This is a genomic window from Paracoccus panacisoli, from assembly GCF_042435015.1.
In the GTDB taxonomy this organism is placed as follows: Bacteria; Pseudomonadota; Alphaproteobacteria; order Rhodobacterales; family Rhodobacteraceae; genus Paracoccus; species Paracoccus panacisoli.
In genome coordinates, this window is sequence record NZ_JBHMQU010000007.1 from 1 (window position 1) to 53191 (window position 53191).

The 53191-nt window shown below is 65.8% G+C and carries 56 protein-coding genes and 2 pseudogenes; 38 read left to right on the forward strand and 20 right to left on the reverse strand.

All coding sequences use genetic code 11. The features are described from left to right. The first annotated feature begins 49 nt into the window (after positions 1 to 49). The 5 genes from ACFHYO_RS01320 (at position 50) to ACFHYO_RS01340 (ending at position 4121) form a co-directional block, all read left to right on the forward strand. On the forward strand, positions 50 to 772 hold the full coding sequence (locus ACFHYO_RS01320) for an HNH endonuclease signature motif containing protein (protein WP_394317790.1): 723 nt from the start codon (positions 50 to 52) through the stop codon (positions 770 to 772). Next, positions 747 to 2114, forward strand: a complete 1368-nt coding sequence (locus ACFHYO_RS01325) for a DNA modification methylase (protein ID WP_394317792.1) — start codon at positions 747 to 749, stop codon at positions 2112 to 2114. The genes ACFHYO_RS01320 and ACFHYO_RS01325 overlap by 26 nt, the downstream gene beginning before the upstream one ends. Position 2115: 1 nt before the next feature. Continuing rightward, complete coding sequence (locus ACFHYO_RS01330; protein WP_394317793.1) at positions 2116 to 3297, forward strand: DNA cytosine methyltransferase; 1182 nt, start codon at positions 2116 to 2118, stop codon at positions 3295 to 3297. Positions 3298 to 3306: 9 nt separating this feature from the next. Continuing rightward, positions 3307 to 3516: a DUF7220 family protein gene (locus ACFHYO_RS01335; protein ID WP_394317795.1), complete on the forward strand. Its 210-nt coding sequence runs from the start codon at positions 3307 to 3309 to the stop codon at positions 3514 to 3516. Positions 3517 to 3821: 305 nt separating this feature from the next. Then, positions 3822 to 4121 (forward strand): HNH endonuclease signature motif containing protein, encoded by a 300-nt coding sequence (locus tag ACFHYO_RS01340; RefSeq protein WP_394317885.1) that lies wholly within the window; start codon positions 3822 to 3824, stop codon positions 4119 to 4121. Positions 4122 to 4172: 51 nt separating this feature from the next. Here ACFHYO_RS01340 and ACFHYO_RS01345 read toward each other — a convergent pair whose 3' ends face one another. Together ACFHYO_RS01345 and ACFHYO_RS01350 are read right to left on the reverse strand one after the other, a co-directional pair. Continuing rightward, entirely contained in the window at positions 4173 to 4745 is a 573-nt protein-coding gene (locus ACFHYO_RS01345; protein ID WP_394317797.1) for a DUF3489 domain-containing protein, read from the reverse strand. An 88-nt stretch (positions 4746 to 4833) separates the two neighbouring features. After that, on the reverse strand, positions 4834 to 5058 hold the full coding sequence (locus tag ACFHYO_RS01350; protein WP_394317799.1) for a hypothetical protein: 225 nt from the start codon (positions 5056 to 5058) through the stop codon (positions 4834 to 4836). A gap of 111 nt (positions 5059 to 5169) precedes the next feature. On the opposite strand from ACFHYO_RS01350, the gene ACFHYO_RS01355 reads away from it, so the two are divergent. The 23 genes from ACFHYO_RS01355 (at position 5170) to ACFHYO_RS01465 (ending at position 27657) form a co-directional block, all read left to right on the forward strand. After that, complete coding sequence (locus ACFHYO_RS01355) at positions 5170 to 5730, forward strand: hypothetical protein (protein ID WP_394317801.1); 561 nt, start codon at positions 5170 to 5172, stop codon at positions 5728 to 5730. After that, positions 5678 to 7681 (forward strand): phage terminase large subunit family protein, encoded by a 2004-nt coding sequence (locus ACFHYO_RS01360; protein ID WP_394317803.1) that lies wholly within the window; start codon positions 5678 to 5680, stop codon positions 7679 to 7681. The genes ACFHYO_RS01355 and ACFHYO_RS01360 overlap by 53 nt, the downstream gene beginning before the upstream one ends. Before the next feature lies 1 nt (position 7682). Further along, positions 7683 to 7892, forward strand: coding sequence for a phage head-tail joining protein (locus ACFHYO_RS01365; protein WP_394317805.1), 210 nt, complete (start codon positions 7683 to 7685; stop codon positions 7890 to 7892). Continuing rightward, a complete protein-coding gene (locus ACFHYO_RS01370) occupies positions 7892 to 9424 on the forward strand; it encodes a phage portal protein (protein WP_394317807.1) in 1533 nt (510 codons plus the stop codon). Before ACFHYO_RS01365 ends, ACFHYO_RS01370 begins: the two co-directional genes overlap by 1 nt. Positions 9425 to 9428: 4 nt before the next feature. Continuing rightward, on the forward strand, positions 9429 to 11462 hold the full coding sequence (locus tag ACFHYO_RS01375) for a prohead protease/major capsid protein fusion protein (protein WP_394317809.1): 2034 nt from the start codon (positions 9429 to 9431) through the stop codon (positions 11460 to 11462). A 74-nt stretch (positions 11463 to 11536) separates the two neighbouring features. Continuing rightward, complete coding sequence (locus ACFHYO_RS01380) at positions 11537 to 11872, forward strand: DUF2190 family protein (RefSeq protein ID WP_394317811.1); 336 nt, start codon at positions 11537 to 11539, stop codon at positions 11870 to 11872. Then, positions 11872 to 12183, forward strand: coding sequence for a head-tail joining protein (locus ACFHYO_RS01385; protein ID WP_394317813.1), 312 nt, complete (start codon positions 11872 to 11874; stop codon positions 12181 to 12183). Before ACFHYO_RS01380 ends, ACFHYO_RS01385 begins: the two co-directional genes overlap by 1 nt. Further along, a complete protein-coding gene (locus tag ACFHYO_RS01390) occupies positions 12180 to 12812 on the forward strand; it encodes a DUF6441 family protein (protein WP_394317815.1) in 633 nt (210 codons plus the stop codon). The genes ACFHYO_RS01385 and ACFHYO_RS01390 overlap by 4 nt, the downstream gene beginning before the upstream one ends. Positions 12813 to 12945: 133 nt before the next feature. Further along, entirely contained in the window at positions 12946 to 13944 is a 999-nt protein-coding gene (locus ACFHYO_RS01395; RefSeq protein WP_097031875.1) for a protein NO VEIN domain-containing protein, read from the forward strand. Between the two features lie 37 nt (positions 13945 to 13981). Then, on the forward strand, positions 13982 to 14401 hold the full coding sequence (locus ACFHYO_RS01400; protein WP_394317817.1) for an acyl-CoA transferase: 420 nt from the start codon (positions 13982 to 13984) through the stop codon (positions 14399 to 14401). 24 nt (positions 14402 to 14425) lie between these two features. Next, positions 14426 to 15364 carry a phage tail tube protein gene (locus ACFHYO_RS01405; protein WP_394317819.1) on the forward strand — a complete coding sequence of 313 codons (939 nt, stop codon included), beginning with the start codon at positions 14426 to 14428 and terminating at the stop codon, positions 15362 to 15364. Positions 15365 to 15366: 2 nt separating this feature from the next. Next, a complete protein-coding gene (locus tag ACFHYO_RS01410) occupies positions 15367 to 15804 on the forward strand; it encodes a phage-derived protein YdaY family protein (protein WP_394317821.1) in 438 nt (145 codons plus the stop codon). Then, a complete protein-coding gene (locus ACFHYO_RS01415) occupies positions 15801 to 16031 on the forward strand; it encodes a DUF7697 family protein (RefSeq protein ID WP_394317823.1) in 231 nt (76 codons plus the stop codon). The genes ACFHYO_RS01410 and ACFHYO_RS01415 overlap by 4 nt, the downstream gene beginning before the upstream one ends. After that, positions 16024 to 18471 carry a phage tail tape measure C-terminal domain-containing protein gene (locus tag ACFHYO_RS01420; protein ID WP_394317825.1) on the forward strand — a complete coding sequence of 816 codons (2448 nt, stop codon included), beginning with the start codon at positions 16024 to 16026 and terminating at the stop codon, positions 18469 to 18471. The genes ACFHYO_RS01415 and ACFHYO_RS01420 overlap by 8 nt, the downstream gene beginning before the upstream one ends. After that, the gene (locus tag ACFHYO_RS01425) at positions 18471 to 19097 is read left to right on the forward strand and encodes a phage distal tail protein, Rcc01695 family (protein ID WP_394317827.1); all 627 of its coding nucleotides are present in this window, start codon (positions 18471 to 18473) and stop codon (positions 19095 to 19097) included. Before ACFHYO_RS01420 ends, ACFHYO_RS01425 begins: the two co-directional genes overlap by 1 nt. Beyond that, complete coding sequence (locus ACFHYO_RS01430; protein ID WP_394317828.1) at positions 19094 to 19444, forward strand: hypothetical protein; 351 nt, start codon at positions 19094 to 19096, stop codon at positions 19442 to 19444. The genes ACFHYO_RS01425 and ACFHYO_RS01430 overlap by 4 nt, the downstream gene beginning before the upstream one ends. Further along, a complete protein-coding gene (locus ACFHYO_RS01435; protein ID WP_394317830.1) occupies positions 19437 to 19571 on the forward strand; it encodes a hypothetical protein in 135 nt (44 codons plus the stop codon). Before ACFHYO_RS01430 ends, ACFHYO_RS01435 begins: the two co-directional genes overlap by 8 nt. Positions 19572 to 19575: 4 nt before the next feature. Beyond that, complete coding sequence (locus ACFHYO_RS01440; protein ID WP_394317831.1) at positions 19576 to 20232, forward strand: lysozyme; 657 nt, start codon at positions 19576 to 19578, stop codon at positions 20230 to 20232. Further along, on the forward strand, positions 20229 to 20438 hold the full coding sequence (locus ACFHYO_RS01445) for a hypothetical protein (protein ID WP_085377246.1): 210 nt from the start codon (positions 20229 to 20231) through the stop codon (positions 20436 to 20438). Before ACFHYO_RS01440 ends, ACFHYO_RS01445 begins: the two co-directional genes overlap by 4 nt. Further along, a complete protein-coding gene (locus tag ACFHYO_RS01450) occupies positions 20435 to 21319 on the forward strand; it encodes a phage/gene transfer agent baseplate hub protein (protein WP_394317833.1) in 885 nt (294 codons plus the stop codon). The genes ACFHYO_RS01445 and ACFHYO_RS01450 overlap by 4 nt, the downstream gene beginning before the upstream one ends. Beyond that, the gene (locus ACFHYO_RS01455) at positions 21316 to 21750 is read left to right on the forward strand and encodes a C40 family peptidase (RefSeq protein ID WP_394317835.1); all 435 of its coding nucleotides are present in this window, start codon (positions 21316 to 21318) and stop codon (positions 21748 to 21750) included. The genes ACFHYO_RS01450 and ACFHYO_RS01455 overlap by 4 nt, the downstream gene beginning before the upstream one ends. A gap of 9 nt (positions 21751 to 21759) precedes the next feature. After that, a complete protein-coding gene (locus ACFHYO_RS01460; RefSeq protein WP_394317837.1) occupies positions 21760 to 25725 on the forward strand; it encodes a baseplate multidomain protein megatron in 3966 nt (1321 codons plus the stop codon). Between the two features lie 9 nt (positions 25726 to 25734). After that, entirely contained in the window at positions 25735 to 27657 is a 1923-nt protein-coding gene (locus ACFHYO_RS01465) for a DUF2793 domain-containing protein (protein ID WP_394317839.1), read from the forward strand. Positions 27658 to 27705: 48 nt separating this feature from the next. Here the strand turns inward: ACFHYO_RS01465 and ACFHYO_RS01470 are convergent, their stop codons facing one another. The 7 genes from ACFHYO_RS01470 to ACFHYO_RS01500 all read right to left on the reverse strand — a co-directional run bounded on the left by ACFHYO_RS01470 (position 27706) and on the right by ACFHYO_RS01500 (position 31981). Further along, the gene (locus ACFHYO_RS01470) at positions 27706 to 28176 is read right to left on the reverse strand and encodes a DUF411 domain-containing protein (protein ID WP_394317841.1); all 471 of its coding nucleotides are present in this window, start codon (positions 28174 to 28176) and stop codon (positions 27706 to 27708) included. Between the two features lie 18 nt (positions 28177 to 28194). After that, the gene (locus tag ACFHYO_RS01475; RefSeq protein WP_394317843.1) at positions 28195 to 28794 is read right to left on the reverse strand and encodes an SCO family protein; all 600 of its coding nucleotides are present in this window, start codon (positions 28792 to 28794) and stop codon (positions 28195 to 28197) included. A gap of 100 nt (positions 28795 to 28894) precedes the next feature. Next, positions 28895 to 29017 carry a hypothetical protein gene (locus ACFHYO_RS01480; RefSeq protein ID WP_394317845.1) on the reverse strand — a complete coding sequence of 41 codons (123 nt, stop codon included), beginning with the start codon at positions 29015 to 29017 and terminating at the stop codon, positions 28895 to 28897. A gap of 40 nt (positions 29018 to 29057) precedes the next feature. Then, positions 29058 to 29249: a hypothetical protein gene (locus ACFHYO_RS01485; protein WP_394317847.1), complete on the reverse strand. Its 192-nt coding sequence runs from the start codon at positions 29247 to 29249 to the stop codon at positions 29058 to 29060. A gap of 246 nt (positions 29250 to 29495) precedes the next feature. Then, the gene (locus ACFHYO_RS01490; RefSeq protein ID WP_394317849.1) at positions 29496 to 29969 is read right to left on the reverse strand and encodes a copper chaperone PCu(A)C; all 474 of its coding nucleotides are present in this window, start codon (positions 29967 to 29969) and stop codon (positions 29496 to 29498) included. Positions 29970 to 29974: 5 nt separating this feature from the next. Continuing rightward, the gene (locus ACFHYO_RS01495) at positions 29975 to 30565 is read right to left on the reverse strand and encodes an SCO family protein (RefSeq protein WP_394317851.1); all 591 of its coding nucleotides are present in this window, start codon (positions 30563 to 30565) and stop codon (positions 29975 to 29977) included. 90 nt (positions 30566 to 30655) lie between these two features. Next, positions 30656 to 31981: an Nramp family divalent metal transporter gene (locus tag ACFHYO_RS01500; protein WP_394317853.1), complete on the reverse strand. Its 1326-nt coding sequence runs from the start codon at positions 31979 to 31981 to the stop codon at positions 30656 to 30658. Between the two features lie 120 nt (positions 31982 to 32101). Here ACFHYO_RS01500 and mntR point away from each other — a divergent pair, with 120 nt between their 5' ends. Further along, a complete protein-coding gene (gene mntR / locus ACFHYO_RS01505; RefSeq protein WP_099649460.1) occupies positions 32102 to 32554 on the forward strand; it encodes a manganese-binding transcriptional regulator MntR in 453 nt (150 codons plus the stop codon). A 6-nt stretch (positions 32555 to 32560) separates the two neighbouring features. Here mntR and ACFHYO_RS01510 read toward each other — a convergent pair whose 3' ends face one another. The 5 genes from ACFHYO_RS01510 to ACFHYO_RS01530 are packed head-to-tail and all read right to left on the reverse strand — an operon-like array spanning position 32561 to position 37060. Next, positions 32561 to 33220, reverse strand: coding sequence for a DsbA family protein (locus tag ACFHYO_RS01510; protein WP_099649459.1), 660 nt, complete (start codon positions 33218 to 33220; stop codon positions 32561 to 32563). Next, positions 33217 to 33615 (reverse strand): disulfide bond formation protein B, encoded by a 399-nt coding sequence (locus tag ACFHYO_RS01515; protein ID WP_269780411.1) that lies wholly within the window; start codon positions 33613 to 33615, stop codon positions 33217 to 33219. The genes ACFHYO_RS01510 and ACFHYO_RS01515 overlap by 4 nt, the downstream gene beginning before the upstream one ends. Before the next feature lie 25 nt (positions 33616 to 33640). Then, positions 33641 to 34126 carry a signal peptidase II gene (gene lspA / locus ACFHYO_RS01520; RefSeq protein WP_394317855.1) on the reverse strand — a complete coding sequence of 162 codons (486 nt, stop codon included), beginning with the start codon at positions 34124 to 34126 and terminating at the stop codon, positions 33641 to 33643. Continuing rightward, positions 34123 to 34746: a methyltransferase family protein gene (locus ACFHYO_RS01525; RefSeq protein ID WP_394317857.1), complete on the reverse strand. Its 624-nt coding sequence runs from the start codon at positions 34744 to 34746 to the stop codon at positions 34123 to 34125. Before ACFHYO_RS01525 ends, lspA begins: the two co-directional genes overlap by 4 nt. Positions 34747 to 34750: 4 nt before the next feature. Next, the gene (locus tag ACFHYO_RS01530; protein ID WP_394317859.1) at positions 34751 to 37060 is read right to left on the reverse strand and encodes a heavy metal translocating P-type ATPase; all 2310 of its coding nucleotides are present in this window, start codon (positions 37058 to 37060) and stop codon (positions 34751 to 34753) included. 92 nt (positions 37061 to 37152) lie between these two features. Here ACFHYO_RS01530 and ACFHYO_RS01535 point away from each other — a divergent pair, with 92 nt between their 5' ends. The 3 genes and pseudogenes from ACFHYO_RS01535 to ACFHYO_RS01545 all read left to right on the forward strand — a co-directional run. Continuing rightward, positions 37153 to 37599 carry a MerR family transcriptional regulator gene (locus ACFHYO_RS01535; protein ID WP_119136430.1) on the forward strand — a complete coding sequence of 149 codons (447 nt, stop codon included), beginning with the start codon at positions 37153 to 37155 and terminating at the stop codon, positions 37597 to 37599. Beyond that, on the forward strand, positions 37596 to 37931 hold the full coding sequence (locus ACFHYO_RS01540; RefSeq protein WP_394317861.1) for a YnfA family protein: 336 nt from the start codon (positions 37596 to 37598) through the stop codon (positions 37929 to 37931). Before ACFHYO_RS01535 ends, ACFHYO_RS01540 begins: the two co-directional genes overlap by 4 nt. 551 nt (positions 37932 to 38482) lie before the next feature. Beyond that, positions 38483 to 38641, forward strand: a pseudogene (locus ACFHYO_RS01545) (hypothetical protein); the annotation flags it as partial. Between the two features lie 126 nt (positions 38642 to 38767). On the opposite strand, the gene ACFHYO_RS01550 reads toward ACFHYO_RS01545, so the two are convergent. Continuing rightward, on the reverse strand, positions 38768 to 39136 hold the full coding sequence (locus ACFHYO_RS01550) for a hypothetical protein (protein WP_394317863.1): 369 nt from the start codon (positions 39134 to 39136) through the stop codon (positions 38768 to 38770). Between the two features lie 32 nt (positions 39137 to 39168). Here ACFHYO_RS01550 and ACFHYO_RS01555 point away from each other — a divergent pair. The 6 genes and pseudogenes from ACFHYO_RS01555 to ACFHYO_RS01580 all read left to right on the forward strand — a co-directional run. Beyond that, positions 39169 to 39276, forward strand: a pseudogene (locus tag ACFHYO_RS01555) (peptidase); the annotation flags it as partial. An 8-nt stretch (positions 39277 to 39284) separates the two neighbouring features. Next, a complete protein-coding gene (locus ACFHYO_RS01560) occupies positions 39285 to 43322 on the forward strand; it encodes a baseplate multidomain protein megatron (RefSeq protein WP_394317865.1) in 4038 nt (1345 codons plus the stop codon). 10 nt (positions 43323 to 43332) lie between these two features. Next, positions 43333 to 44409 (forward strand): DUF2793 domain-containing protein, encoded by a 1077-nt coding sequence (locus tag ACFHYO_RS01565; protein ID WP_394317867.1) that lies wholly within the window; start codon positions 43333 to 43335, stop codon positions 44407 to 44409. A 52-nt stretch (positions 44410 to 44461) separates the two neighbouring features. After that, the gene (locus ACFHYO_RS01570; RefSeq protein WP_394317869.1) at positions 44462 to 44716 is read left to right on the forward strand and encodes a DUF6127 family protein; all 255 of its coding nucleotides are present in this window, start codon (positions 44462 to 44464) and stop codon (positions 44714 to 44716) included. A gap of 74 nt (positions 44717 to 44790) precedes the next feature. Beyond that, a complete protein-coding gene (locus ACFHYO_RS01575) occupies positions 44791 to 45465 on the forward strand; it encodes a YcbK family protein (RefSeq protein ID WP_394317870.1) in 675 nt (224 codons plus the stop codon). A gap of 39 nt (positions 45466 to 45504) precedes the next feature. Beyond that, entirely contained in the window at positions 45505 to 45720 is a 216-nt protein-coding gene (locus ACFHYO_RS01580; RefSeq protein WP_394317872.1) for a hypothetical protein, read from the forward strand. A gap of 290 nt (positions 45721 to 46010) precedes the next feature. On the opposite strand, the gene ACFHYO_RS01585 is transcribed toward ACFHYO_RS01580, so the two are convergent. From ACFHYO_RS01585 to ACFHYO_RS01605, 5 genes are all read right to left on the reverse strand, one after another. After that, positions 46011 to 46613 carry an adenylate kinase gene (locus ACFHYO_RS01585; RefSeq protein WP_394317874.1) on the reverse strand — a complete coding sequence of 201 codons (603 nt, stop codon included), beginning with the start codon at positions 46611 to 46613 and terminating at the stop codon, positions 46011 to 46013. A 179-nt stretch (positions 46614 to 46792) separates the two neighbouring features. Further along, positions 46793 to 48310 carry a CopM family metallochaperone gene (copM, locus tag ACFHYO_RS01590; protein WP_394317876.1) on the reverse strand — a complete coding sequence of 506 codons (1518 nt, stop codon included), beginning with the start codon at positions 48308 to 48310 and terminating at the stop codon, positions 46793 to 46795. Between the two features lie 649 nt (positions 48311 to 48959). Continuing rightward, on the reverse strand, positions 48960 to 49445 hold the full coding sequence (locus ACFHYO_RS01595; RefSeq protein WP_394317878.1) for a DUF411 domain-containing protein: 486 nt from the start codon (positions 49443 to 49445) through the stop codon (positions 48960 to 48962). A gap of 146 nt (positions 49446 to 49591) precedes the next feature. Next, positions 49592 to 52021: a heavy metal translocating P-type ATPase gene (locus tag ACFHYO_RS01600; RefSeq protein ID WP_394317887.1), complete on the reverse strand. Its 2430-nt coding sequence runs from the start codon at positions 52019 to 52021 to the stop codon at positions 49592 to 49594. A gap of 144 nt (positions 52022 to 52165) precedes the next feature. Then, positions 52166 to 53152 carry a cation diffusion facilitator family transporter gene (locus tag ACFHYO_RS01605; protein WP_394317880.1) on the reverse strand — a complete coding sequence of 329 codons (987 nt, stop codon included), beginning with the start codon at positions 53150 to 53152 and terminating at the stop codon, positions 52166 to 52168. Positions 53153 to 53191 lie beyond the last annotated feature (39 nt).

Here is a 53191-nt window from a genome sequence, read left to right on the forward strand (position 1 = left end):
CCTGATCAGGCCCTGACCTCTCCGAAGGTCGGCGCTCCTACACCACGGCGTGGGACACTATCCGAGAAGCCGGGGGACGCGCCTTCGCAGTTGCCCGGATTGCGGCAAGGTCGATGAGGTCAGGGCCGACAACTCCTCGCCGAGATGCAAACGCTGCGCGACCCGTTCGACGCTGGAACTGGGGCGAGACCGGAAATCGGCGCGGCGAAATTGGGAAACGTGCCAACATTGCCGGATCGAATTTGCGGCACCGCCAAGCAACCGTCAGAAGTTCTGCAGCCAGACATGCCGTGCTGCAGCGAAGTCGACTGAGCGGACCTGCGCAACTTGCGGCACAGCGTTTCGCATCGCGCGGTCGTTCCTGTCGGGCAAGTGCAATTCCAGCGGACGCTTCTGTTCGCGACCCTGCTACGAGCGTCACCTCTGCCGCACGCCCCGCATTCGCGGCCGCGGATCATGCTGGACCACCGTTCGACGTGAGTCGCTGCGGTTGACACCGTTCTGCGCCTGCTGCGGCGGGCGAAGGCACTTGCAGGTGCACCACATCATTCCGTTCCGCCTCACGCGGGACAATTCGCAGACCAACCTCATCCCGCTCTGCCGCGCCTGCCACAAGCGGGTCGAGGTGGTTTTTCACGACGTCGAGGCGGCGGCACCGCCGATCCCGGTCACCAAACTGGTCCTGTTCTGCAGCATCCACGCCATGCGGACCGTAACCCTGCACAAGCTCAAGGCCCTGAAATCAGATGCTCAACACCGCGCTGCAGCTTGAAGACTGGCCCATCGGCCGGCTGATCGAATACGACCGCAACCCGCGCAAGAACGATGACGTGGTCGACCGCATGGCGCAGGCCATCGTGGAGTTCGGCTTCCGGATTCCGATTGTCGCGCGCAGCGACGGGCTGGTTGTCGATGGGCATCTCCGGCTCAAGGCAGCACGGCTGCTGGGCCTTGCAACTGTGCCGGTGGTCCTGGCTGACGAGTTGTCGGAAAACCAGATCCGGGCGTTCCGGTTACTTGCCAACCAGTCCGCCAACTGGGCCGAGTGGGACGACGCGCGGCTTTCGGCTGAACTGCAGGACCTGCTCGCGGATGATTACGACATTTCGCATGTCGGTTTTTCCGATGGCGAATTGGACAAGATTTTGGCCTTCGTGCCGGAGGGTGACGGTGAAGAGGGTGGCGCCGGAGGCTCCGTGCCGCCGGTTACCATCCCCGAACCGCCGCGCAACCCGGCATCGCGGACTGGCGATCTCTGGATCCTTGGCGACCACCGGCTGCTGTGCGGTGACAGCACCAGCGCGGCCGATGTACGCCGCCTGATGAACGGCGAGCGGGCAATCCTGTTCGCGACCGACCCGCCGTATCTCGTTGACTATGACGGCTCGAACCATCCGACGCGCAACAAGGATTGGTCGGCCTCCTACGGCACGACGTGGGATGACAGTTCGCAGGGGGCCGAGCTCTACGACGGTTTCATCGCAGCGGCTGTGGCGGAAGCTATCGCCGAGAATGCCGCGTGGTATTGCTGGCACGCGTCCCGCCGCCAGGCGATGTTGGAAGCGTGCTGGGAAAAGGCCGGGGCCTTCGTGCATCAGCAGATCATCTGGGTGAAGGACCGCGGTGTCCTGACCCGGTCGCATTATCTGTGGAAGCACGAACCCTGCTTCATGGGCTGGCGCCGCCCGAACCGCCCGCCGAAGGTGGCAGAAGAAACCCTGCCCTCGACATGGGCGCTGCCGAGCTTTGCCAAGGATGAGCGACCCGACCACCCGACGCCGAAACCGCTGGACGCCTTCGGGATCCCGATGCGGCAGCACGTTGCGCGGGGCGGGCTTTGCTACGAGCCGTTTTCTGGCTCCGGCTCGCAGATCATGGCGGGCGAAGCCAATGGCCGGCGCGTCTTCGCGATGGAGATCAGCCCGGCCTATGTCGATGTCGCCGTGGAGCGCTGGCAGGCCGAGTCGGGCCGCGACGCAATCCTCGACGGCGACGGTCGGACCTTTGCGCAGGTGAGAACCGAGCGACTGGGCAACGACGCCGAACCCCCGGCCGACGCGCCGGACACGGACGCAGCTCCCGAACCCGCGCGAAAGCGCAAGACCGCCGCGTGACATGCATGACCTGGCTCTACCTTCCTCCGGAGACACTTCCGGAGCCGGATACGCATGCCTCTTTGGCCTCTCCCTCTGTTCCGGCGCAGGCGGGCTCGATCTCGGGCTCACCATCGCCATCCCCGGATATCGTGCTGTGGGCCATGTCGAACGGGAAACCTACGCCGCAGCCACTCTCGTGGCGCGGATGGAAGACGCGTCCGTGGATCAGGCTGTTGTCTGGGACGATGTTGCCACCTTCGACGGCCGCCCTTGGCGCGGCGCGCTGGACATCGTCACTGCGGGCTATCCGTGCCAGCCGTTCTCCGTCGCGGGCAAGCGCCGGGGTGCCGACGACCCGCGCCACCTCTGGCCCCATGTCGCCCGCATCATCGACGAGGTCCGGCCGCCCTTCGTCTTCCTCGAGAATGTCGCCCATCATCTCCGCCTCGGCTTCCCCGAAGTCGCCAGCGGACTGGTCGGCATGGGCTACCGCCTTGCGGCAGGCCTCTTCACGGCGGCGGAAGTCGGCGCCCCCCACAAGCGCGAGCGGCTATTCATCCTCGCCATCCGCGAAGGGGACGAGTTGGCCGACCCCGCGCGCCTGCTCTGGGACCCGGTCGAGTGGCGGGAACCGGACGGAGCTGCTGCGGCTCTGGCCGACGCCCCGGGCCAGCGCCAACGAGAACCGGCAGACGAAGCCGACGCCATCGCAGGCGGCGGGGCAGCATGGGATGAACCTCGCGACGACGGCAGCCTTATGGCCGACGCCGCAGACCGACAGTTTCCGCAGCCGGGGTGGCGAACGGAAGGACGAGAAGGGTCTGGACCGAATGGCGCGCGACTGGCCGACGCCGATGGCAAACGACGGGTGCAAGCCGAGCGCGGGCAACCGGCGGACTGCGGACCTGACTCATGCGGCCGGAATGTGGATGACGCCGACAGCGCGGGACCACAAGGATGGGGCGACCACATTGGCGAACACGCCGGTGAACGGTCTGCTTGGCCGCCAGGTCCTGGCGACGCCGATGGCTGGGAGCAATACCTGCGATGTGCGCCGGACCTTGAACCCGCTGTTCGTCGAGGCGCTGATGGGCTGGCCCACCGGGTGGACCGGCTTCGCCTCTGTGGCAACGGCGTGGTCCCCTTGGTTGCGGCGCATGCGCTGCGAACTCTGGCAGCTGAACTGCTGGCCGATGGGTGAGGCAGCGACGTGAAGCAGTCCCGCCTCATGTCGCTGGTCGAGGCCGTCATCAACGTGATCGTCGGTTACGGCGTTGCCGTCGTCACCCAGATCCTGATCTTCCCGATCTTCGGGCTGCACACGACGCTGACGCAGAACCTGAAGATGGGCGCGGTGTTCACCGTAGTCAGCATCGCGCGGTCCTACGTCCTGCGGCGGCTGTTCGAAAGGTTCCGTTGACGCGATGCGGGACGATCATCTATCCTAATGCTGCCGCGAATTCGGCTTCGGCCGATTTGAGTAAGCCAGCGGCTACTCTGACCTGAGGTCTTGTCCTGCAGGTTTCGCGGTCCGGCATGCGGAGCCACGGATCACCGGGCCTCGCGCGAGCAGGAGCTTCCAGCCGGGGAGCGTCCGTTACGGGCGTCGCGCATTCGCTTCTCACGAAGTCGAATGAAAGGACCCGTGTCATGGGATCTGTTAAACGTATCCGTCAGAGGAAGATGATGGCCCAAGGGGGCCGCTGCTACTATTGCGGCCTGCCGATGTGGGACGATGCTGCGGAAGCCGCATCTTCTCAACGAAACAACCAAACGAGGCGGACCCCAAAGGCGCTACGCTGCACCGCCGAGCATCTAAACGCCCGCTCCGACGGTGGTCGCGACACGGATGAGAACATCGTTGCAGCCTGCTGGTACTGCAATAGCCAGCGCCATAAGCGGAAGTGCCCGCCCTCGCCCGAAGAGCATCGCGTGTATGTCCAGAAGCGCATGGCAGCCGGAAAGTGGCTGCTGGCGCAGGTGTCAAGGGTCGGCCTTACAGCGACACTGACGAGGCTATCGTAGAGAAAGGCCGCCGCCCGGTCGGGGCGGCGGCGTAGCGTTTCCGGCTTTGGGTCAGGCGGCGGGAAGCCGATAGACCCGTCCGCGCCCCTCGACCTTCTCCGAGGTCACCTCGAGCCCGAGCTTCTTCTTCAGCGCTCCGGCCATCGCGCCCCTGATCGTGTGAGCCGCCCAGTCGAGGGCGACCATGATCTCCTCGATGGTCGCGCCTTCCGGCGCGCGGAGCATGGCGATCAGCTTGGCCTGCTTGGTGCCCTCACGCGGCGTGCGCGCCTTGGGCGCGGCGTCTGGTTCGCTGGGGGTGTCGGGCGCGGGCTCTTCGGTCGGCGCATCTGTCGCGCCCACGAGCGCGGTGTTTGCATCCTCAGGCTCGATGCCGATGGCGGCAAGGCCTGCGTCGGTGGCAACTAGCGTGGTGCCGTGGCCGTCGCCGGTTTCGCGCCACATGGGTTCGCCCTTGCGCAGGTCGGCGTCGACCTCCTGCAGGAGGCCCTTGGCGATCATCGCGCCGACCACCTTGGCGGCGGCACCGCCGCGCAGGCTTTCGGGCAGCGGCAGGGCGATGCGCTCGGGCCGCTGGGCGGCGACGCTCAGGATCAGGGCTTGGGAGTCGGAAAGTTGGGTCATCGTCGTCTCCGTATCGGGACGCGCGGGATGCGGGCCCTTCTACGGGGCCGAGCCCCGCAGGGCGGGGCTGGCGCGATGGCTGGATTGGTTACTCGGCGTGTTCGCCCTCGCCGAAAAGGAAATCGGTGATCTTCTGGAGGTCGCTGGCGACGCTGCTGATCGAGCCGACGCTGCCCCAATTGACCGCTTCCGAATCGAAGTTGAAATGGTCGTCGCTGAGCGCCTGAAGCCGGGCGAGCATCGCGTCGATCTCGGCCTTCTTGCCGATGAAGGCGTCGAGGGCTTTCGTGTTGTCTTGTGCGCGGCGGGTCATTTCGGTGGCTCCCAAGTGAGTTGCATCGTCCTTCTGAAAGGACGTTCGCTCTGTCCGCGATGCTTATCAACGAGATAAGCGCATGATATTGAATGATAATTGGAGCCGTCAATGCAGGGCATGAGCGAGCGCCAGTACGCCGCGCATGTCGGCCTGTCGCGGGGCGCGATCCAGAAGGCAAAGACGGCCGAACGGCTGGTGCTGTTCACCGATGGCAGCATTGATGCTAGGGCCAGTGATGTGCGCCGGGCGGAAACCACCGACCCGTCGAAGACCCGAAAGCCGCCCGAGCCCAAGCTGAAGCCGGTGCCCGAGGCGGCCGTTGCTGCTGTGGGCGAGACCCTGCGCGAACAGGGTCTGGCGGTGCCAGCCGTTGGCGGGGGCACGACCTACCTCCAGGCGAAGACAGCCAACGAGGTGCTGAAAGCGCAGGAGCGGCGCATCCGGCTGCAAAAGCTGAAGGGGGAGTTGATCGAGCGGGCACGCGCGCTGTCGCTGGTGTTCCGACTTGCGCGGGAGGTGCGGGACGCATGGGTGAACTGGCCCGCGCGGTCATCGGCACTGATGGCGGCGGAACTGGGCGTGGAACCTGCCGCGATGCAGAAGGCCTTGGAAAAACATGTACGCGCCCACCTCGACGAACTTGCCGAGGTCCGGCCTGATTTCCGGTGATGATGAGGGCCTGACGGATTTCGACGGCGCGGCGGAAATCCTGCGTACCTGGGGCGCGGGGCTGACGCCAGATCCGGACCTGACCGTCTCGCAGTGGGCGGACCGGCATCGGATGCTGTCGGGCCGGGCCTCGGCGGAACCGGGGCGCTATCGCACGGCGCGCACGCCCTACATGCGCGAAATCATGGACCGGCTGTCGCCCGGCGATGTGATGCAACGCATCGTGTTCATGAAAGCGGCACAGGTCGGCGCGACAGAGGCAGGCAACAACTGGATCGGCTTTGCCATCCACCAGGCGCCGGGCCCGATGCTGGCGGTCCAGCCGACGGTGGAACTGGCGAAGCGAAACTCGCGCCAGCGGATCGACCCGCTGATCGACGAGAGCCCCGACCTGCGGGAACGGGTCAAACCGGCGCGATCCCGTGACGCGGGCAACACGATGCTGTCCAAGGAATTCGCGGGCGGCATCCTGATCATGACCGGGGCGAATTCGGCGGTCGGGCTGCGCTCGACCCCGGCGCGCTACATCTTCCTCGACGAGGTCGATGCCTATCCGGCCTCGGCCGACGAGGAAGGCGATCCGGTGACGCTGGCCGAGGCGCGGTCGCTGACATTTGCCCACCGGCGCAAGGTATTTCTGGTTTCGACGCCCACCATCCGGGGGCTGAGCCGGATCGAACGGGAGTATGAGGCCAGCGACCAGCGGCGCTTCTTCGTGCCGTGCCCGCATTGCGGCCATGACCAATGGCTGAAGTTCGACCGGCTGCGGTGGCAGAAGGGTCGGCCGGAAACGGCGGAATATCACTGCGAGGGGTGTGATGCGCCCATCGGTGAACACAATAAGACAGCGATGCTGGAGGCCGGGGAATGGCGGGCAACCGCGACCGCCGCCGATCCGACCACGGTCGGGTATCACCTGTCGGCGCTCTACTCGCCGATCGGCTGGCTGAGTTGGGAGCGGATCGTGCGATCATGGGAAGCGGCCCAAGGGTCAGACGAGGCGATCAAGGCGTTTCGCAACACCATCCTTGGCGAAACCTGGGTCGAGACAGGCGAAGCGCCGGACTGGCAGCGGCTCTACGACCGGCGCGAGGCGTGGAAGCCGGGCACCGTACCAGTGGGCGGGTTGTTCCTGACCGCCGGGGCCGACGTGCAGAAGGACCGGATCGAGGTCGATGTCTGGGCCTGGGGTCGCGGCCTCGAAAGCTGGCTCGTCGATCACGTCGTGATCGAGGGCGGGCCCGACCGGCACGACGCGTGGTCAGAGCTGACGGCGCTGCTGGATCGGTCGTGGCCGCATGAACGCGGCGCGCATTTGCGCATCGCGCGGCTGGCCATCGACACGGGCTACGAGGCCCCGGCGGTTTATTCGTGGTCGCGGGCGCAGGGGTTTGGGCATGTGTCGCCGGTGAAAGGCGTCGAGGGGTTCAACCGTTCGAGCCCGGTGTCGGGGCCGACGTTTGTCGATGCGACCGAGGGTGGCAAACGCTTGCGGCGCGGCGCGCGGCTCTGGACGGTTGCGGTGTCTACCTTCAAGGCCGAGACCTATCGTTTCCTGCGGCTGGAACGTCCGACCGAGGAGGACATGGCCGAAGGGGCGGCGTTTCCGCCCGGCTCGGTGCACCTGCCGCATTGGGTCGAGAACGAATGGCTGAAACAGTTCGTGGCGGAGCAGCTGGTGACGGTTCGCACCAAGCGCGGCTTCGCCCGGCTGGAATGGCAGAAGCTGCGCGAACGCAACGAGGCGCTGGATTGCCGGGTCTATGCCCGCGCCGCCGCCTGGATCGCGGGCGCGGATCGCTGGACCGACGAAAAATGGCGCGACCTCGAGGATCAGCTCGGGGCGGCGCCAACGGAAATCGATGGCGCAGGGCGGGTCAACCGGCCGCAGGCCGCACCCCAGAGAAAACGCCAGTCGGATTGGCTTGGCCGACGCGGAGGATGGTTCTGACATGGCAGACTGGACGGAAACCGAACTCGCAGCCCTGCGTAGGGCCTATGCCAGCGGCACGACCCGGGTCAGCTATGATGGGAAATCCGTCGACTATGGCTCGGCCGAGGATCTGCTGAGCCGCATCCGGACCATCGAACGCGCCATCGCTGGGACCGCACGGCCCCTGCCGATTGCCGGGTTGGCGGGCTTCAGCCGTGGGGATCGCTGATGCCCGCGAACTGGATGGACCATGCCATTGCATCGGTCGCCCCGCGCATGGCGGCCCGGCGCGTGCTGGCACGGCAGGCCTTCGAGACCCTGACGCGCGGCTATGATGGCGCGTCCAAGGGGCGGCGCACCGACGGCTGGCGCGCGCCGGGATCTTCGGCCGACACCGAGATCAGCGTCGCCGGGGCGCTCTTGCGCGACCGGATGCGCGATCTGGTGCGCAACAACCCGCACGCGGCCAAGGCGGTGGCTGTGCTGGTGAACAACATCGTCGGTTCGGGCATCATGCCCCGTGCCGCCAGCGGCGATGACAAGCTGGACCGCAAGGTGGACGCCCTGTTCGAACGCTGGACGGCGGATTGCGACGCCGACGGCCAGCTCGATTTCTACGGGCTGCAAACGCTGATCTGCCGCGAAATGGTTGAGGCGGGCGAGGTGTTGGTGCGTCGCAGGTTGCGCCGGTCGTCGGATGGCCTGCCGGTGCCGCTGCAGCTGCAGGTACTCGAGGCCGACTTCCTCGACGCCACCAAGTCCAATAACATCGGTGCGGGCCGCATCGTGCAGGGCATCGAGTTCGATCCGGTCGGCAAACGTCGCGCCTATTGGCTGCATCCCGAACACCCCGGCGACGCGCATGGTGCCTTGCGCGGCGGGTTCGACAGCCGCCCGGTTCCTGCGACCGAGATCGCGCATGTCTATGAAAAGCAGCGCACGCAGGCGCGCGGCGTTCCTTGGGGCGCACCGGTGATCCGGTCCTTGCGCGACCTCGACGATTACGAAGTGGCCGAACTTGTCCGCAAGAAGACCGAGGCCTGCGTCACCGCCATCGTCTTCGGCGACGATGAATCCCAGCAGGGCATAGCACCGACCGTGGTCGATGCCGACGGCAACCGGGTGGAGCAGTTCGAACCGGGGCTGATCGCCTATGCGCGCGGTGGCAAGGACATCCGTTTCAACCAGCCGTCCGCCACCGGTGGCTACGGCGAATACAAACGGGCCAGCCTGCACACGATCTCGGCCGGGTTCCGGGTGCCCTACGAACTGCTGACCGGCGATCTCAGTCAGGTCAACTATTCCTCGATCCGAGCGGGGCTCGTCGAATTCCGCCGCCAGATCGACGCTGTGCAATGGCAGCTGTTCATCCCGATGTTCTGCGCTCCAGTCTGGCGCTGGTTCACCGAAGCGGCATGGGCTGCGGGGCAGATCCCGACACCGGATGTGCCGGTCGAATGGTCGCCGCCGAAGTTCGAAGCGGTCGATCCGCAGAAGGACGCGATGGCCAACCTGCTGTCGATCCGGTCCGGCACCATGACGCTGGCCGAAGTCATCGCCCGACAGGGCCGCAACCCCGACGCTGTGCTGGCCGAGATCGCCGCGACCAACGCCAAGCTGGATGCCCTCGGCCTCGTCCTCGACAGCGATCCGCGCCGCGTCACGAAAACCGGCAGCGCGCAAACCAGTGACCCCGCCAGCGATCCAGCCGCTGACCCAGAAGACGACCCAGCGCAACCCAACGCCGCCCAACAGGACTGACCCCATGGACACGATGATCGAACTGCCGGCCATGCGCCGGACGGCGGAGCTTGCGCCGAACACGGCCGATGCGCAGGCCCGCACCGTCGAGGTGGTCTGGTCGGCCGGGGCCCGCGTCCGCCGCGCCAGCTTCTTCGGCGAGCCATATGACGAGGAACTCAGCCTCGACCCCGCCCATGTGCGGCTGGACCGGCTGAACGCGGGCGCGCCGTTCCTGAAGGTGCACGAGTTGGGGGCTCTAGACGCCGTCATCGGCTCGGTCGTGCCCGGCTCTGCCCGCCTTGAAAACGGCAGGGGCATTGCGCTGGTTCGGATCAGCGAACGCGACGATGTCGAACCGATCTGGCGCGATATTCAGGCCGGGCACATCCGGGCGGTCTCCATTGGCTACCAAGTCCACCGTTTCGAGGTCTCCAAGTCCGATGGCGGCCGCGAGTTGTGGCGCGCGGTCGACTGGACGCCCTTCGAGGTCTCCGCCGTGCCGGTCGGGGCCGACCCCGCCGCCGGTTTCCGCGCCCAGCAATCACTTCACGACTGCGTCCTTCATCGCCGGGACGCTTCCAACACCCGACAAGGAGCATCCCCGATGACCGATCCGACACAGACCCCGGCCGCAGCGGCCGCCGAACCCAATGCGACCGAGGAGACCCAGATGACCACACCCACCAATCCTGCGGCCGAACCGCAGGCCCGCGCCGTCGAGACGCGCGCGCTGCCGCAGCCCGCCCCGACGCCTCCGCCCGACACAGAAGCCATCGCCACCCGGGCGCGCGAGGGTGAGCGCGACCGCGTCTCCACCATCTACGATCTGGCGGGTCGCCTGAACCTCGAGCGCGGCTTTGCGGAGGATCTGGTCAAGCGCGGTGTCACCGTAGATGAATCCCGCCGCCTGATCCTCGACCAGGTTGCCGCCAGGTCGGATGAGACCCGCACCTTCCCGCATGTCTCGATCCCGCTCGGCGGTCGGGATGAACGTGTGACCCGCCGCGACGCCGTGGCCAATGCGCTTCTGCACCGCTACAGCCCGACGCTGTTCCAGCTGGACGACTCTGCCCGCCAGTACCGCGGCATGTCGCTGCTGGAACTGGCTCGCGAAAGCCTGACCAATGCCGGGGTCAACACGCGCGGCCTGTCGCGCGACGAGGTGGCGACGCGTTCGCTGCATTCGACCTCCGACTTCCCCGAAATCCTGTCCGCTGTCACCAACAAGACGCTGCGCCAGGCCTACGAGACCTATCCCCGGACCTTCATGCTGTTCTGCCGCCAGGTTCTCGCCACCGACTTCAAGGCGATGAACCGGGTGCAACTGGGCGAGGCCCCGCAGCTGCTGGAGGTCGGCGAAAGTGGCGAGTTCAAGCGCGGCACGCTCGGCGAGAGCAAGGAAAGCTACAAGGTCAAGACCTATGGCCGGGTGGTGGCGATCACCCGCCAGACCCTGATCAACGACGATCTGGATGCCTTCACCCGCATCCCGGCGATGTATGGCAACTCCATCGCGCAGCTGGAAAGCGATGTCGTCTGGGGCATCATCACCGCCAACCCGGCGATGGCCGATGGCAACGCGCTGTTTCACACCACGCACAAGAACCTGGCCGGAACCGGCACGGCGCTGGCGGTCGATGCGGTGGGCGCGGCGCGGGCGGCGATGGCGCTCCAGACCGGCTTTGACAAGAAGACCGTGCTGAATATCCGCCCGGCTTTCCTGATCGTGCCAGCCGCGCTTGAACTGAAGGCCGAGCAGTTGGTGGCGCAGAACCTCGTGCCTGCCGACAGCACCAAGGTGGTGCCGCAGTCGATCCGGACGCTCTCGCCCATCAGCGAACCCCGCCTCGATGCCGCGAGCCCCACCGCCTGGTATCTCGCGGCCAGCCCCAACCAGATCGACACCATCGAGTATGCCTATCTGGAGGGTCAGCAGGGTGCTTACATCGAGACCCGCAACGGCTTCGACGTCGACGGGGTCGAGATCAAGTGCCGCCTCGACTTCGGCGCCAAGGCCATCGACTGGCGCGGTCTCTACAAGAACCCGGGCGCGTAACGCCCCTATCCTGAACCCTGGCACGCGGGCGGTCCTGACGGGCCGCCCATCGTCTTTCCACAAGGATCCCCACCATGAAAAACTACGTCCAGCCCGGCAATACTATCACCCTGACCGCGCCCTACGCCGTAGCATCAGGCGATGGCCTCCTCGTCGGTGCCATCTTCGGCGTCGCTTCTGGCACCGCCGCCCTTGGCGAAGCGGTCGAGACCGCGGTCGAGGGCGTCTACGATCTGAAGAAGGTCGCCTCGCAGGCATGGGCCGCTGGCGACAAGATCTACTGGGACAACACGGCGAAGAACACGACCAAGACCCTGACCTCAAACACGCTGATCGGCGTGGCGACCGAGGCTGTGGCAGGCGGGGCCACCGACCTGATCGGCCGGGTGCGGCTGAACGGCGCGTTCTGATGTCCGCCTTCGCCGCTGCCGTCGGCGCGCTTTTCGCCGATCCGAATATGGGGCGGGACGCGGTCTACATCGCCGATGGCGGCGCGCCGGTATTGGTGCGCGTCGTCGCGCGGCTTGCCGATGCCGTTACCGACTTCGTCGATGCCCGGCTCTGGTCCGAAACCACGCGCGTCGACCTGCGCGTGGCCGAGGTGCCAAACCCTCGCCCCGGTGATCGGATTGAGATCGACGCCGAGGCATTCCTCATTCAGGGCGAGCCCGTCCGTGATCGCGAGCGGCTGGTCTGGACTGTCGATCTGCGCCCAGCATGAAACTGAAACTTGCCATCGATCCCGACATCGTCGCCCTGATGGCGGCCGAGGTGGCAGCTGGCGAACGCGCTGTCACCGCCGCTATGCGTGAGGCTGGCACCGGACTGAAATCCGCTTGGCGCACCCAGATCACCGGCGCGGGGCTGGGCACGCGCCTCGCCAACTCGATCCGCTCCGCCAGTTTCCCGAAGTCCGGCGAAAGCCTGAACGCGGCGGCGCTGGTCTGGTCGAATGCTCCGGTGATCATCGGCGCGCATGACACCGGTCCGTTGATCCGCTCGAAGAATGGGTTCTGGCTGGCGATCCCCACGCCAGCGGCAGGCAAGTCCACGCGCGGCGGCCGGATCACCCCCGGCGAATGGGAACGCCGCACCGGTCTGCGCCTGCGGTTCATCTACCGCCGCCGTGGCCCGAGCTTGCTGGTGGCGGAGGGGCGGCTGAACACCAAGGGTCGCGCCGTGGCGTCAAAGTCGAAAACTGGACGGGGCGTCGTCACCGCTCCAATCTTCCTGCTGGTGCCGCAGGTCAAGCTACAGAAGCGGCTGGATTTGGCGCGGGATGCCGAACGGGCAGTGGACGGTGTGCCGGGGTTGATCGTGGCGAACTGGGTGGAGGGGCAACTGCGTTAACGGGCTAGACGCTCCAGTTCGACGACATACTGGCGCACGAGTGCCGGCCGCCTTAGCTGACGCTAAAGCGAAAACTTTTCAACTTCATCGCTTGTGTGCATATTGGACCCGTGCCTGCAGATGGGGATAGCTATTGAAAAAGTTGCTTTGGGTCAAATTCGGCTGGTCTGAATTCTATAGAGGAGGACCAGTCGACGGAAACTTTGGCTGGCTGAAGACGGCAAAGGGCAGCAGCAACGAGGGAAAGGGGCATGAAGCGTTCAATTTCATGCCTATCGATGCAAAGTACCACTGCTATGTCCCGCCTCAAACAAAAGAATACGCGCCTTGGAACGAGGATAATACCGGTTGGACCGTTGTTTGCCTCGCAAAAAACCCAAAGCATACTGGCATTCACATAGTAGGTTGGTACGACAACGCGACGCTTTTGGGAGAGTGGCGGAAGTCACCGTCAGTTTTGGAGGGTGCGGAGAAACAGGACGCCAGCTCAGCCTATGATTGGTCTTACTGCATCGTGAGTGATTCCGCGTTCTTGGTTCTTCCTGAAAATCGAACGGAGCCTTTTTCGGACTCGTCGGTGCGGCAAGGAAAGTTCTCGTTTCTTGCTGGTCCAGATGTCCAAGTAAATGACAGAAAGAAACGGGTTCTTTCCATTCTCGAAGGTCGACTGGCGAAACTTAGAAAAGTGGCTGTGCGAAATCCTACTGAGGAACTCGCGCCAGATCCGGAACTCGACCCTGCCGATCCGTTGAAAGGATTCGGGACTCCCGAACACAGGAAGAAAGTTGAGAAAGCAGCTGAAAATGCGGTTATCGCCCTCTACAAACGGAAGGGCTACGCGTGCAAGAACATGACCAAAATCAAATGTGGCTACGACTTTCTTTTTACTAAGGGATCGGGCTCCGTCCACGTGGAGGTCAAAGGCACATCTGGTGATTCCGCTGGCTTCTTCCTGACGCGCAACGAACATGATGCCGGCTATAAAAACGATCCCGAATGGCGCCTCGCGATGGTGACGCGAGCGCTGTCAGATGAACCTGTCGTTCAAATTTTCGACGCAAAGGAACTACGGAAAGCCTTTGACTTGGTTCCTTATGTATTCCTAGGGAAACCTGTGGCGGTACCGATGTGAAACTCAATACGCCTGTTATCATTAGCCAGGTTCCACCATGCCCACCCCCCGTGAAACCATCCTCGCCGCGCTGCACGCGCGGCTTTCGGCGTTGCCCGCCACCGCCCTGCGCGGTGACGTGCTGCCCGAACGCGTGCCCGCTGCTGGCCTCCTGATCCTGCGCGACGGCGAACCGGGGGAGCCCGAGGTGACGCTCTCGCCGCTGCGCTACCATTACCAGCACCGGGCAGAGATCGAGGTGGTCGTGCAGGGTGCTGCCCGTGACGCCACCTTCGACACGCTGTGCGCCAGCATCGGTGCGGCGATTGCTGCCGACCGCACACTTGGCGGCCTCTGCGATTGGGTCGAGGCGGAAGCGCCGCGCCCGGTCGATCTGCCGGTCGAGGGTGCCGCAGGCCTGAAGGCAGCGGTCATCCCCGTCATCCTGCACTATTCCACGGCCGACCCGCTGGCCTAACCCCACTCACGATAGGAGAACACGATGGCACGAGCCCATGGGGCGCGGGCGCAGATGGCGCTTGCGTTCGAATCCGTCTATGGCACCGCGCCCGCCACGGGCTATCGCACTGTGCCGTTTGCAAGCACCACGCTCGGCTCCGAGCAGCCGCTGATCGCCTCGGAACTGCTGGGCCAGGGACGCGACCCGCTGGCCCCGATCAAGGACGCGGTCACCGCCGACGGCGATGTCGTCGTGCCGATCGACGTCGAGAACCTTGGGCTGTGGCTGAAGGCGGCGTTCGGCGCGCCTGTCACATCCGGCACTACGCCCAAGACCCACACCTTCCAGTCGGGCAACTGGACGCTGCCGAGCATGGCCATAGAGACGGCGATGCCCGAGGTGCCGCGCTATGCGATGTACACTGGCTGCGTCTGCGATCAGCTGTCGTGGCAGATGGCACGCTCCGGCCTGCTGACCGCCACGGCGCGGCTGGTGGCGCAGGGCGAAAGCGTTGCAGTCACCACGGCGGCCGGTACGCCGACCGCGCTGGCCCTGCAGCGGTTCGGCCGTTTCAACGGCGCGATCACGCGCAACGGCTCACCGCTCGGCAACGTCATCTCGGCCGAGGTGACCTATTCCAACGGGCTGGACCGGATCGAGACCATCCGCTCGGACGGCCGGATCGAAGGGGCAGACCCCGGCATGGCTGCGCTGACTGGCCGGGTGGAGGTCCGTTTCGCCGACAGCACGCTGATCACGCAGGCCATCGACGGCACGCCTTGCGAGTTGGTCTTTGCCTGGAGCCTTGGCGCAAACGCCAGCTTCACCTTCACCGCGCATGCCGTCTATCTGCCGCGCCCCCGGATCGAGATCCCGGGCCCTCAGGGCATCCAGGCCACCTTCGACTGGCAGGCCGCCAAGGCGGTCAGCCCCGCCCGCATGTGCACCGCCGTCCTCGTCAACACTGTTGTGAGCTATTGATCATGATCAGACTGAACCTGACAGCAGCCCCTACTTGGCTGACCCTCGCACCCGGCCTTCGCTTGCATGTCGCACCGTTGACCACCGCCTTGATGGTCTCGGCCCGCGCCGACCCTGCCATCGAAGCCCTGCCGGACACCGCCACGCAAGAAGAACTGGCACTCGCTATGGCCAAGGCCGTGGCCCGCCGCGCGGTACTGGATTGGGAGGGCGTTGGCGATGACGCGGGTGATGCTGTCCCGGTTTCGCCCGAAGGCATCGATGCCCTTCTGGAAATCTGGCCGGTCTTCGAAGCCTTCCAGACCCAATACGTCGCCAAGGGCCTGATCCTGGACGCGGAAAAAAACGGCTCCGCGCCCTCGCCGAGTGGTCCTTCGGCGGGGGCGACCGGTATTGCGCCGCCTGCGCGGGCCCGTGCCCCGACTGCCCCGCAAGATTGAACCGGCCAAAGACGGAAGATGGCTGGCAGGTCTGGGATCTGGTCGGCCGCCTTGGTGGGCAGCTGCGCGTGATCCCCGGCGCAGTGCTCGGCTGGGACATGGGCGCGGCGCTGGCAATGGCCCATGCCCTCGGGATCGACGCCCTTATCGCCGCCGAACTGCTGCCCGAGATCGAGGCGGTGATGGTGCGCAAACTGAACGAACAGATCGGAGAGGGACATGGCTGAGAAGAGGGTCAGTGTCCGACTGGTCGCCGAAGGCGGCCGTCAGGTCCGCGCCGAGTTGGAAGGCATCGGTGAGGCGGGCACGCGCGGGTTTGGCCGACTGTCCTCCGAGATGGAACTCGCCAATGCTCGCCTCGGCAGCTTTGCCCGCAAGGCCGGAATTGCCCTGGCGGCGGTGACGGCCGCTGCAGCCGCCGCCGGTGTGGCGATGGTCCGCTCGGGGCTCGACGTCATCGGCGCGCAGGCGGACATGGCCGCCTCGCTCCGCACCACTGTGGAAAGCCTGCAAGTGCTGACATGGGCTGGGGAACTGGCCGGTGTCTCGATGGGCGAGATCGAACAGGCCACCAAGAAGCTGACCACGCGGCTTTCCGAAGCGGCAGCCGGATCGGGTTCGGCCGTTGGGGCTTTGCAGCGGCTGAACCTGACAGCCGCCGAACTACAGGCCTTGCCGCTCGACCAGCGCATCGTCGCCATTCAGGAGGCACTGAACCAGTTCGTTCCGGAAGCAGAACGCGCTGCCGTGGCTTCGGACTTGTTCGGCGACCGGGCTGCACTGGCATTTCTGCGCATCGACGCCGCCACCTTGCGTGAAGCGGCGCAGGACGTGCAGGACTTCGGGGTGGCGGTGAGTGCGGCCGACGCGGCCCAGATCGAACGCACCGGCGACGCCATCGCCAAGCTGAGCCTGATCTGGCTTGGCCTCACCAACCGCCTGACCGCCGCCGTCGCCCCAGCGCTGGAAACCGTGGCGAACGCTCTTGCCGATATGGCGCGCGGCACCGGGCCCATCGGCGGCGCAATCACTGCCGTCTTCAACAACCTCGCACGGCTTGCCACCTATGCCGCAAGCTTCGCCTCCTTCATGGCGGGCCGCTGGGTGGCCGGGCTGGCCGTTGCCGCCCTGTCGGTGCGTGGCCTTGCCACGGCGCTGGTCTTCCTGCGCGGGGCGCTGATCCGGACCGGGATTGGTGCCTTGATCGTCGGCGCGGGGGAATTGGTCTATCAGTTCTCGCAGCTTGTTTCCCGGGTTGGCGGCGTGGGCGAGGCTTTCCGACTCCTTGGTGATCTCGCCAAGGAAGTCTGGTCACGCATCGGCCTGTCGCTCGATGCAGCCTTTGCCAACATGGCTGCGGGCTGGGAGGGTCTGAAAGCGGCCGGGCTGTCGGCGCTTGAAGGCACCATCGCGGGTGTGGTCAGTTTCGGCGACCGGACGGCGGCGATCTTCCAAGGGGCCTATGATGCGGCGGTGGCAATCTGGGGCAGTCTGCCCGGCGCCATCGGCGACTTTGCCTTCCAGGCGGCGAACGGTCTGATTTCCGGGGTCGAGGCGATGCTGAATGGCGTCGTCACGCGCATCAACAATTTCATCAACGGGCTGAACGCCGCGCTGGCGCTGCTGCCAGATTGGGCAGTGGGCGAAGGTGGGGTGCGGATCGGCACGCTTGACCCCGTGGAACTGGCGCGGATCGGCAACCCGTTCGAGGGTGCCGCAACCGCCGCCGGGGCAGCCGCAGCAGATGCCTTTTCAGCCGCGTTGTCTCGGACCTACATCGAACCACCCGATCTCGGACTGGGCGCGATGGCAGACGATGCGCGTGGCCGGGCCGATGGCTATCGCGAGGCAGCGGGAATGCTGGCCGATGCCGCCGGGCGTCCGCTGGCCAGTTGGCAAGCGCTGCGCGACGCGGTGACCGGCACCGGATCGGATGCCGAAACGGCGTTGGCAGATGCCGCCAGTTCGGCGGACGCCCTGAACACCGAACTGGGCGACACTGCAGATGCTGCCGGAAGTGCGGGCACAGCCGCGCGAGATGCCGGAGCTGAAGCAGCCGCAGGGGCCGACCAGGCCGCAACCGGCTGGGGCGCGGTGACTGCAGCACTCGCCGACTACGCCACCAAGGCGCGCAACATCGGCGGTGATATCGGCCAGGCGCTGGTCGGGGCTTTCACCTCGGCCGAGAATGCCGTGGGGGAGTTCGTCAAGACCGGCAAGCTCGACTTCCGCGATCTGGTCACCTCCATGATCGCCGATCTCGCCAAACTGGCGGCGCGGACTTTCATCCTCGGGCCGATCGCCAACGCGCTGTCAGGCGCGCTTGGCGGTGCGGGCGGGATATTCGCCAATATCCTGCATGCTGGTGGCATGGTCGGCTCGCCGGGCCCGGGCCGCATGGTTCCGGCACTGGCTTTTGCCAATGCGCCGCGCATGCATGCGGGCGGCTGGGCCGGGATCAAGCCCGACGAGGTTCCGGCGATCCTGCAACGCGGCGAGCGTGTGCTTTCCCGCCGTGAAGCAGCCGGTTACGGCCAAGGCCAGTCCAGCGCGCCCTCCGTCAACGTCACAATCATGGCGCGTGACGCCGAAAGCTTCCGGCAATCCCGAACGCAGGTGGCGAGCGACATCGCCCGCGCCGTGTCGCTGGGTCGGAGGGGCATGTGATGGCGTTTCACGAAGTCAGGTTCCCCGACAACATCAGCCGCGGGGCGCGCGGGGGGCCGGAACGGCGCACGCAAGTGGTGGAACTGGCTTCGGGTGACGAGGAGCGCAACGCCACCTGGGCCAATTCGCGCCGCCGCTATGATGTCGCCTATGGCATCCGCCGCGCCGACGATCTGGCGGCGGTCGTGGCCTTCTTCGAGGCGCGCAACGGTCGCCTGCACGGCTTTCGTTACAAGGACTGGGCCGATTACAAATCCTGCCTGCCGTCGCAGGCGGTGGCCCCGACCGACCAGCCCATCGGCACCGGCAATGGCGCGGTCACCACCTTCGCCCTGCTGAAAAGCTACACCTCCGGCGCGCAAAGCTGGACCCGCGCCATCGCCAAGCCGGTGGCCGGCACTGTCCGCATCGCCCTGAACGGGGTCGAGCAGATGACCGGCTGGAGCGTCAACACCACCACCGGCAGCGCGACTTTCACCACCGCCCCAGGCGCGGGCGTGGCAATCACGGCGGGCTTCGAATTCGACGTCCCCGTCCGCTTCGACACCGACATGCTCGACGTCACCCTCGACCTCGAGCGGCTGGGGTCGATCACATCCATCCCGCTCTTGGAGATCCGGCGATGAACGAAGAAACCGGCTTTGTCGCCGCTGTGCTGCGCGATCTGGCAACCTCCACCGCCGTCATCCTCGCCGCCTGGGGCGCGCTTGGCGGGGCGACCAACGCCCTTTCCACGCGGATGCGGCTGCGCGATGCCCTGCGCCACATCCTGCTCGGCGGTCTGATCGCGGCCGGGATGGGCAGCCTGTCCATGGCGGTCATCACCGCCTGGCTAAGCCTACCATCGCAGGCGATCCCGGCCGGGGGTGCGGCGGGCTCCGCCGCCTATCTGGTCGGCGTCTTCGGCCCCGCCTTCATCGAGGTCGTCCTCGCCCGCCTGCGCAGCGGCAAAGGGGGCAACCCTGATGCATGAGCTTCTCCGCCTTGCGCGCGCCATTCGCTGCGACGCAGCCGACCCGGCACAGACATTCAGTCACCGCCTTCGTATCGGCCTTCTGGTCGCCGCGCTGATCCTGATCCTTTCTTCCATCTTTGGGTGATCCCATGCACATGACAGACCGGGGCCTGCTGGCCCTCGTCCGGCACGAAGGACTCGTGCCCGGACCCTATCTTGATGTCAAAAACGTCTGGACCTTCGGCATCGGCCACACTGCCTCGGCAGGGCCGCCCGATCCGGCTGGGATGCCGCGCGGCATGCCCGTCGATCTCGATGCCGGGATCCGCGAGGCGTTCCGGCTCTTCCGCAGCGACATCGTGGCCTACGAGGCGGAAGTGCTGCGCGCGGTAAAAGTGCCGCTGGAACCGCACGAGTTCGATGCGCTGGTCAGTTTCCACTACAACACCGGCGGCATCGCCAAGGCATCGCTGACCCGCCATCTGAACACGGGCAACCGCGCCGCCGCCGCGCAGGGTTTCATGGGTTGGCTTCGACCCGCCGCGATCCGGTCGCGCCGAGAAGCCGAGCGCGATCTGTTCCGCGATGACCGCTATCCGACCGGCACCATCCCGGTCTGGGGGGTGGATCACACTGGCCGGGTGAATTTCTCGCGACCGATCCGGCGAATGACCGAGACGGAAGCGCTGGCGTTGCTGCGCCTGGCGAGCCAGCCCGTGCCGCTGCCGGTACCGACCCAACCGCCTGCCGCCCCGTCGTGGTGGTACCGGCTGATGGAATTTCTCGCAGGAAAGGCAACATCATGAACTGGAACCTCGCACGTGGGCTGGTCTATCTGGCCTGTCTTGCTGCCTCCGGGCTGGCCATGGCCGGGCTGGCGGATTTCGATCTCGTAACCGGCAGCTTCGATCTGCGTCCGTTCAATCTCTACGCCCTGACCGGCACAGCCGGGGGCGTGGTTTCCTCGGCGCTGGCCTCGGTCGCCCTGTGGCGCGGCTGGGGGCGAAAGTGAAGGCTCTCCCGCCCGCACTTCAGGCCCATCTCGACGAGGGCACGACGACGCTGGCCTGGTGCTGGCGGATCCTGCGGGCCGATGGGGTGACGCTTGGCTTCACCGATCACGACCGAACCCTGACGTTCGACGGCACCGATTTCGAGCCGGAGAGCGGCTTTGCGGCCTCGGAGGTGCGGTCGGGATCCGACCTTTCCGTCGATGCGCAGGATGCCCAAGGTGTGCTGTCTTCCGACCGGATCACCGAGACCGACATTCTCGACGGACGCTGGGACAATGCGGCTGTCGAGGTCTGGCGGGTGAACTGGGCCGCGACCTCCCAGCGCCTGCTGATGCGCCGCGGGGCCATCGGTCAGATCCGGCGGGGACGGCTGGCCTTCGTGGCCGAGGTGCGCAGCCTTGCCCACGTGCTTGGGCAAACGGTCGGGCGAACGTTTCAGGCGACGTGCGATGCCGCCCTTGGCGACACGCGCTGCGGAGTCAATCTCGAGGCCCCTGCGTTCAAGGGCACCGGCGCGATCATCGACCTGCTGCGCGACCGCGCCTTTACCGCCTCGGGGCTTGGCGGTTTCACGTCCGGCTGGTTCACCTTCGGCACTCTCGACTGGACCAGCGGGGCGAACGCCGGGCGACGGGCCGAGGTATTGTCGCACGACCTCGTCGACGGCGTCGCCGTGCTGACGCTGCTGGAAGCCCCGGTGCGCGCCATCGCCGGGACCGACACGTTCATTATCCACGCCGGGTGCGACAAACGCATCCCGACCTGCGGCACGAAGTTCGCCAATGTCGCCAACTTCCGGGGCTTTCCCAACATCCCCGGTCAGGATGCTGTCCTGCGCTATGCCACCACCGATGGCGGCCACGAGGGAGCGGTGCTGTGACAGCGGCTGGTCCCGATAGGGTCATCACCGTCGCACGGTCCTGGCTGGGCACGCCTTACCACGATCAGGCCAGCCTGAAGGGCGTCGGCTGCGACTGCCTCGGTCTGGCGCGCGGCGTCTGGCGCGAAGCTGTGGGGCCCGAACCTTTCCCGATCCCGCCCTACAGCCGGGACTGGGGCGAAAGCGGCCCGCGCGAAGTGCTGGCCGATGGCGCGCGTCGCATGATGCCGGAAACCACACCCGCAGATGCCCCGCCTAGCGCGTTGATCCTGTTCCGCATGATGCCCCGCGCCATTGCCAAGCATGTCGGGATCCTGACCGGTCCAGACACCTTCCTCCATGCCTACGAGCGGCTCGGCGTAATCGAGGAACCGCTCACGCCCACATGGCGACGTCGCATCGCCTTCGCCTTCCTCTTTCCCCAACGCTGAGAGTTCTCCATGGCCACGCTCGTCCTCGGCGCTGTCGGCACTGCCATCGGCGGGGCGTTTGGCGGCGCGATCCTCGGCTTTTCCGGTGCGGCCATCGGAGGCTTCATCGGCTCGACCGTGGGTTCCGTGGTCGACAGCTGGATCGTGTCCTCGCTGGCCCCGGCCCAGCGGATCGAAGGTGCGCGGCTTGATACGCTGCGCATCACCTCGGCCACCGAGGGTGCGGTGATCCCGCGCCTTTACGGCCGGATGCGGATCGGCGGCAACATCATCTGGGCCACCGATTTCCGCGAGGAGACGAAGACCACCACCCAAGGCGGCGGCAAGGGTGGCGGCGGCGGCAAGGTCAAGACCACCGAATACCTCTATTATGCCAGCTTCGCCGTGGCGCTGTGCGAAGGCCCGATCACCGGCATCGGCCGCGTCTGGGCCGATGGCAAGGCAATGGATATGACCGGCGTGACCTGGCGCTGGTATCCCGGTAGCGAGGCGCAGACGGCCGATCCTTTCATCGCCGCCAAGATGGGGGCCGCCAACACGCCTGCCTATCGCGGCACGGCTTACGTCGTGTTCGAGGATCTGGCGCTGGCTACCTTCGGCAACCGCCTGCCGCAACTCAGCTTCGAGGTCTTCCGCCCGCTGGCCGACCCCGACACCGCCGAAGGACTGACCCGCGCCGTGACCCTGATCCCGGCCTCGGGCGAGTTCACCTATTCCACCGATGCAATCCGCAAGGGCAGTGGTGGTGCCACGGTCGCGGAGAATCTGAACGCGCTGCCGGATCAACCGGACATCGTTGTGGCGCTGGACCGGCTGCAGGCCATGGCCCCGGCGGTCGAGAGCGTCAGCCTCGTCGTGGCGTGGTTCGGTGATGATCTGCGGGCCGGAAACTGCAAGGTGCGCCCGGGCGTGGAGGTCGACACCAAGACGACCACGCCCTCGCAATGGGTCGTGAATGGCGTCAGCCGCGCCAATGCTCATCTGGTCAGCCGCGACGCCGAGGATCGGCCGGTCTATGGCGGCACGCCTGCGGATTTCGCGGTGGTGCAGGCGATCCAGGAGATGAAGGCGCGCGGGCTGCGCGTCACCTTCTATCCCTTCCTGCTGATGGATGTCCCGCCCGGCAACACCCTGCCGAACCCCTACAGCGCCAATGCCGCAACGCCCGGCCAGCCTGCGTTCACGTGGCGGGGGCGGATCACCTGTTCCCCGGCTGCTGGATTTGTTGGATCGGCGGACAAGAGCGGCACGGCCGCAACGCAAGTGTCTGCGCTCTTCGGGGCGGCGACGGCGGGCAATTTCAGCGTGTCGGGCGAGAGCATCAGCTTCACCGGATCGCCTTCCGACTGGGGTCTGCGCCGCATGGTGCTGCATTACGCGCACCTCTGCGCGGCTGCGGGCGGGGTCGATGCCTTCCTGATCGGCACGGAGATGCCCGGCCTGACCACCATCCGGTCCAGCACCAGCACCTATCCCGCCGTGACCGCCTTCAAGACCCTTTCTGCCGACGTGAGGACCATTCTCGGCGCGGGCACGAAGATCGGCTATGCCGCCGACTGGTCGGAATACTTCGGCCATCATCCGCAAGACGGCAGCGGCGATGTCTATTACCACCTCGATCCGCTCTGGTCGGATACGAACATCGACTTCGTCGGCATCGACAACTACCTGCCCTTGTCGGACTGGCGGGATGGCTTCGATCATGCAGATGCGCTCGAAGGCTGGCCTGCGATTTACGACCGCGCCTATTTGCAGGCGAACATCGCGGGCGGTGAAGGGTTCGACTGGTTCTATGCCAGCGCCGCCGACCGCTCCGCGCAGATCCGCACGGCCATCACGGATGGCGCGGTGGGCAAGCCGTGGGTCTTTCGCCCCAAGGATATCCGCGCCTGGTGGACGAACCCGCATTACAACCGGCCGGGCGGGGTGGAGAGCGGTGCATCCACTGCATGGATCCCGCAATCGAAGCCCATCCGCTTCACCGAACTGGGCTGCCCGGCTATCGACCGGGGCACCAATCAGCCCAACGTCTTCTTCGACCCGAAATCCTCGGAAAGCTTCACGCCGTATTTCTCGCGCGGGTGGCGGGACGACGCGATCCAGCGGGCCTATCTGGAGGCGAGCTACCTGCACTGGGGCGACCCCGCCAACAACCCGATCTCAACCATCTATGGCGGCCGCATGGTGCATGCGCCGGAATGCGCGGCCTGGACTTGGGACGCGCGGCCCTATCCCTTCTTCCCCGAACTGACCGATGTCTGGACCGATGGCCCGAACTGGCGGTTGGGCCACTGGCTGACCGGGCGGCTGGGGGCAGTGTCACTGGCGGCTCTGGTTCGGCACCTCTGCCTGCGCGCCGGGATGCCCGAAGCCCTGATCGACATCTCCGGTCTCTGGGGGGCGGTCGAGGGCTATGCCGTCACCGCGCTGGAAGCCCCGCGGTCCTCGATCAGCACGCTTGCCCGGCATTTCGGCTTCGACGTCATCGAGACCGAGGGCATGATCCGCTTCGTCATGCGGGGGCAGGCGTCCGTTCTGACCATGGCCCATGACGACCTCGTGGCATCGCGCGAGGGCGAGGCGCTGGAACTGGTCCGCGCGCAGGAAACCGAACTGCCGCAAGCCCTGAAGTGGCAGGTCGCCCGCGCCGATGAGGACTACGACGCGGCCCTTGTCGAAGCCCGTCGCATTACCGTCGACACGACCCGCATCGCGTCCGAGACCTTCCCGATGGCGATCCCGCCCGAAGAGGCCGAACGCCGCTGCCGCCGTGCGCTGATGGAAGCCTGGATCGGCCGCGAGAGTGCGACCTTCCGCCTGCCGCCCTCCCGGCTGGAGCTGGACCCGGCCGACGTGGTCCGGCTGGTGCATGACGGCCGCGAGATCGAGATGCGGCTCGTGTCCATCGCCGATTCCGATGGGCGGGGCATCGAGGCCGTCCGCCAGGATCGCGCCGCCTATGACCTTCCACCCGGCGACCCGCGCCCGGCCACGCTGACCCGGTCCGTGGTCTTCGGTGCGCCGGATGTGGTTCTTCTCGATCTGCCGCAACTGTCCGAGGACCAGCCTGCGCACCGACCGATGGTCGCCGCCCACTCCGTTCCCTGGCCGGGCGAGATTGCCGTGTTCCGCAGCCCCTCGAACGATGGCTTCGCCTTGCTGACCACCTTTGGCAGTCGCGCCCGGATTGGCACGCTGGTGTTGGACTTCTACCCGGGCCCGACCTCGCGCTTCGATCTCGGCAATGCGCTGGTCGTCGATCTCGCCTCCGGCACGCTGGAAAGCGTCTCCGATCTGACGCTGTTCGGCGGCGCCAATGCGTTGGCAGTGGAAACCGCGCCGGGCATATGGGAAATCGTGCAGGCGGGTGCCGCCGAACTGATCGCCCCCAGCCGCTATCGCCTGACCCGCCTTTTGCGGGGCCAGCGCGGCACCGAAGCCGCGATGGGCAATCCTACCCTGGCCGGCGCGCGGGTGGTGGTGCTGGACTCTGCCTTGGCCTCACTGCCCATCGCCGAAGCCGATCTTGGTCTGCCGTGGAACTGGCGCATCGGCCCTGCGGCGCGATCCGTCAGTGACGCAAGCTACACCGCGCTGGCCTTCACGCCAGCCGGTCGCGGTCTCGTGCCCTTCGCCCCGGTTCATGTCGAGCAGCCGTGGCGCACAGCGCGCAGCCCGGGCGATTTGACGATCCGCTGGACCCGGCGATCCCGCGCGCTGGTGGCCGATGCCTGGGAACAGGTCGAGGTGCCGCTGGCCGAAGACCTGGAAAGCTACGACGTCCAGATCCTCGACGGGGCTGTCGTCAAGCGCACGCTGACCAGCACTACGACCTCCGTCCTCTACACAGCCACCCAGCAGACCGCCGACTGGGGTGCGCTGCTCGGCCCCGGTCAGACACTGGCAATCCGCATCTACCAGCTCTCGAACCGCCTCGGTCGCGGCGATCCCGCCACCGTCACCCTCCAGTTCTGAAGGCCCGTCATGTCCGACACCTCCACCCACCTTGGCCTGCCATACCTGCTGGCCGCCCAAGCCCAGAAGCATGTCACCCACAACGAGGCCCTGCGCCTGCTCGATGCCATGGTGCAGCTGTCGGTCCTCGACCGCACTCGAACCACGCCGCCAGCCAGCCCCGCCGATGGCGACCGCCACCTCGTGGCATCGGGCGCGACGGGCCTCTGGGCGGGGTGGGATCTGAATGTCGCCTTCTGGGTCGATGGCGTCTGGCTGCGCTTGGTACCGCGCCAAGGCTGGCTGGTCTGGATCGCGGCCGAGCAGGCGTTCCAGGTCTGGAATGGCAGCGCTTGGGACCCTGTCGGTGTGCCGCAGGATGTATCCGACGCGATGTTCAGCCTGGTGAACGATGCCGATCCGACGAAGAAGGCGCTGTTTTCGCTGTCGGGGATAACGACTGGCACAACCCGGACCTTCACACTGCCGAACACCTCTTCGGAACTGGCGATCCTGGCGGGCACCCAGACCTTCACCGGCAACAAGACTTTCTCCGGCACGCTGACCGCCTCTGGCACCGTCACCGTCTCGTCGGCATTGGCCAGCATTGGCACGGCGACGACGACCGCCACCTACGGCATGGGAACCGGGGCGACGACGACCGGCGTGACGAAGACCGTAAACATCGGCACTGGCGGTGCATCCGGATCGACCACGGTCGTCAACATCGGCTCGGCGACGGCGGGGTCAGCAGGCACGACGGTGGTGAACACGCCCACAGTGACTTTCGCCAATGCGGTGACGCAGGTCGGCATGCCCCAAGCCAACCTAACCGCGCAGCTTCTCGGCCTCGGCGGGGCGACAGCCGACAGCTACAATCGCGTGTCGGTCAATACCCCGGCACTGCTGTTCAACAACGCAGGCGCCGGGATCGAGGCCACCGTAAACAAGGCGGCCGCCGGGAACGACGCGGCCTTCGCCTTCAAGACCGGGTTTTCGGTGCGGGCGCTGATCGGCCTGCTGGGCGATGATGATTTCAGCTTCAAGGTCAGTCCGGATGGTTCAGCCTTCTTCGATGCCTTGAAGATCGACCGCACCAATGGCCAGGTGGAACTGCCGCAACCCACCATCCTGCCGGGCCTGAACGCCGCCCCATCCCCTCCGTCCATCGGCAAGGCGGCCGTTTATGCGCGCAACCGGGCGGGGGCCCCTTGGATCGACGTCATGCGCCCCTCCGGCCGAGACTTCCCTCTCCAGCCTCATTTCGGGGTCAACCGGATCGCCAACTGGTCGCCCTCTGTCACCACCACGATCACCACCGAAGGCCTGCCGATCACCTCGGTCGGAACGGTTTCACACCCGACCCTCGCGGCAACCAACCTGGCCGCCAGTATGCGGCGCTGGCGCCTGACTTCGGCTGCGGTGGTGGACTCGGCGGCCGAACAGCGTTCTGCGGGTTGGGCCTGCTGGCGCGGCAATGCGGCGGGACTGGGCGGCTGGACCTTCGTGACGCGAATTTCGCTGACGACGCTGCAGGCAACCGGCATGGGCTTCTTCGGGCTTTACGGATCGACCGCCGCGCTCGCCACCACGCTGGCGCTGGCCGCCGCCATCAACTGCATCGGCATCGGCTTCCAGCGCGGCACCCACACCCGCTGGCAGCTGGTCGCAAACGACGGCACCGGCGCGCCGACGTTGACGGACATGGGGGCGAGTTTCGGCATCGCGACGGGTGGGGTGCTGACCCTCTACATCGCGGCACCGCCCAATGGCAGCTCGGTCTGGGTTCGGGTGGTCGACGAGGTTTCGGGCGCGGTGTTCGAGCAGGAGATTACCGCCGACCTGCCCGCGACGACGCAATTCCTGTCGCCGCGGCTGTTTGTTAACAATGGGGCAACCGCAGCAGCGGTCGCGTACGACTGCTCGGGGGTCTACGTGGAGACGGACTTCTGAAGGAAACAACGTGCATCAACCACGCAAAGGAGCGCACCTGTGCGAAACTCAGGCCGCCGGGTAGGATGTGAATACGGTAGTGGTCCCGTCGCGCGCGATGAGGAAGACGTCGTAAGCCTCGCGCGCGGTTTCGTCCCCCATGCCAGGCGAGCCATAGGGCATCCCCGGAACAGCCAGGCCGATGGCATCGGGGCGGTCTTGCAGCAGGCGGCGGATATCGGCGGCTGGGACATGACCCTCGATCATGTAACCCTCGATCTTGCCGGTGTGGCACGAGGTCATGTGTTGCGGAATGCCGTTGTCGAGTTTGTAGTTGATCAGCAGCATTCCGTAGAGTTCTTCCTCAGTCACAGTGAAGCCTTCGGCTCGCAAGTGGTCCACCCATGCCGTGCAGCATTCGCAACCGGTGCCCTTGGCGACATGGATTGGCGGCAAGGTTTCGGCCCGCAGCGGCAAGGACGCGGTGAACGCAAGAGACGCAGTGGACACGAGCAATGTTCGACGATTCAGAATCGGCATTCGGGAGCTCCTTGCGGGTCAGGTCAGGATACGACGGATTTTCGGTATCGCGAAACGGCGGTCTTCGTGGAAATCGATGATCGAGGCAAAGCGGCCGTCAGCACGATGCAGAAACACCCCCGCCGTGTGGTTCATCGTATAGTCGCCGTCCCGCGGAAGCTTTTCAAACATGGCCCGAAAATCCGCGGCGACTTTCTGAACTTCGGACAGCGACCCAGTCAGACCGACAATGCGCGGATCGAAGTTGGAGAGGTAGTCGGCAAGAACGGCGGGCGTGTCGCGTTCGGGATCGACCGAGATCAGCACCACATTCAGCCGGTCTGCGTCGGGGCCAAGCGCCTCCAGCCAGTCCGAGATGTCGATCAGTGTGGTCGGGCAGACGTCGGGACAGAAAGTGAAGCCGAAAAACGCCATCACTGGCCGTCCGATCCAGTCTGCGGGCGTGACAGTCGCACCGCGATGGTTGGTCAGAGTCCAGTCCATCGCCGTCACGGGCAAGGGCAACAGCGGATCGGTCGGCGCAACGTTCCGCGTCCGCCAAGCGCCGAGACCCAGCATGAATGCCACGGACCCGACGGCCCCGCCAAGGCCAAGGATCACCGGCCTACGTGTGCTCATTGTGACCCCTCTGCGCGCAGGCAAATTTCAGTGCAAACGTCTCGTCAGAAAAATGCCAGCCCCGAAGGGCTGGCACTCCGTCGTCATTAAGTGGAGCCGCTCAGTCGCAGCAGTCCAGCATTGCCTCGCAGCAGGCCATCAGGTCGCCGCAGCAGTCGGATGCTGCAAACGCAGCGCCCCCAAGAGCCACCAGAAAGGCAGCGGTCGTCAGCAACAGTTTCATCGTGTTTCTCCTTGATGAGTTTGATTTTCCGTCAGATGTCTCATGCAAGGACGCGCGGGGGACGCAACTGGGGCCCGAGGAGCATCCCGATGCCTGAAAGATCGTCCGGCCGGAACAGCGACGCAACTTTGCCGACGAACTCGGGCGCGACCGTCGCTTCACTGGGCAGCAAAACGCCACAGGCCAGAATGCAGACAGCCGACATTTCGACGCCAGCGTCCATATCGGCCATGTCACAATCCGATTGGCCCGCAGGGCAAACGTTTGTCGTGGCCAGGCTCTGTCCGAGGGCAATAACAAAAAAGATAGCTCGGAAGCGACTTAGGAAGGCAAAAGTTCGGTTTAGGGCAGCTCCCATCATTGCTCTACCGTCCGCCAATCTGCCTGCTACAGCAAATCAACAGTCTGGCACTCAAGGGTGGCCCATTCCAAATTGTCGGGTCGCTTCCATTTAAGAAGCGCTTCCTGGAACCGCTGATCACTGCCCGGCGTGTGCGCAATCCGGTCCCTCCGCGCGCAGGGACAGTACCTCGACCGGGACGGTGATTTCACCCGCGTTCTGGAAAATCAGCGTCACGGGAAAGCTGTCGCCTTCCTTCAGCGCCGTGGTCAGGCCCATCAGCATCCCGTGATAGCCGCCGGGGGCCAGTTGCACGTTCTGGCCTGCCGGAACGGGGATCGACATTGCGTGCGGCATGGAGGCGATGCCATCGGTCACCACGGTTTCATGCAGCATTGGCATTCCGGCCGCAGAGGTTGCGATGCCGACAAGCGCATCATCCGCGCTGCCGTTGTTGGTGATCTCGACATAGAACACCCCCGGCCGGTCGGCACCGATGGTGGCGCGGGACCAGGCATGCTCGATGGTCAGGTCGCCAAGGGTGAAGGTCTCGCAGGCCAGCAAAGGCGCAGCAGGGAGGGCGAGGACAGCGAAGAGGATCAGGGCTTTCATGGGATTCACAATCTCGATTGAAGGTCGGCAAGGATGTCTTCGGCGGGCGTGCCATAGGTGAATTGACGCAGCCAGTCACCCTCGGGGCCGATGAGGTAAAGCGCCGGGCTGTGCGACATGGTGTAGCCGTCGGGTGCCGCAGCGTCATCCTCGCGCGCAAAGTAGATGCGGAAACTGTCCGCCGCCGCGCGGGTCTGCGCATCGTCTCCGGCAAGCCCGATGATCGACGGGTGGAACGCCGCGGTGAACTCGGCCAGCCCCAGCCTGCGATCCCGTTCGGGATCGATCGAGATGAACAGGGGCTGCACGAGGTCGGCATCGTCCCCAAGTTCGTCCATGACCTGCGCGACCTCTGCGAGGGTCGTCGGGCAGACATCCGGGCAGTTGGTGAAACCGAAGAAGACAAGAAGATGTTTGCCCGCAAAGTCCTGGGACGTTCGCTGCAGCCCCGCTGCATCCGGGAGTGCGAAGGACGGTCGAAAGGCGACCTCCGTCTCCAACGGCACACGGTTTGGCAAAACCATCAGCACACCATAGGCAAGCGTGGCAGCCCCAGCCGCCGCCCAGAGTATTTTCTGCAGTCTTGTCAAACGCATCCGCCACCCACTCCGCAATTCTTTGCGTCTAAACCCTCCAGTAGCTTGAGCTACAAGCCGGAAATCACACCTTCACCGAAGGGTGAAGGGTCAGCCCAGAAGAACGGTCGACAGCAGGTTCACGTTCAGCACGATGATCAGGGCCGCAATCAGCCAACAGAGGCCGGTCAGCCAGCGGGGTGCGACCAGTTCGCCCATCTTGGCGCGGCTGGCGGTGAACATCACCAAGGGCACGATGGCAAAGGGAAGCTGGAATGACAGCACCACCTGGCTCAGGATCAAAAGCTCACCCACGCCTCCGCTGCCGTAGAGCAGGATCACGAAGATCGCCGGGATGATGGCAAGGCCTCGGGTGATCAGCCGCCGCGCCCAAGGGGCGATGCGCAGGTTGATGAAACCTTCCATCACGATCTGTCCGGCCATGGTGGCGGTGACAGTGGAGTTCAGGCCAGCGCAGAGCAGCGCCACGCCGAACAGGACCGGCGCGAGCGACGAGCCGAGCAAGGGCTCCAGCAACAAATGCGCCTTGTCTATCTCGGCGACGTCGTTTTGCCCCACGGTGTAGAAGGCTGCTGCGGCCAGGATCAGAATCGATGCATTGATCGTCAGCGCGAACATCAGGGCGATGGTGCTGTCCCAAGTCGCCAACCTCAGCGCCTCGCGTTTGGACGGAAGATCAAGCCCGAAGGCGCGGGTCTGAACGATGCCCGAATGCAGGTAGAGGTTATGCGGCATGACTGTCGCCCCGATGATGCCAAGTGCGAGGTAGAGCATCGTCGGGTTGTTGAAGATCTCGCGGCTTGGGGCAAAGCCTGCGATAACCTCGCCCCAGACCGGATCGGCCTGCGCGATCAGCACGACAAAGCACGCAGCGATCAGCGCCATCAGCGAGATGATCAGCGCCTCGATCCAGCGAAAGCCCTTGTTCTGCAGCCACAATATCAGGAACACGTCGGCGGCGGTGATGAAGATGCCGATTTCCAGCGGAATCCCGAAGAGCAGATTCAGGCCGATGGCTGTACCGATCACCTCGGCCAGGTCGGTTGCGATGATCGCCAGTTCGGCAAATATCCAGAGTGGGACCGACATCCATTTCGGGAAGGCATCGCGGCAGGCCTGCGCCAGATCGCGGCCCGAGGCGACTGCCAGCCGGGCGCACAGCGACTGCAGCAGGATCGCCATGATGTTCGACAAAAGCGCGACGAAGAGGAGCGTGTAGCCGAAGGCCGCCCCACCCGCCAGCGAGGTCGCCCAGTTGCCGGGGTCCATGTAGCCCACCGCCACCAGATAGCCGGGACCGATGAAGGCGAGGAACCGGCGGAAGCGGCTGGTGCCGCCGTTGCCGACGGCGATCGTGCGGAACACTTCGGAAAGCGACGGCGTCTCGCGCTCCTGCCGCCAGGCATTGGTCGTCATGGCTCTTCGCACTCCTGGCTTGACCACGATCCCGACAAGACGCGGCGCATAAAGTTAGACAGTGCTAACATTCTGCCCCGCGCCTTTACTTGTCAATCCATCCCGTGCGACACTGAACTGATGACAGAGTTCGATCCTGCACCCCAAGCCACCTCGGATGACCGCACTGCGGACCTGCGCGCCGGGGCGTTTCAGGGTGTGCGCGAAGCCCGACGCAATGAACTGGCCGAGGACTATGTCGAACTGATCGCCGAACTGATCCACGATCAGGGCGAGGCGCGCCCGGTGGACATCGCCGCCCGGCTTGGCGTGAAGGTGCCGACCGTGAGCAAGACTCTCGACCGTCTCGCGCGCGAGGGGCTGATCACCCGCGCGAAGTATCGGTCGGTCTTTCTGACAGAGGCGGGCCGCGCACTGGCCAAAGAATGCCGGCGGCGGCACGAGATCGTCTTGCGCTTTCTGATCAGCCTCGGCCTTGACCCCGAGACAGCGGAACGCGATGCCGAAGGCATCGAGCACCATGTCAGCGAGCGGACGCTGTCCCTGTTTTCGGCCTTCGCCAACCGGTCCTGAGCGCCGTCAGCTATTCTCGACCGCGAACCGCACATCGGCGATCAGGCTCTCGGCGCTGAAGTTCTCCAACCGATTGCCGTTCAGGAAGAAGGTCGGTGTCTGGCGGATGCCCAAGGCTTCGACATCGGCGGCATCCTGGTTCAGAATCCCGGTAATCCCCGGAAAGAGCTTGTCGGTTTCGGCCTTGTCGAGATCAAGACCGGCAGAGCCCGCAATCTCCCAGGCGACGTCCAACTGCGGGGCGCCATGCACGGCCCAACCCGGCTGCTGCTCCAGCAGAGCATCCAGAACCGGCTCGAACTTGTCCTGCATGCGCGCGGCCTCAAGGATGCGCACCGCCTCGTCAGAACCCTCGTGAAACACGGTATAGCGCAGGACGACGCGGACCTGCGTGGGGAACTGGCGGCGGATTTCCTGCACGACCGGGTGATAGGCGCGGCAGGCTTCACAGGAGGGGTCGAAGAACTCGACCAGCGTGACAGGCGCATCCGCTGGGCCGAAGCTCGGGGAATGGTCGCGGATCAGCAGGGCGGTGTCGGCCGCAGGCGTCACCGCAGCAGCGGCTTCTGCCTCGGCGGTGCGGCGCTGGTTCAGCACATAGGTGCCACCAGCAAAGGCGGCGAGCCCGAGGGCGGAGGCCCCGAGAAGAAGGGTGCGGCGGTTCATGAGCGGTGTCCTTTCGGCAAGACGAGGCAGGCAAGGATCGCGGCAAAGGCTGCCAGCGACAGGTAGGGAATGGGCAGGCCAAGGATCATCTGAGCATCGCCGGTGCAGGACGGGCCATCTTGGGTGCAGGGGACGATTGGCGCGGGCAAAAGCCCTGCATAAAGGCCGGAATGCCAGGCGGCGAGAGCCATACCTGCCAGCGCCAGCGGCAGCCCATAGGCCTTTGCCATCCCGTCACCACGCCAGAGAGAAAGCCCGAAAATCAGGACCAGCGGGAACATTGCAATGCGCTGATACCAGCAGAGCGTGCAGGGCATCTGCCCCAGCACCTCGCCGATGAACAGCGCGCCAAGGGTGGCAGTCAGAGCGATCAGGAACGCTGCCGAAAGGGACATGTCGTCGCGCGACAGGGTCTTGGAATCAGTTTCTGTCAAGAACCGGCTCCTTGCGGCGATGTGACGGAAGAGAGGCTGCGAGGATGCATAGCGCTCCCAGCGTGATGGCGATATCCGCGCCGTTGAACGTGGGCCAATGCCAGTCGCGCCAGTAAAGATCAAGAAAGTCAGTCACGGCACCTTGCCGCAGCCGGTCGATGATGTTGCCAATCGCACCCCCCACGACTAGCGCCAGACCTGCACGCTCCAGCGGGCGACGCGCCCGAAAGGCCATGACGGCAAAGATCAGGGCCAGCGCTCCGGTCAGCGCCGCCATCAGCAGGGGCTTGCCTGCCATGACACCGGACAACAGGCCAAAACTCGACCCCTCGTTGAAACCGAGGGTCAGGTTGAAGCCCGGAACGACAGGGACCGCAGCCCTTTGCGACAACAGCGACAGGGCCGCGGCCTTTGTCAGTTGATCGACCAGCACCGAGGCGGCAATCAGGAAAATCAGGGTAGTTCTGGTCATGGCGCGGCCTTGGGTCCAATGCCGATCCAGCGCGGGACGGATGCGGCATAGCGGTCATACTCCGGCCCAAGCGCCGCGCGCAGGGCAGCTTCTTCCGACTGGACTTGTGTGCTCGCTGACCAGAGAATCAGGATGGGCGCGAGGGTCGTCGGGATGGACGGAACCGTCAAAGCAACTCCGACCAACAAGGCAGCCTGGCCGACAAATGTCGGGTTGCGGCTGAACCGGTAGAGCCCGCCCGAGACGAGATCGCCGGTCTCACCGCCCACCACACCGACGCGCCACGAGGAGCCCATCGACATCTGCGCGGCAAAGGCGACCATCGCACCAAGGCCCGCGATGAAGATGCCGATCAGGCCCAGTACTATGGCATTTCCTTCCGTCCAGAGCGGATCGACCTTGTGCAGCATTGGCACTGCCAGCCAGAGAAGCGGCCCGAAGAAGGCGAGTGCAAAGGCCGCGCGGAACCCGATGGCGGCAAGCTGGTCACGCCCTTTGGCCCGCGCAAACAGCCAGACGGGCCGACCTGCGGCTTGGGCCGCAAGGGCGCTACCCCAGAAGAACAACGCCAGATAGCCGAACAGAAGGGCCAGTGCGGCCCAGCCGAAACCCGAGATCATCGCCCTACGCCTCGCGGTCCGGGTTGAACCGCAGCAGACGCAGCGCGTTCAGCGTGACCAGCACCGTCGCACCTGTATCGGCCAGAATGGCGATCCAGAGGCCGGTCATGCCCAGCACCGTCGTCACCAGGAACACGGCCTTCAGCCCTAGGGCGATGGTCACGTTCTGGCGGATGTTGGCCATGGTGGCGCGGCTCAGCCGGATCAGCCCGGGCACGTCCGTCACCTTGTCGCGCAGGATCGCGGCATCGGCCGTTTCCAGCGCCACATCGGTGCCCGACCCCATCGCCACGCCGACGCTTGCCTGTTTCAGGGCGGGCGCATCGTTGATGCCGTCACCGATCATCATCACGCCGCCGCCCTCGGCCATTGTCTTGATGAAGTTCAGCTTGTCCTCGGGCATCATGTCGGCGCGGAACTCCATGCCCATGCCGCCCGCGATGGCCGCCGCCGTGCGTTCATTGTCGCCGGTCAGGATCACCGACCCCACGCCAAGCGCCTTCAACTGCTGCACCGCTTTGACCGCGTCCGCGCGTGGCTCGTCGCGCATGGCAATGATCCCAAGGCCACGACGCTCGCGGTAGATCGCCACTGCCGTCTTGCCCTCTTCCTCCAACTGCGTTGTCCGCCGCAGGCCAAGCCCGTCCAGTGCACCCGCGTCCATCGCATGGCGGGGTGAGGCAACCCACGCCTTCGCGTCATCGACAATGGCCTCGACGCCTTTGCCGATGATCGCCTTCGCTTCGCGTGACGGCAGCGCCGCGATGCCCGCCTCCTTGGCGCGGTTCAGTATGGCGATGGCCAGCGGGTGGCTTGAGCCGTTCTCGACCCCGGCGGCGACGGCCAGCAGTTCGGCCTCCGTCACACCGTCGAAGGCGATGACGTCGGTGACCACGGGGCGGCCATGGGTCAGCGTGCCGGTCTTGTCGAAGGCCACCTTCGTCACCTTCGCGGTCGCCTCGATCACGGCACCCCCCTTCATCAACAGCCCGCGCCGCGCCCCTGCCGACAAGGAGGAGGCGATGGAAGCGGGAACCGAGATGACCAGCGCGCAAGGGCAGCCGATCAGCAGCAGGGCCAGACCGCGATAGATCCACGTGTCCCACGCCTGACCAAAGGCCAGCGGCGGCACCAGCACGACGAGCAGCGATACACCGACGATGGCGGGCATGTAGATGCGGCTGAATTTGTCGATGAATCGCTCGGTCGGCGCGCGCGAAGTTTCGGCCTCTTCCACCAGCTTGATGATGCGGGCGATCGTGTTGTCCTCGGCGGCCTTGGTGACCTGCACGCGCAAAGCGGCTTCGGTGTTGATCGAGCCTGCAAAGACCGCATCGCCCGGCCCCTTGGTCACCGGCATGCTTTCGCCCGTCACCGGGCTGTCATCGACGCCCGAAGTGCCCTCGACAATCTCACCATCCGCAGGAATCCGGTCGCCGGGGCGGACCAGCACCCTCTGGCCGATGCGCAGCGTGTCGGCGGCAACCTCGCGGGTGGTACCGTTCTCCTCGACCAGCGCGGTCTTGGGGATCAGGTTTGCCAGCGCACGGATGCCATCGCGTGCCTTGTTTGCGGCCACGCCTTCCAGCACCTCGCCCACGGCGAACAGGAACACGACCAGCGCCGCCTCTTCCGCTGCCCCGATGAACAGCGCGCCTAGGGCGGCGATGGTCATAAGCATTTCAATCGTGAAAGGCATTCCGGCTTGCAGCGCCGAAAACGCCCGTCGCGCCACCGGGGCCACGCCGATGACACAGGCTGCGATGAAGGCCCAGTTGGCGATGTCTTCCGACGCCAGCAGCTTGACCGCCCAAGCGGCACACAGCAGCAGGCCGGTGCCTATGACAAGGCGTCCCTTGCCGGTTTCATACCAGCGCTTGCCCCGGTCGGCGGGGTCGTTGTGGACGTGGCCGGGAGAGCCATGACCATCCTCGCTGTCGACAGAAGCGGCGGTGGCCTTTGCCATCGTGTCGGACGAGCCATGGTCGTGGCCGACATGCTCGGCGTGATCAGATCCAGCGAGGTCATCGTCTTTCCTGGTTTCCAGCGCACCGGGCATGACGAACGCCTCGGCCTTTTTGGTCTTGATGGCCCCGATGCCAAAGCCCAGCTTCGTCACCGCCGCCTCGATCTTGTCGCGCGGCGTGGTGCCAGGCTCCAGCTTCAGCGTCAGCTTTTCCGCCATGACGGCTACGTTGACGTCGCTGACCCCCGGAAGCCGCTCCACAGCCGTCCTGATCTTAACGGCACAGGATGCGCAATCCATTCCCGAGACAGTCCATTCCTGTGATTCGGCCTCTGATTTCTGTGCCATTTCAAGCCTTTCCTGCCGGAGCCTTGGCACCGGTTGCAACTGTTCAGGCTCCTCTGTAATCTCTCTAGTAACTAGAGGTGCAAGGACAAAACATGCTCACCATCGGAAAACTGAGCGATGCCGCCGGAGTCAAAGTGCCGACCATCCGCTACTATGAAGAGATCGGCCTGCTGCCCGAGGCCGAACGCAGTGCAGGCAATCAACGGCTTTACGGCCAAAAGGCGCAAGAGCGGCTGACCTTCATCCGCCATGCCCGCGAACTCGGGTTCCCGCTAGATGCAATCCGCGACCTCCTTAGCCTGTCGGACCGGCCAGACCAGTCCTGTGCGGCGGCCGATGCCATCGCCTCGGCGCAGCTTGCAGCGGTCGAGGCGCGCATTGCGCGGCTCGTGGCGCTCAAAGCGGAGCTGGAGCGCATGCTGGTCCAGTGCGCGGGGGGCGTGATTGCCGATTGCCGTGTGATCGAGGTTTTGGGCGATCATGCAAAGTGCCACGCGGACCATGCCCACGCCGGACACCTGATCGAGGTCGCCGGATGAGTTCCGCCCCGACCGTGGCGCTTTATGCCCTTGCCGCACTGGCCGAGATCGCCGGGTGCTTTGCCGTCTGGGCCTGGATGCGGCTTGGGGCCTCGGCGCTGTGGCTTGTGCCGGGTCTTGCCTCGCTTGCTGCCTTTGCCTGGCTACTGACATTGGCCCCGTCCGATGCTGCCGGGCGGGCCTATGCGGCCTATGGCGGCGTCTACATCGCCGCGTCGTTGGTCTGGCTTTGGGCAGTCGAGGGGCAGCGCCCGGATGGCTGGGATGTCACCGGGGCTGCGGTCTGCCTGCTCGGGGCGGCGATCATCCTGTTCGCGCCACGGACTGCATAAAGGATTTCCCTAGCGCAGACCTCGACCGCCCTGCCTTAGATTGCCCCGAAAACCGTGTGTTGCGCGGCCAAATTCACCTCGCGAGCCAGAGAAGGTTCGACCGCAGTCGCGCTCCCTCCGCCACTTGCCGTCGCGAAAGTGTTCTCCCGATCCGGCTGCGGCCGGATTTTCTCGTTGTTTTCGAGGGTTATGCGGGTGGGGCTGAGCACTGGCTCCGCCGCCAGGAGGCTCGGACGCGGTCTCTCAGGGCCGATATTCTCCGGAGCTCATGACTGCGCTGTTTTGGTGTTTAGGTTGTAAGGCTTTGCAAATGTTTGGCTTTTCGGAAGATGCAGCTAAGCACTTCGATGCCAGAGGCATTCGTGAGATGGAACACAAATCGAACTCGACGTCCACCGACGTCGTTTTGCCAAAATAGATTCCAAAAAACGGCTGAAGCGGATTCCGTGGCCCCCCTGGACGGTAGGAACCGTTGGTCCGTGACCTGATGTCCGAGTAGCAACGGACACTGCTCTCGCACTTCGCAGTTACGACGGAGCCGAAACGCCCCCCCGTCGAAGAACCACCGCCGGGTGCTGGGCGGCGTGTTCGGAATCGCTGGAACTGGCGCGTCGTGGCGGGAACTGCCGGAGAGCTTCATTTCATGGGCCTCGGAAAATCATCGGATAGGCCGCTGGCCACTCGCCACTGGGCCGGTGTCTTGGACTTGATCCTCAAAGCCGTAGGCGAGGCCGAAGGCTCCGCGAAACAGCCAGTCCGACGAACAACCTCAACCAGTAATTGTCCTTCTACATTGGACACGACTTTCTTAACTCCACCGAAAAACTCTCAGAGACTCAAGCCGAGAATTGATCTCCGTCTTGCTCAATAAAAATCGCTGCTTCTATTTCCTTGCGGATGAATGTCCGTCCCGACCCTGATGGGTTTTTGAAAACATCTTCCGAAAAATCGATTCCACGCGCACCTTTAAGCTTTCCAACGAAGTACTCCTCGCTGATCTTTCGATCAGCGTAGGCTTTTCCCGCCAGCTGACGAAGTATGTCGAATAAAGCTTGCACACCGATTGTCTTCAAAATGTACGAATCCGGCTTTGCACCGTGCCAGAATACATCTTCGCAGGCCCTCAGGTAGTTTAGGACCATTTGGAATAACAGCGCATCGTTACCTGCAATATAAACATCCCTAAGTGGTGATTTGTCTTTCACTCCCTCTTTGAGTACCTGCCTCGGACTCGCGGCCCGACACCTTCCTTCACGCCTATGAACGGCTCGGCGTGATCGAGGAGCCGCTCACCCCGTCATGGCGGCGGCGCATCGCCTTCGCCTTCCTGTTCCCGCAACGCTGAGACCCGACATGGCCACCCTCGTTCTCGGTGCCGCTGGCGCCGCCATTGGCGGTTCGATCGGCGGCGCGATCCTCGGCGTGAGCGCCGCCACCATCGGCGGTTTCATCGGCTCCACCATCGGCTCTGTCGTCGACAGCTGGATCATCTCCTCGCTCGCGCCCACCCAGCGCATCGAAGGCGCGCGGCTCGACAGCCTTCGGATCACGTCCTCCACTGAAGGGGCAGTGATCCCGCGCGTCTACGGCCGCATGCGGATGGGCGGCAACATCATCTGGGCCACCGATTTCCGCGAGGAGACCAGGACCACCACGCAGGGCGGTGGCAAGGGCGGCGGAGGCGGCAAGGTCAGGACGACCGAGTATCTCTACTATGCGAGCTTCGCAGTCGCGCTGTGCGAGGGCTCCGAAGCCGGTCCCGCAGGGGCCATTCTCTCCGGTGGAGAGAATGGAGGCGGAGGAGGCCCGGCAGGGCGGGGAATCGCCGGCATCGGGCGCATCTGGGCCGACGGCAAGCCGATGGATCTCTCCGGCGTCACCTGGCGCTGGTATCCGGGCGACGAGAGCCAGACCGCCGACCCGTTCGTCGCGGCGAAGATGGGCGCGGCGAACACGCCCGCCTATCGCGGCACCGCCTATGTCGTTTTCGAGGAGCTGGCGCTCTCGACCTATGGCAACCGTCTGCCGCAGCTCTCATTCGAGGTGTTCCGCCCGCTCGCGGATCCCGACACGGCCGAGGGGCTGACCCGGGCCGTCACCATGATCCCGGCCTCGGGCGAGTTCACCTACGCAACGCAGGCGATCCGCAAGACCGATGGCGGCGCGACGGTGCCCGAGAACCTGAACGCGCTGGCAGACTCCACGGACATGGTGGAGGCGCTGGACCGGCTTCAGGCCATGGCCCCTGCGGTCGAGAGCGTCAGCCTCGTGGTGGCGTGGTTCGGCGACGATCTGCGCGCGGGCTCCTGCAAGGTGCGCCCTGGTGTCGAGGTCTCGGCCAAGTCGACTACCCCCGCCAGCTGGTCGGTGAACGCCGTGAGCCGCGCCGATGCCTTCCTCGTCAGCCGCGATGACCAGGATCGGCCGGTCTATGGCGGCACGCCGTCCGACTTCGCGGTGGTGCAGGCCATCCAGGAGATGCAGGCGCGCGGGCTGCGGGTGACCTTCTATCCGTTCATCCTGATGGACGTGCCGCCCGGCAACAGCCTGCCGAACCCCTATTCCGACAACGCCGCCAACACGGGCCAGCCCGCATTCCCGTGGCGAGGACGGATCACCTGTTCTCCGGCCGCTGGCTATGCCGGGACCGTCGACAAGACCGCCACGGCCGCCACGCAGGTCGCCGCGTTGTTCGGCGCGGCGACGCCCGCGAGCTTCAGCGTCTCGGGCGAGAGTGTCGGCTGGACCGGCGCAACCGGCGACTGGGGCCTGCGGCGCATGGTGCTGCACTACGCCCATCTCTGCGCGGCGGCGGGCGGGGTCGATGCGTTCCTGATCGGCACCGAGATGCCGGGATTGACGACGATCCGATCCGGAGCCAGCACCTATCCGGCCGTGCAGTCCTATCGGGATCTGCTCGCCGATGTCCGCACGATCCTCGGGGTCGGGACGAAGATCGGCTATGCCGCCGACTGGTCGGAGTATTTCGGGCACCAGCCGGGCGACGGCAGCGGCGACGTGTTCTTCCACCTCGATCCACTCTGGGCCGATCCGGAGATCGATTTCGTCGGGATCGACAACTACATGCCGCTCTCCGACTGGCGCGACGGGTTCGAACATGGCGACGCGCAAGAGGGCTGGCCCGCGATCTACGACCGGGCCTATCTGCAGGCGAATATCGCGGGCGGCGAAGGCTTCGACTGGTTCTATGCCAGCGCGGCGGATCGCTCGGCGCAGGTCCGCACCCCGATCACAGATGGTGCGGCGGCCAAGCCATGGGTCTTCCGCTACAAGGATCTGTTCGCCTGGTGGGCGAACACGCACTACGACCGCCCGGGTGGGGTCGAGAGCGGGACGCCGACCGCGTGGGTGCCCGAGTCCAAGCCGATCTGGTTCACCGAGCTCGGATGCCCGGCCATCGACCGCGGCACCAACCAGCCCAACGTCTTCTTCGATCCGAAGTCCTCGGAAAGCTTCGTGCCCTACTTCTCCCGCGGTTGGCGGGACGACGCGATCCAGCGCGCCTACCTCGAGGCGACGTATCTCTTCTGGGGCGAGGCCGCGAACAACCCGGTCTCGTCGGTCTACGGCGGCCGGATGGTGCATGTGCCCGAATGCGCCGCCTGGACCTGGGACGCGCGGCCCTATCCGTTCTTCCCGGCGCTGACCGACGTCTGGACGGATGGGGCGAACTGGCGGCTGGGGCACTGGCTGACCGGCCGTCTCGGCGCGGTGTCTCTGGCGGCCCTTGTCCGCCAACTCTGCCTGCGCGCCGGGCTCCCTGAGGATCGCATCGACGTCACCGCCCTCTGGGGCGCGGTCGAGGGTTATGCCATCACCGCGCTCGAAAGTCCGCGCGCCTCGATCACCACGCTGTCGCGGCATTTCGGCTTCGACGCCGTGGAGACCGAGGGCGTGATCCGTTTCATCATGCGCGGCCGGGCCTCCGTCGCCACGCTCGGTCCCGACGATCTGGTGGCCGGGCGTGAAGGCGACGTACTGGAGCTCACGCGCGGCCAGGAGACGGAACTGCCGCAGGCGCTGAAGTGGCAGGTTGCACGCGCCGACGAGGATTACGACGCGGCCCTCGTCGAGGCGCGGCGCATCACCGTGGACACGACCCGGATCGCGTCCGAGTCCTTCCCGATGGCGGTGCCGCCCGAGGAGGCCGAGCGCCGCTGCCGTCGCGCGCTGATGGAGGCGTGGGTGGGGCGCGAGACGGCGGCATTCCGATTGCCGCCTTCGCGGCTTGCGCTCGATCCGGCCGACGCGATCCGGCTGGAGCATGACGGGCGGCTGGTCGATCTGCGGCTAATCTCCATCGCCGATGCCGAGGCGCGCGGCATCGAGGCGGTGCGCCAGGACCGCGCGACCTACGATCTGCCGCCCGGCGATCCGCGCGCGGCGTCGCTGACGCGGGCCGTGGTGTTCGGCGCGCCGGATGCGGTGCTGATGGACCTGCCGCAGCTGACCGAGGATCAACCCGCGCATCGACCTTTTGTCGCCGCGCACGCGGTTCCGTGGCCCGGCGAGATGGCGGTGTTCCGCAGCCCGTCGACGGACGGGTTCGAGCTGCTGACGACGTTCGGCAGCCGCGCCCGGATCGGGATGCTGGTCTCGGATTTCTACGCCGGGCCGACGTCGCGCTTCGATCTCGGAAACGCGCTGGTGGTCGATCTGCTGACCGGCACCCTCGAAAGCGTCACCGACCTGACGCTGTTCGGCGGGGCCAACGCGCTGGCGGTGGAAACCGCGCCTGGTGTCTGGGAAATTGTGCAGGCGGGCGCGGCCGAATTGCTGGCGCCGGGCCGGTATCGGCTGACCCGCTTGCTGCGCGGTCAGCGCGGCACCGAGGGTGCCATGGGCAACCCGGCGCCTGCGGGCGCCAGGGTCGTGATGCTGGACACCGCGCTTGCATCACTGCCCATCGCCGAGGCCGATCTCGGCATCCCGAGGAACTGGCGCATCGGCCCGGCCAGCCGCCCAATCAGCGACGAGACCTATGTGGCACAGGCCTTCACGCCTGCAGGCGTCGGGCTGCGTCCGTTCTCCGTCGCCCATGTCGAGCAGCCGTGGCGCAGGCCGCGCACGCCCGGCGATCTGACGATCCGCTGGACGCGCCGCTCCCGCGCGCTCGCAGCCGACAGCTGGGGCGGGCTGGATGCGCCGCTCGCCGAGGAGATCGAAGCCTACGAGGTCGAGATCCTCGACGGCGCTGCCATAAAGCGGGTGCTGAGCACCGCCACCACCGGCGCGATCTACACCGCCGCCCAGCAGAGCGCCGATTGGGGCGCGCCGCTCGGCCCCGGCGACAACCTCACCGTCCGCATCTACCAGCTCTCCGCCCTCGTCGGGCGGGGCGCGCCGAAGACCGTCACGCTCTTGTTCTGAAGGCTATCCCATGTCTGACGCCACGACCCATCTCCTGCTGCCCTACATCCTCGCGGCGCAGGCCCAGAAACACGTCACCCACAACGAGGCGCTGCGGATCCTCGACGGGCTCGTCCAGCTTTCCGTCCTTGATCGCGATCTGGCAGCGCCCCCGGCAGGCCCGGCGGACGGCGACCGCTACATCGTCGGCTCGGGCGCGACAGGCGACTGGGCGGGCTGGGACCTGAACGTGGCGCTCTGGACCGATGGCGCCTGGCTGCGCCTGCCACCACGGACCGGCTGGTGCGCGTGGGTCGAGGACGAGGGGCTGCTGCTGGTCTACGACGGCGCGAGCTGGATCGGGACAGCTCCGGCATCGCTGCAGAACCTCGCGCTGCTCGGGCTGGGCACGACGGCGGATGCATCGAACCCGTTCTCGGCCAAGCTCAACGCCGCGCTCTGGACAGCGAAGACCGTCGCCGAGGGCGGCACCGGCGATCTGTTCTACACCATGAACAAGGAGGCGGCCGGCGATGACCTCGGCCTGACGCTGCAGACCGGCTTCGTGACCAAGGCGCTGGTGGGCCTCTTCGGCTCCGACAGGTTCCGCCTCGCGGTCTCCGCCGACGGCAGCACATTCTTCGACGGGCTGAGCGTGGACAACGCCACCGGCATTGTCGACCAGCCCCGGCTGCCGCGGTTCAAGGCGTACACCAACTACGACAACTACGTGGGCGTTGGCACCTGGACGAAGATCGGCCTCAACAACACCGACACCAACGATCAGGGGGCGTTCGACGCCGCGAACAACCATTTCGTCGCGCCCGTTGACGGCACCTACCTCTTCGGCGCGACGCTGCTCTACAAGATCAACGCCAGCGCCACGGCCCGCATGCGCGGGCGGCTCGTGCTGAACGGCACGACCGAAATCCGCGGCTCCCTCGGTGAAATCTCCGCCACCCATGTCTCGCTCGCCACCGCCATCTGGCTGCAGACCATGGTGCCGCTCACCGCAGGCGATACCGTCGAGCTTCAGGGGTATTTCCGGGTCGCGGACGGCTATTTGGCAGCCGACCACACGTCCTTCTGGGGCTGCAAGATCGGCTGAGCGGCGGGAGGAGGATCCGATGACACCACCCCGATTTGAGGGCTTCGTGCGCATGCCCGACGCCGAGTTCGAGGCGATCCTGACGCGGGCGGCCGAGGAAGGCGCGAAGCGTGCGCTCGCCGACGTCGGCCTTGACGGCGAGGAAGCCGCGCTCGACATCCGCGATCTGCGCTCGCTCGTCGACTGCATCCGGATCGTGCGCCGCACCGCGATGCAGACGGCCGTCCGCATGATCACCACCGGCGTCATGCTGGCGCTGCTCTCCGGCATCGCCATCAAGCTCAAGATCTTCGGCGGCGGCCCGTAGCCGCGCGAAGCATCAATCCATCAGCCCACCATGACCCGCCCTTCAGGCGGGTTTTTCGTTTCTGGAGGACCCCCATGACCACGACCTTCCACCGCCATTGGCGCGACGTGCCGGAGAGCGCCTGGCGCTGGCCGAATTTCAGCCCGGCCGAGATCGCCTGCCGGGGCACCGGCAAGCTGCTGATCAACGAACCCGCGCTTGACAGGCTGCAGGCGCTGCGCGACCGGCTGGGCAAGCCGCTGATCGTCCGCTCGGCCTATCGCAGCCCCGAGCACAACCGCGCCGTCGGCGGCGCGACCCGGTCGAAACACCTCGACGGCACCGCCTTCGACATTGCCATGGCGAATCACGATCCGGTGGCCTTCGAGGCGGTGGCGCGGGAGGTCGGTTTCCTCGGCTTCGGCTTCTATCCGCGCTCGGGGTTCATGCATGTCGACCTTGGGCCCGCGCGGCAGTGGGGCGAGCGGTTCCCGGTCCGGCCGACTGCCTTCGCCGAAGAAACGCCACCAGCGCGCGAGGTTCTGGCCGACAGCCGCACCATGAAGGGCGGCGGCGCGGCCGGTGTGGCGACGCTGGGTGCCGCGGGTGTCGAGGTTGCGCAGAGCGTCCTGGCCGAGACCCAGTCCGCCATCCTGCCGCTTGTGTCCTATCTCGAAACGCTGCGCTGGGTGTTCATCGCCGTGGCACTCGCGGGCGTCGCCGTGACCATCTACGCGCGGCTCGACGACTGGAAGCGGGGGCGTCGATGAATCGCCGCGCTGCTGAGCGGCATTGCCGCCAGCCCATGGATGCGGGCCGCGCTGCGCTACGGCGCCGTTGGCTTCAGCGTGCTTCTGTTCCTGCTCGCGCTCCGGCGTTCCGGCGAGCGCACCGGCCGCCTCGCCGAGCGTCTTGAAACCACGGAGAAGACCAATGATGTCCAACGCCGGATGCTGGAGGCTGCCGCTCGCCGTCCTCGCGATCGCGCCGAGCTTGCTGACCGGCTGCGCAACGGCCGGTTCTGAAAACGGCGGCCTCGCGTTGTGCCCGCCGGCTGTGGAGTACAGCCGTGAGCTTCAGGCGCGGGCCGCCGAGGAACTGGCATCGTTGCCGGAAGGCTCGATCATCGCGGAAATGCTGAGCGACTACGCAGTGATGAGAGAGCAGGCTCGGGCCTGCTCTCTTGAGACAAGCTAGCAAGAGCCTGAGCTCCTGCGGTCTGCAATCCGCACCGATATGGCGACAGGCCGCATGCCGATTCGATCGCTGGACGCAGCGGCCAGGTGGTGTCCCTCACCGTTCCTTGTCGCCAGGATCAGCGTCGTGATCCCGAGGATCGCCGGGTCAGTACGTCCTCAATCTCGCGCGCCACGTCGTCGATGCCCTGCATTCCATCAACCGTAATGAGCTCATTCCTTCGGCGATAGTAGTCCAGTAGCGGCTCCGTTTTGTTCCGGTATGCGTCGAGACGTCTGACAAAGGTATCCCGATTGTCGTCGCTACGAGCCGTGCCGCCAGCGGCCAGCGTATCGGCGACGCGCTTTTCCATTCGCTCGATGAGCGAGGTCTGATCGACCTTCAGTTCGATCACTGCGTCAAGCCTGACGCCCCTTCGCTCCAGCATGGCCGTCAGGGACTCCGCCTGCGCGACTGTCCGGGGAAAGCCGTCGAGAATGAACCCTTTGCGGCAATCCTCTTGATCGATCCGGTCGGATACCATCTGGTTGACCACATCGTCGGGTACGAGTTCGCCGCGATCCATGATCGCCTTGACCCGCCGCCCGGTTTCGGTGCCTTCGGTCACAGCAGCGCGCAGCATATCTCCTGTAGAAAGCTGAGGGATCGAGTGGCGTTCGGCCAGGCGCTGCGCCTGCGTTCCCTTCCCTGCTCCCGGTGGTCCGAGCACTATCAGTCTCATTGTCTCTTCTCACCTCTTGGATAGCCACGAGGGCGATGGCGGCGGTGATTCCGATGCACCGAGTACCGTTTGGAGAAGCCCTGCACTTGCGCGCAGGCCGGCGCTGACTGTGTTGGCGGACATGATATCCATGCTTCCAAGTCTGGCGCCGGAGCGAGACCGCTCCGGCGCCGAACTCCTTAGCGGCTCGATCCGCCGTACACGATGCCATTCGGCCGATCGCCGACGGGCACCGTCCTGACGACGTCCTGGCTCTCTACGTCGATGATCGACACTGTGTCGTCCGCAATGTTCGTTACGAACACGTAAGCCCCGTCCGCCGATGCCGACACGCCATGGGCGCCACCCCCGGTGGTGATCGTCTTCACGACCTCTCCCGTCGCCGTGTCGATCACGGACACCGTGTCGTTCGGCTCCGCGTCGGTGCCCTGGTTGGCCACGTAGACGTAGGCTCCATCCGGGGTCGCGAACATCTGGATCGGGTTCGGCCCGACGTCGATCCTGTTCGTCACCTCGCGGGACGAGGTGTCGATGACGGCCACCCGGTTCTCGTCGCGCAGCGAGACGTAGACCTGATCGCCAGACGGCGTGAACCCGACCTGTACAGGCGCTGCGCCCACCGGGATGCGCGCAACTTCCGTCAGGTCCTGCGTGTCGATGACGGAGACCGAGCCGTCCTCGACATTGGCCACATAGAGCTCGCTCTCATCCGGGCTGAGGCGCAGCCCGTGCGGATAGGCTCCGGTCGCGATGCGTTCGATCACCGAAGCCGCCGCGAGATCGACGACCGCAATTTCGTTGCCGCCGGAAAGCGAAGCATAGGCGCGCCCGTTGCCGTCGGCGACGACATGCGCCGGATGCGCCCCGACTTCCAGAGTGGCGACGGGTTGCGACAGTCGTTCCGGATCGAGCACCACCAGAACCCCTCCGCCCGCATCGGTGTCGGCATGTCCATCGTCAGCCGATCCGTGCGCGTGATCGGCGGCAGGTCTCCCGACCGCCAGCAGCAGATTTCCGTCCGGCGTCAGATCGACATTGTGCGGCGACACCCCGACGTCAACGGTCTCGACCGAACCCGTGCCGAGATCGATGGCGCTGATCGAATTGCCGCCCTCGTTGGCGGAGTAGACGGTCCCGCCTGTCTGGCCGAGGGCGGTTGGTGCCTTGCCGGCGTTCGTCTCCAGCCATGCCTGCATTTCAGCGATCTCGCCCTCCTGCGCCGCGATGATCTGGTCCGCCCATGCCCTGGTCTGCGGATCGTCGCCGTATTGCTGGACGATCTTCGCCATGTCGATCGCTCCCTGATGATGCGGGATCATGCCCCGCACGAAGGCGACGTCCGGGTCGTCGGCCATGACACCTTCCATCATCGGTCCGTGCATTTCATTCATCGAGGCGACGTAGGCCTGCGTGAAGTCGGGAGCGCCGGAAAGGCTCGTTGCGGCGCCACCGGCGCCGGGTGCGGCCATTCCGCCGTGCATGCCCCCCTGCATCATCTGCTGCATCGTCTGCATCATGGCCTGGCCATGCTCGGGCATTCCCTGCATGCCGGGCATCTGCGGCCTGGGCGCGGGTGCCTGTTCCGCCTGGGCGGGCGGGGTTGCCGGGTGGTGGGTGTCATGTTCGGCCTGGGCGAGAGCCGCGCCCGGCAGGCCCGCCAGCAGGCTGACGGAAAGAACGATTGCAGTTCGGTTCATGGGTTTTCATCCTTTGGCACCGGAGCGCCGGCGTCACATTCGCGGACGCGGGCCTCCGAAAGTTCGTCTGGGCTTGAGGTGCGCGCTTGCCGGCGGTTGCGCCGGAGCGGCCGTCATGCAGCGATAAGACGAGGCGGCCTCAGGATTCCTTCGGGGGATCGTTCCCACGGGTCACGGTGCATGACCCTGAACGGTTCACCATTCACAGACGGCCCGAACGTCAGCGGCCCGACGGGAACGGCGGCGATCAGACAGGTCTGACAGCAGTCGGCCAGCATCTGGCCGCCGCCATCACTCTCGCAGCCTGCAGATGTCGCTGCCCCGTGATCGCCGGACATGTGATGTTGGGCGCAGTGGCTTGCCGTCGCAGCGCTCTGTTCGCGGTGGAGGGCGTGTCCGGTCGGGCTGGCATGCGCCACGCCCTGCAGAACGAGGGCGCTGACGGCAAGCAACAGGAGGCCGATCGCAAACTGGCGCAATCGGCCGCATCCCGTCGCGAACGCAACTCTCGAGCGCCCGCTCATGAGCCACCTGCCTTCTCGGTGTCGAGCCGGGGCGATGCGCCGCTGAGGCGGGCAAGGCCCATGGCTCTCGGTTTGTGCTGCATCGGATCGGTGGCAAGGTGGACGGTCATGTGGAGGCGCCTGGCTCAGATTTCCTGCGCGCCGAGGTAGCGCCCGAAGGTCTGGGTGGTCGGACCGAACAGGAGCACTTCATAGGCTTCGGGGTCGACGCCGGAAAGATCCATGCCGGGCGAGCCGGCAGGCATTCCAGGAACGGCAAGTCCCGTTCCGGAGGGCCGCTCGGCCAGCAAGCGGCGGATCGCGGTGGCTGGCACATGACCCTCCACCACATAGCCGTCCACCTCGGCCGTATGGCAGGAGGTCAGCTCGGCCGGCACGCCGAGCCGCTCCTTGAGGCTGAACACATCGTCCGAGTTCACCACCCGCACCGGGAAGCCCGCGGCTTCGATATGCTCGATCCAGCCACCGCAGCAGCCGCAGGACGGATCCTTGGTGACGGTCACGAGCGGCAGGGCCTCGGCCCGGGCCCAGGCCGGCATCGACAGCAGGAACGGAAGTGCGGCGGCCGCCGCGAGAACGGCCCGCCGGCTGATGGTGTGATCGTTCCGCATCGTCAAACCTTTCTTCGTGGACTCCATCATCTCATCGGCCCGGTCCGAACGCGACCCACGAACGGGTGAGAATGCGCCTGCGCGCCGCGGCATGATGTCGCCTGTCGGATGCGCTCGCGGGATCGGCCGCCGATGCCACCCGGTCATCACAGCTTCACCCTCCGCAGCCGTGACGCGTTCGCGATGACACTGACCGAGGACAGCGCCATCGCGGCGGCGGCGATAATCGGCGACAGCAGGATGCCGAAGAACGGATACAGCACGCCGGCCGCGACCGGGATACCGAGCGCGTTGTAGATAAAAGCGAAGAACAGGTTCTGACGGATGTTGCGCATCACCGCCTGCGACAGCCGCCGCGCACGAACGATGCCGGTGAGATCGCCCTTCAGCAGCGTTACGCCCGCGCTCTCCATTGCCACATCCGTCCCTGTGCCCATGGCGATGCCGACATCCGCGGCGGCCAGCGCCGGCGCATCATTAACCCCGTCGCCGGCCATCGCCACGACTTCCCCGGCCGCCTTGTGCCGCTGCACGACTTCGCTCTTCTGATCGGGCAGGACCTCTGCCTCGACCTCGTCGATGCCGAGCTGGCGCGCGACCGCCTTCGCCGTTGTCCAGTTGTCGCCGGTGAGCATGACCACGCGGATGCCTTGGGCCTTCAGCGCGGCAAGCGCTTCAGGCGTGGAGGGCTTGACCGGATCGGCGATGGCGAAGATTGCGGCGACCTCTCCGTCCACGCCCATGAAGATCGCGGTCGCCCCGTCTTGGCGCAGCCGGTCAGCCTGCGCGGCCAGCGGCGTCACATCGACCCCTTCTTCGGCCAGGAAGTTTGCGTTGCCGAGGGGAATGCGCTTGCCCTCGACCGTGCCATAGGGGCCCTTCCCGGTCGGCGAGTCGAAATCCGCAACCGGTGCGGTCGCGATCCCCCGCTCCTCTGCCGCGCGCACGATGGCGAGCGCCAGCGGATGCTCGCTCGCCCGCTCGACGCTGGCGGCCAGGCGCAGCACCTCCTCCTCGGTAAGACCGGCAGCGGGAACGATGGCCGTGACGGCGGGACGCCCCTCCGTCAGTGTGCCGGTCTTGTCGACGATGATCGTGTCGACCTTCTCCATGTGCTCGAGCGCCTCGGCGTTCTTGATCAGGACGCCATTCTGCGCGCCGCGGCCGACGCCGAACATGATCGACATCGGCGTCGCCAGACCCAGCGCGCAGGGGCAGGCGATGATCAGGACCGAAACCGCCACGACCAGCGCATAGGCGAAGCGCGGCTCCGGGCCCCAGATCGACCAGGCGATGAAGGCGAGCACCGCGACCACGATCACCGCCGGCACGAACCAGCCCGACACCTGGTCGGCAAGTCGCTGGATCGGGGCACGGCTGCGCTGTGCCTCTGCGACAAGCTGGACGATCTGCGACAGCATGGTGTCGCGTCCGACCTTGCGGGCCTCGATCACCAGCGCGCCGGACTGGTTCATGGTCCCCCCGATCGCCCGCGAGCCGACCTCCTTGGTCACCGGCATGGATTCGCCCGTCACCATCGACTCGTCGACGGCGCTGCGGCCTTCCAGCACCTCGCCATCCACGGGCACCTTCTCGCCCGGCCGCACCCGCAGGCGGTCGCCGACATGGACAGTGTCGAGCTGCACCTCTTCTTCGGTGCCGTCATCACGGATGACCCGTGCGGTTTTCGGGGCGAGATCGAGCAGCGCCCGGATTGCGCCGCTGGTGCTTTCCCGCGCCCGGAGTTCCAGCACCTGTCCGAGCAGCACGAGCACGGTGATGACCGCTGCGGCTTCGAAATAAACCGCGACCGACCCGTCATGCTGGCGGAAGGCGTCCGGGAAGATGTCTGGCGCGAGCGTCGCAACGACGCTGTAGATCCACGCCGCCCCCGTGCCCATGGCGATCAGGGTGAACATGTTGAGATTGCGCGTGACCAGCGACTGCCAGCCGCGCTGGAAGAAGGGCCACCCGGCCCACAGGACGACCGGGGTCGCGAAGAGCAGCTGGATCCAGTTCGAGGTCTGCTGATCGATGTAGCGGTCCAGCCCGAGGAAATGGCCGCCCATTTCCAGAATGAATACAGGGACCGTCAGCACCAGCCCGATCCAGAAGCGGCGCCGCATATCGATCAGTTCGAGATTGGGCTCCGCCTCGAGGCTGACCAGCACAGGCTCCAGCCCCATGCCGCAGATCGGGCAGGATCCCGGCCCCACCTGCCGGATCTCTGGGTGCATGGGACAGGTGTAGATCGTCCCCTCGGGCACGGGCTCGGCCTTTGCCGCCGCAGCGGCCGGGTCGAGGTAGCGGTCCGGCTCGGCCAGGAACTTCGCGCGGCATCCGGCCGAGCAGAAGTAATACGGCCGCCCCGCATGCTCGGCCTTGTGCTGCGTCGCATGGGGATCGACCATCATGCCGCAGACCGGGTCCTTGACCCGATGCACGCTGTCTGTCGGAGTCGCCTCCGCAGCGTGCGAATGCTCCGTCCCGTGGTGCCCCGAGTGAGCATGCCCGTGTTCGTGAGAATGTCCCGGCCCGCGATGCTCATGGCCGCCGACGCGAGAACTGCTCTCCATGTGGAGGGGGGCAGGGTGTTGGTCTTTGCTCTTGCTGGCCATCATGTACCTCGTCCGGGAAGTGCCCGAGAATCGTCCTCATTCGTCCTGCACCTTCCTGTCGTTGGAAGGTCAAGAGTAAGCCGCCAGGCGGAAGCCGCGGCGTCAGTGTTCATGCTGGGCGCTCCCTTCTTCCGGTCTTGCCCGCACGGCCTGCCGGGACTTCGCCTTCGGCCGCGTAACATCGATCTCGGCAGCTCCCTCCTCAACGGCAAGGCAGTATTCCTCGATCTGCGTGGTCGAGAAGTAGACCTTGAACCGGTCGCGCAGGAGGTTGTTCACCTCCCTCAGCACCCGCTCGCCATCCTGCCAGTCTCGAACGCAGACGTGGCTCGAGAACACGTTGCGCCCGGACGTCAGGCTCCAGGCATGGACGTGATGCACGTCCGTCACGCCGTCCAGCTCCCGAATAGCCGCGATCGCAGCCTCGATATCCAGATCCTCCGGGGTGCCTTGGAGCAGGATGTGCAGCGACTCGCGCAGGATGCCCCAGGAGGCCCAGAGCAGGACCAGCCCGAAGGCCATGCCGAGCAGCGGGTCGATTGCGAGGAAGCCGGTGAAGCGGATCACCAGGGCCGAGATGATGATGAGGAAGCTGCCAACGAAGGTCTGCAGGATGTGCCAGTAGGCGCCCCGCATGTTCAGGTTGTCCTTCTGGCGCTCGTACAGGAGCCAGAGGGCGACAAGCTCGGTGGCGATGCCGCCCGCTGCCGCGATCAGCATCGGCGTCGTGGCCAGCTCGATCGGCTCCATGAGGCGCATCGCGCCCATCCACAGCACGAAAATCGCCATGCCGGCGAGAAACAGGCCGTTGAAGAGCGCGCCAAGGATCTCCGCCCGGATGTAGCCGAAGGTGCGGGCCGGGCTGGACTTCCGCTCGCCCAGACGCATCGCGACCAGGGCGATGAGCACGCCGCCCACGGCCGAGAAGGTGTGGAAGGCATCGGACATGACGGCGACCGAGCCCGTCCAGATGCCGATCCCGAGTTCCACGATGAAGTAGAGGCCAGTGAGCCAGCCCGAAATGACGAGCGCTTTGCGATCACCACTCGCGGGCAGGTGGCCCGCATGGCCGCCGTGAGACATCGACATGGGTTCGCCTCCTGTAGACCGCGCTCCATGATCCTTGTG

Coding starts and splice junctions, on each gene's coding strand:
- ACFHYO_RS01495 (WP_394317851.1), bottom strand. CDS start 30,565: ATGCGTTTGACAAGACTGCAGAAAATACTCTGGGCGGCGGCTGGGGCT.
- ACFHYO_RS01470 (WP_394317841.1), bottom strand. CDS start 28,176: ATGCCGATTCTGAATCGTCGAACATTGCTCGTGTCCACTGCGTCTCTT.
- ACFHYO_RS01580 (WP_394317872.1), top strand. CDS start 45,505: ATGCGGGCCGCGCTGCGCTACGGCGCCGTTGGCTTCAGCGTGCTTCTG.
- ACFHYO_RS01600 (WP_394317887.1), bottom strand. CDS start 52,021: ATGGAGAGCAGTTCTCGCGTCGGCGGCCATGAGCATCGCGGGCCGGGA.
- ACFHYO_RS01400 (WP_394317817.1), top strand. CDS start 13,982: ATGCCCACCCCCCGTGAAACCATCCTCGCCGCGCTGCACGCGCGGCTT.
- ACFHYO_RS01515 (WP_269780411.1), bottom strand. CDS start 33,615: ATGTCCCTTTCGGCAGCGTTCCTGATCGCTCTGACTGCCACCCTTGGC.
- mntR (WP_099649460.1), top strand. CDS start 32,102: ATGACAGAGTTCGATCCTGCACCCCAAGCCACCTCGGATGACCGCACT.
- ACFHYO_RS01475 (WP_394317843.1), bottom strand. CDS start 28,794: ATGAGCACACGTAGGCCGGTGATCCTTGGCCTTGGCGGGGCCGTCGGG.
- ACFHYO_RS01425 (WP_394317827.1), top strand. CDS start 18,471: ATGGCGTTTCACGAAGTCAGGTTCCCCGACAACATCAGCCGCGGGGCG.
- ACFHYO_RS01410 (WP_394317821.1), top strand. CDS start 15,367: ATGATCAGACTGAACCTGACAGCAGCCCCTACTTGGCTGACCCTCGCA.
- ACFHYO_RS01510 (WP_099649459.1), bottom strand. CDS start 33,220: ATGAACCGCCGCACCCTTCTTCTCGGGGCCTCCGCCCTCGGGCTCGCC.
- ACFHYO_RS01480 (WP_394317845.1), bottom strand. CDS start 29,017: ATGAAACTGTTGCTGACGACCGCTGCCTTTCTGGTGGCTCTTGGGGGC.
- ACFHYO_RS01490 (WP_394317849.1), bottom strand. CDS start 29,969: ATGAAAGCCCTGATCCTCTTCGCTGTCCTCGCCCTCCCTGCTGCGCCT.
- ACFHYO_RS01445 (WP_085377246.1), top strand. CDS start 20,229: ATGAACTGGAACCTCGCACGTGGGCTGGTCTATCTGGCCTGTCTTGCT.
- ACFHYO_RS01330 (WP_394317793.1), top strand. CDS start 2,116: ATGCATGACCTGGCTCTACCTTCCTCCGGAGACACTTCCGGAGCCGGA.
- ACFHYO_RS01325 (WP_394317792.1), top strand. CDS start 747: ATGCTCAACACCGCGCTGCAGCTTGAAGACTGGCCCATCGGCCGGCTG.
- ACFHYO_RS01570 (WP_394317869.1), top strand. CDS start 44,462: ATGCCCGACGCCGAGTTCGAGGCGATCCTGACGCGGGCGGCCGAGGAA.
- ACFHYO_RS01420 (WP_394317825.1), top strand. CDS start 16,024: ATGGCTGAGAAGAGGGTCAGTGTCCGACTGGTCGCCGAAGGCGGCCGT.
- ACFHYO_RS01350 (WP_394317799.1), bottom strand. CDS start 5,058: ATGACCCGCCGCGCACAAGACAACACGAAAGCCCTCGACGCCTTCATC.
- ACFHYO_RS01565 (WP_394317867.1), top strand. CDS start 43,333: ATGTCTGACGCCACGACCCATCTCCTGCTGCCCTACATCCTCGCGGCG.
- ACFHYO_RS01380 (WP_394317811.1), top strand. CDS start 11,537: ATGAAAAACTACGTCCAGCCCGGCAATACTATCACCCTGACCGCGCCC.
- ACFHYO_RS01375 (WP_394317809.1), top strand. CDS start 9,429: ATGGACACGATGATCGAACTGCCGGCCATGCGCCGGACGGCGGAGCTT.
- ACFHYO_RS01340 (WP_394317885.1), top strand. CDS start 3,822: ATGTGGGACGATGCTGCGGAAGCCGCATCTTCTCAACGAAACAACCAA.
- ACFHYO_RS01355 (WP_394317801.1), top strand. CDS start 5,170: ATGCAGGGCATGAGCGAGCGCCAGTACGCCGCGCATGTCGGCCTGTCG.
- ACFHYO_RS01585 (WP_394317874.1), bottom strand. CDS start 46,613: ATGAGACTGATAGTGCTCGGACCACCGGGAGCAGGGAAGGGAACGCAG.
- ACFHYO_RS01595 (WP_394317878.1), bottom strand. CDS start 49,445: ATGCGGAACGATCACACCATCAGCCGGCGGGCCGTTCTCGCGGCGGCC.
- lspA (WP_394317855.1), bottom strand. CDS start 34,126: ATGACCAGAACTACCCTGATTTTCCTGATTGCCGCCTCGGTGCTGGTC.
- ACFHYO_RS01530 (WP_394317859.1), bottom strand. CDS start 37,060: ATGGCACAGAAATCAGAGGCCGAATCACAGGAATGGACTGTCTCGGGA.
- ACFHYO_RS01405 (WP_394317819.1), top strand. CDS start 14,426: ATGGCACGAGCCCATGGGGCGCGGGCGCAGATGGCGCTTGCGTTCGAA.
- ACFHYO_RS01575 (WP_394317870.1), top strand. CDS start 44,791: ATGACCACGACCTTCCACCGCCATTGGCGCGACGTGCCGGAGAGCGCC.
- ACFHYO_RS01430 (WP_394317828.1), top strand. CDS start 19,094: ATGAACGAAGAAACCGGCTTTGTCGCCGCTGTGCTGCGCGATCTGGCA.
- ACFHYO_RS01535 (WP_119136430.1), top strand. CDS start 37,153: ATGCTCACCATCGGAAAACTGAGCGATGCCGCCGGAGTCAAAGTGCCG.
- ACFHYO_RS01390 (WP_394317815.1), top strand. CDS start 12,180: ATGAAACTGAAACTTGCCATCGATCCCGACATCGTCGCCCTGATGGCG.
- ACFHYO_RS01345 (WP_394317797.1), bottom strand. CDS start 4,745: ATGACCCAACTTTCCGACTCCCAAGCCCTGATCCTGAGCGTCGCCGCC.
- ACFHYO_RS01440 (WP_394317831.1), top strand. CDS start 19,576: ATGCACATGACAGACCGGGGCCTGCTGGCCCTCGTCCGGCACGAAGGA.
- ACFHYO_RS01370 (WP_394317807.1), top strand. CDS start 7,892: ATGCCCGCGAACTGGATGGACCATGCCATTGCATCGGTCGCCCCGCGC.
- ACFHYO_RS01465 (WP_394317839.1), top strand. CDS start 25,735: ATGTCCGACACCTCCACCCACCTTGGCCTGCCATACCTGCTGGCCGCC.
- ACFHYO_RS01500 (WP_394317853.1), bottom strand. CDS start 31,981: ATGACGACCAATGCCTGGCGGCAGGAGCGCGAGACGCCGTCGCTTTCC.
- ACFHYO_RS01485 (WP_394317847.1), bottom strand. CDS start 29,249: ATGGCCGATATGGACGCTGGCGTCGAAATGTCGGCTGTCTGCATTCTG.
- copM (WP_394317876.1), bottom strand. CDS start 48,310: ATGAACCGAACTGCAATCGTTCTTTCCGTCAGCCTGCTGGCGGGCCTG.
- ACFHYO_RS01460 (WP_394317837.1), top strand. CDS start 21,760: ATGGCCACGCTCGTCCTCGGCGCTGTCGGCACTGCCATCGGCGGGGCG.
- ACFHYO_RS01435 (WP_394317830.1), top strand. CDS start 19,437: ATGCATGAGCTTCTCCGCCTTGCGCGCGCCATTCGCTGCGACGCAGCC.
- ACFHYO_RS01525 (WP_394317857.1), bottom strand. CDS start 34,746: ATGATCTCGGGTTTCGGCTGGGCCGCACTGGCCCTTCTGTTCGGCTAT.
- ACFHYO_RS01385 (WP_394317813.1), top strand. CDS start 11,872: ATGTCCGCCTTCGCCGCTGCCGTCGGCGCGCTTTTCGCCGATCCGAAT.
- ACFHYO_RS01605 (WP_394317880.1), bottom strand. CDS start 53,152: ATGTCGATGTCTCACGGCGGCCATGCGGGCCACCTGCCCGCGAGTGGT.
- ACFHYO_RS01360 (WP_394317803.1), top strand. CDS start 5,678: ATGTACGCGCCCACCTCGACGAACTTGCCGAGGTCCGGCCTGATTTCC.
- ACFHYO_RS01365 (WP_394317805.1), top strand. CDS start 7,683: ATGGCAGACTGGACGGAAACCGAACTCGCAGCCCTGCGTAGGGCCTAT.
- ACFHYO_RS01540 (WP_394317861.1), top strand. CDS start 37,596: ATGAGTTCCGCCCCGACCGTGGCGCTTTATGCCCTTGCCGCACTGGCC.
- ACFHYO_RS01560 (WP_394317865.1), top strand. CDS start 39,285: ATGGCCACCCTCGTTCTCGGTGCCGCTGGCGCCGCCATTGGCGGTTCG.